Below are 46,302 nucleotides of genomic sequence, written 5' to 3'. Positions count from 1 at the left end.
GTTCACTTTTCTTTTAAAGATTGCCCCGGACTTTGAAAACCCCCTGCTTAAAAAGCAGGGGGTTGGGGGGATCTTTGCCTCTTGTACTTCATGACAGCGCGAATGGCTGTATAGGGAGAGGGCAAAATCGATCGCCCCAAAATAACATTCAGATGTCCATAGACAGCCAGGGAACAACCTGCTTTAATCTAAGAAATGCCAAGAAAACAAGCAAAATATTGTTTTTTTCTCTAATTATTAAGAAATTCTAAAGTCCTCGCTTCGGAACGACTTAATCCCTTGGGACGGAAGGATATGGCTTGAGTTCCAGCATTAGATTTTTGTCTAGTCCATTCGGGTGTGTGAGGGGTATTGTGTCTCTAAATAAATCGGGGAAAGGAACAGACTTGAGATTCCTGATCTACCAAGATTTCTGACGTTAACCCAATTCAAAGCATGAAATTTAATCTGAATCGATTCAACAAGAAATTCCTGACTGCATTATCAGTAGCAGGAATCGCCTTATTACTTTCAATGGGTGCAAATCAAGCCACAGCACAAAGTCGTCGTGAGGGATTTCTCCGCAATCAGCTATCAGGGAGATGTCTTGATATTTCTGGATCGCCCGGAGTCAAAAACGGTGCAAATATCAAACTAACTAACTGTGAGCTATCTGGTAATAATAATGATAGAACTCGCACCGATCACCGTTGGGAATTTGTTCCCGGCCCAAGAGCTTCAGGTTCTTCTTCCCAATCTAAATCATGGCGTGTATTACCGGGTAAAGCTAGGGATATCGGAGATGGCTGGTTAATTGGCGGCAGTCCTGTCCCTGGTGGATATACGATTTTTCGTTGGGATGGTTCCAATTGGCGTGTAATGCCAGGAGGAGCTGTTCGTATTGGCGGTAATTCTAGGAATCCTTATGTTGTCAATGACAAAGGTAATATTTTTCGTTGGGATGGTTCAACTTGGCGTGTATTACCGGGTAAAGCTAGGGATGTAGGAGATGGCTGGATAATTGGTACAAATCCTGTCAGTGGTGGATATGGAATTTATAAGTGGAATGGTTCAGGTTGGGAGTACATGAGAGGAGGAGCTGTTCGTATTGGTGGTAATTCCAGGAATCCTTCTGTTGTCAATGACAACAATGATATTTTTCGTTGGAATGGTTCAGGCTGGGAGCAAGTACCTGGGAAAGCTAGGGATATAGGAGATGGCTGGTTAATTGGTATGAACTCTGTCAGGGGTGGACATGAAGTTTATCAGTGGAATGGTTCAGGTTGGAACCCAACGGGAGGAGGAGCCGTTAGTATTGGCGGTAATTCTAGCAATCCTTATGTTGTCAATGACAACATGGATATCTTTCGTTGGGAAGGGGTTTCCGCTCAAACCTCTTCAGGGTCAAGCTCTAGTCCGAGCAGAAGTCAAACCAATTACATGCCACCAGAAACCTCTTCCCAGGTGAATACCAATAATTCAACCCGGATGAATGGAGGAAATAGCACAGCCAAAGCAACACTCTATCGCGGTGGTAGGTTAGTTATTGAAGGAGAAGCGATTGCAACAGAGAGGACTCAAGGTGTTCGTTCTACAGTCAATGTTATTGGCACAGATCGACGGGGGAGGGTCTTATTTGTCTCACAATCTTTGGATATACCCACTGCTTGTGGAACATGGGACCCTGGCTGTTCTTCCCGTCGCAGTGGAAGCAGCAATCAAAATATCTCTCCGGAGATAGCCAAGTATGTGAGCAGTCTTCAAATTGTCTTTTCTGAACGTGGAGGGCCCACTGTTATTCAGAGAACAACGCAACAAATCCGCCAAGCTTGCAAGACTTATACCGATCTCCATCCACTCGTTCGTGCTGCCATTGCTTCTGCAACCAATGGCGGTTCAGAAGCCTGTAATTTAGCACGATGATGATTCGCTGTTGTGGTGTGTTTTTGATGACACATGGCAGTGGAAGAAAGCGTCTAATTTAAACACCAGCATACTAACCGAAGATCGCCTTTCTGGGTGTCCAGGGGGCGATCGCCAAAACCCCAATAATTTTTTGTACACAATCATCCACATTATCAACTCATGAAAAACCTAAATGTTTTGCACAAATCATTGATCGCTTTACCCTTGCTACTAAGTTCATTCTTGCTACCTAAACCTGCCCAAGCTGACTTACAGGTAAGAGATGCTTCTGTCAACAATCGACCTACTGGTAATGTGGTCAATTACTACAGCAGACAAGTCTGTTTCGGTATAAATTTTGTCGGCAAAGTACATGATGGATATTGCAATTATCCATCGAACGGCTCAGAAAGACGAGCGTCTAATTATCGCGTTTTAATTGATGATGATCGGCAAGTTTTTTGGCGGCGTGATGCAGCAGGCGTAAGGCAAGTTCAAAATCAAGTTGGTAATAGAAAACTAAGAGTTCTGAGTCTCTATAATGATAAAGGTGCATGTGGTGCTTATCACTTGAATGGCTATCATGTAGGGGAATTAACACAAATCAAGTCTAGCTCTGGATCGCGTCTTATTTGTAAAATTGGATTTGGAGGAAGGGTTCTAGAATTCCAACAAGGCGATTTTGATTTTGCTATTTATGCTCAATAAAATATTGCATTATGTGATTTTTTGTTGAGCTGCACTTCCAATCTTCAGATGTAGCTAGTGCTACAACAAGCCCCTTAAATTTAAATTGGAGACACGCGATCGCATTCCGAACCCATCAGGATGCGATCTTTTTCTGGGATATAGAGTTTTACCAAATCAATTGAAGATTTAAAGTAAATCCCGGTAAAATATCTTCTCCTGATAGAGTGAGAGGATGGTCTAAAACTTGTTTTTCTTGTCCCTGACGATAAATTTCAACTTGATGGTTTTTTGGGTTAATCAGCCAACCTAAGCGAGTACCATTATCTATATATTCCTGCATTTTTCCTTGTAGTAGCTTTAAGGAATCGCTAGGCGATCGCAGTTCGATCGCAAAATCGGGAGATAATGGTAAAAATTTCGTCTTCTGTTCTGCGGTTAAAGCATCCCATTTCGCTAAGGGTATCCAAGAAGCATCGGGGGAATAATCTGCCCCATTCGGAAGCGTAAACCCACCCGATGAATCAAAGACAATTCCTAATTGGGTTTCTCTATTCCATAGAGATAATTCTAGGTTGATGTCAGAATTACGCTTACTGGTTTCTCCTCCCGTCGGTGGCATAATCATTAAGTTCCCTTGAGCAGTTCGTTCTAATCTTAAGTTACGGTTTGCAGCACAAAGTTGATAAAATTGTTCATCCGTAATCGAAGCGGTTTCTGGATTATTCAAAATCAATGCTGTCATATTTTTATTTCTGTGATGAGGGTGATTAACGCTAAACGTATCGAAATTCTAACATACAGCAGTTTTCGCTGTTATGGTGTAAAGTCTTAAAGGCTCAAAGCCATGTACCACAACCCTATTCCCTATTCCCTATTCCCTAGCGCGAAGCGCTGTATCTCCCACAATTTCACCCGTCCCTTTCATTACTCCAAAGCTGGGACGGGCAATGGGGTTAGTAGCAGGATAAACAATGGCTAACGGTTTTCCGTCATGAAGAATCGTAAGCGGAATCTTAGTTTTTTCAACTTCGATTAGTAAAGTCTGTAAGTTTTCTGGTAATTCTATTGTGGTAATTTGTACCATTTCCTTATTTATCTGATAGACTTAATTCTAAGTGTACCATAGCCAATGAGAGAAGTGTCGGAGACAACAACAGTCATTATTTGAACTGGGTAATTTGCATCGCTTGATGACGACATCTTGCGCTGGCAAAACTTGGGTCATAACCTTCTCCCCTACAATATGGACAGGCTAGAGATATTATAAATCCCAGAAGTCTTCCTCCAGTAAGGTTATAATCAACCTAATCGTGCTTGCAGGTTAGCGATCGATGACACAACAACCTATAGAAATAGAGGGAACTTGGGAAGAAATTATGGCCCATTCAGCCCAACTCGCTGGATGTAGCGTGCGCGTGACGGTACTTTCCAATCCACCTCAAACCCTGTCTTCAGAAAAACCCCCCTCGTTTCGCCCAGCTTCCGGCCGTTCCTTATTAAGACATGCAGGAACCTGGGCCGGTAATGACTTGGAAGAGTGCTTAGAGAGCGTGTACGAAACCCGTAGCCCTCTAGAGTTTTAATCTATGTATCTACTCGACACCAATCATTGTAGCCGCATTATTCAGGGAGATAGGCCCGTAATCAACCGCATTATTGAGGTGGGGGAATCACAAGTTGCTACCTGTGTCATCGTTCAAGGTGAATTGCTATACATGGCCTATAAGTCGGAACAAAAAGCTAGAAATCTGGCGCAGGTAAACCTGTTTCTCGAAGATATTCGCATTTATCGCATTGATGAAGTGACTGCCAATATTTATGCTGAGTTTAAGGCAGAAGTTTTAGAGTATTTTGGCCCCAAAGAGAGAAATAAGCGTAGAAAAATCAGGATAGAAAACTTGGGAATTGGTGAAAATGACTTGTGGATTGCGGCGATCGCCTTACGCAACGGATTAACCCTTGTTTCAGGAGACAGGGATTTTCAACGGATGCAAGCAGTGAAAGCACTACCCTTAGAATCCTGGTTGGCAAGCTGATCAAATATAATCCTCTTCTGTCACTTTGCGAAAAAGAGGGCTGGAACCCTTATTCTTTCGTTAGTGATAACTCCCAGACGTGAGAGGGGCGATCGCACTTGGGAAGAAATCATGGCTCGTTGTGCCCAACTCGCTACAAGGGTTCCCTCGCGATCGCTTAAAATGAGGACATCTTTCTATCCAGAGAAGGTTATGGGATATCTCACCATCATTAGCGAAACCGGTTTTCCTCATTCTGTCTGTTGGTTTGAATACCACCATAAATCAGAATGGTATGCCTTCAAACCAAAAATCCCCAAATTCCCCCTCTGCCCTGGATACATCGATCGCTCCGATAGAACTCCCTACATCAAACACTTAGTCAAATTTGAGATTCCTGACTCCCATTTAGAGCAAACCATTCCCCAGATTTTAAACAAATACCGAAGACTCATCTACTGTATTGGTAAAGGCCCGGACTGCGTTACCCTATCTGTGGATGTAGCCCAGTGGTGTGGTTTAACCCTCCCACAACCCCCGAATCTCATTCCCGGTCATCTCGTATCTAATTTAGCTAAACTCAATCCCAATTTAGTCCAAGAATACTATTAAACAGCCGACTGTCCACTCTCAGCTATCAACGGTACACTAAGAAGAGTAACCCAAGAGAACCCGTACTATCCTAGAGGAGTCGATTCTCAAATCAACCGTTAATCTATTGGGCGATCGCACCACCGGATCTCACGCTATGAACAGTTCTCAATTCAAAACTATGGCTCAAACCCTCAAACGCAAAGGGATTACCCTGGGCGCTACCGTGGCCCTAAGTAGTTCCTTGCTGTTCACCTGGAGTCTCTTAAATCGTCCAGTACAGGCTCAGTCCAACAGCTTGAGTTATACCCAATTATTAGAAAAAATTGAAGCGGGAGAAGTCAACCACGTCGAAATTGACCCCACGAAAAACCGCGCTCAAGTGAAGCTAGAGGGAGCGGAGACCGAGCAAGAAGTGGTCATTTTTGAGCGCAACCCCGAATTGATTGAAGCCCTAAAAGCCAATAAAGTCAGCTTTGGGGAACAGGCCAGCGCGGATAATCGCATGGTGGTCAGTAGTGTGGCCAACCTGTTGTTAATCCTGTTGGTGGTGATTGGATTAATGATGATTATTAAGCGCTCTTCCCAGTCGGCGGGCAATGCCCTAAATTTTGGCAAATCGAAGGCCAAATTCCAGATGGAGGCCAAAACGGGAGTGCTGTTTAATGATGTGGCTGGAGTGGAAGAAGCCAAAGAAGAGTTGCAAGAGGTGGTGACCTTCTTGAAACAACCGGAGCGGTTTACGGCCATTGGAGCGAAAATTCCGAGGGGGGTGTTATTAGTGGGGCCTCCGGGAACCGGGAAAACCCTGATGGCCAAGGCGATCGCCGGTGAAGCAGGCGTTCCTTTCTTCAGCATCTCCGGTTCCGAGTTTGTGGAGATGTTCGTCGGTGTGGGCGCTTCGCGGGTTCGGGACTTGTTTAAGAAAGCCAAGGAAAATGCTCCCTGTTTAGTGTTTATCGATGAAATTGATGCCGTTGGCCGTCAACGGGGCGCAGGTATTGGTGGGGGGAATGATGAACGGGAACAAACCCTAAACCAATTGTTGACGGAAATGGACGGCTTTGAAGGCAACAGTGGCGTGATTGTAATTGCGGCAACCAACCGCCCGGATGTGTTGGATCAAGCCCTATTGCGTCCGGGTCGTTTTGACCGCCAGGTGATGGTGGATTTGCCGACCTATAAGGGCCGGTTGGGAATTCTAGAGGTTCATGCTCGCGATAAGAAAGTGGGGGCAGATGTATCTTTAGAGGCGATCGCCCAACGCACCCCTGGTTTTTCTGGTGCAGATTTGGCGAACCTACTCAATGAAGCTGCCATTCTCACCGCTAGACGGCGCAAGGAAGCCATAACTCCCGCAGAAATTAATGATGCGATCGATCGCATTACCATCGGCCTCACCCTCAACCCCCTCCTCGACAGCAAGAAAAAGCGCCTCATTGCCTACCATGAAACCGGCCATGCTCTCTTAATGACCCTGCTCAAAAACGCCGACCCCCTGAACAAAGTCACCATCATTCCCCGTTCCGGAGGCATTGGCGGCTTTGCCCAACAAGTCTTCAATGAAGATATCATCGACAGTGGACTCTACAGCCGCGCTTGGTTACTCAATCAAATTACTATCTTGCTCGGTGGACGAGCGGCTGAAGAAGAAGTATTTGGTTATGCCGAAGTCACCAAAGGAGCCAGTGGCGATATCGAAAGTGTGGCTAAACTCGCTAGGGAAATGGTTACCCGTTATGGCATGTCTGATTTAGGGCCTCTAGCCCTCGAAAGTGGCAATAGTGAGGTCTTTTTAGGCCGAGATTTAATGACTCGTTCCGAATATTCGGAAGAAGTTGCTACCCAAATCGATCGCCAAGTGCGAGAAATTGCCGTCCGTTGTCATGAACAAGCTCGGAAATTGCTGCGAGAATATCGCCCCCTGATGGATAAATTGGTGGATATTTTATTAGACCAAGAAACCATTGAGGGCGATCAATTCCGCAAAATGGTCACCGACTACCAGAAAAATCAACCCAGCTTACCGGTTGATTTGGTGAAAGCTGGGAGCGCTTAATAATACACAGATCGGGAGGCAAATTACAGGCTTCCCTTCTTAATCAATGCTTAATCAAAAACACTTCTGTCTTTTTCGACCTCTTGGAAGAGTTGACAACCCCTTAAATTCACCTTAGAATCCTTAAAACCCCTTTAGTTCTTTGATTCAAATACCACGTGCATTTCACTATGGAAAATGTTCAATTTGATATTCGGATTCCACAAGAATCTGAAAACTCGGTTATCCAAGAAGAGTTTGTTTGGTTAAAGAATAACGGAGAAGAACGGAAGATTAAACTGCACGATTATCCTCAAATCTACAGAATTCCCTTCCTTTATGAACACTTAATGGAGAAGTTACAGGCTCAATCCCATACCATTCTCTCTTCACTACTGGCCGAGCAAGTAACTCAAGCAGGAGGTTCTGTTGAAGATTTGGTGGTATTAGAAGTCGGCGCAGGTAGTGGGATGTTTGGTAAAGCTCTAGCTGATTTAGGGATTAAATCAATTACTGGAATTGACATTGTACCAGAAGCTTTAGATGCTGTGTCCCATACTTATCCAGGGGTTTATGAAAATTATTATATCGAAGACCTCAGCAACTTAAGCGAAACGACACACAAAGCCTTAAGTAATCGAGGGTTTAACTGTATTGTTTGTGGTTCTGCTCTTGGATTCAATCATATTCCGGCTTCAGCTTGGGCAACAGCTTATAATATGGTTGCTCCTCATAGCTGGATTGCCTTCAATGTGCAAAAAGAACGATGGGAAGATACAGGTGCAAACTCGTTTTCAGCATGGCATCCTTGGGTCGCTAAAGAAGCTATTTTTAAGATGGAAAAGACCCATGAATATCAGCACCGGTTTTACTTAGATGGACGATCTCTAATTTATGTAGCAATTATGGGTAGAAAAAAGAGTGATATCCTTGCAAACTAATTACTGAAGTGAGGTTTAAAATACATTTTTGCTATTCGTCTTGATTGGATTCTGCGTAACATTGAGGCTTGAAAGTAGAGTCAGGAGTGATTGATGAATCAATTTAAAGAAGGGGCGGTACTTAGCTCTTTACCATCATCGATACAGAAGATTATTGACAGGATTTACCAATATCGCTATCATCTTAAACCCGCTTTGGTGAAGGAAGTTGTTTTAAATGCTGGAGTCAGAACAGAAGAGTTGCTTCCCTGGGAGTGTTTTGTTCACCCTGCGGAAGATAGCTACGGTCGTCAATTGATGTTTAGCGATCGCTTTTTTGAAATTATGGTGATGTCCTGGCTACCCGGAGATGTTTCGGCTATTCATAATCATGGCTATACTCAATGGGGAGCAGTACAAGTTTTTGGTCAAGCAGAACACACTATTTTTTTTCTACAAGATGACTTGCTCACCACTTTATCTCGTGAAACCCTTAAATCCGGTGAAGTCGTTGCTGTAGGCAATAAACTCATTCATCAAATGGGTAATTGTTCTCAAGAAAAGTTTCTGAGTCTGCATGTTTATGGAGTAAATGATGCAGAATTTTCTCACGCAGCAATTACCGCAGATACCAGTATTTGGAACATCACTGAAGGCGTTATTGAGCAAACAAATGGAGGGGTGTTTTTTGGCTTACCTAAAGACAAAATTAGCAGCACTAAACCCGCCCCAAATGCTTCCTATTTTACTTTTCTTCGCAATACGGTTGAATATCTCTATCGGGTAAGAAAATGTCATCGTCTAGATTCCCCAATGAAAGAAGTAGAGCCTCGGTTAATTGGTGAGCTTTTTGATCTTAAATACTGGGATGATTTCAAAAAAGAATTGATGGAAAACATCGATGATAAAGGGCATACAACTGATACTAATGTTTGGAAAATCATCTGTAAAGAATTAACTTGTGCGGCTCACTTACAAAATGAAATTTTGCAGATTAATAAAGCTGAGGAAGATTCTTTCTTTACCTATGCCAGAGTCTATGATGAGGTGATTGGTAAACAATGTTTGAATAACTTTGTGGCTCGGTACATTGAGTTTTTTGTTGAAAAATATCAGCAAAATCTGGCTGATGCCGATCTAATTTCTATTGGCTGTGGCACGGGAATTATGGAAGAATTTATCCTGAAAACTTATGGAGTGAACCCACAACGACTCTTGGGTATGGATATATCCCCTGCCATGGTAAAACTTGCTTCTGAGAAGATTAGAGCAGAAGTAAGGGATATTTTGACGATGGATGTGGAAACTGACCGTTGGGATATTAGCATGGCAATCCTCAATGTGTTTCAATATCTGCCTCAAACAGATATGCAAAAGGCGATCGCGAAAACCGCCGAACTGACCAAAACAGGGGGGTATTTTATTGGCGACTTCATCACTCCCGATCACATCCGTTGGTATCCCAATGTCATCACTACCGAAAACGTGATTTCTCTACGTCAACCTACCCTACTGGAAAAAAATCATAATACTTTCCAGCAAAGCAAGATTATTAACGTCAGTAAACAGAGTGGTCAACTCCGTATTACTGACGAGGGAACCCATATCCGTTATCTACCTTCACTGTGGAAAGTTCGCCATATATTTCACCAGTATTTCCGCCAGGTAGATATCTTTGATGCGATTACCCTAGAACCCTTGGAACCAGAAGACGACACTTCACCCTCAACTCGGTATTTAGTGGTTGCTCAGAAAAGTTAGGCATACAGCCGTTTCATCTATTTATAGTTTTGTCTAAGCTGCCAAAAAAACATCCTAATTTTACAGGATTTAGTCCTCATTTGAAAAGATTGTCGATCCATGTTGGAGCAAAACGGGTTTTATTTTTTCCCACAACCACTCAGGCATGGTATGGTGAGTTTCATAGACTTGAGAACAACGATCCTGAATTGCGCTAAAGTACAAGTCTAATGACTCACCTTTGTCTTGCAGGGGTTGGATGATCTCAGATTCAAATAGCTCTATTGCTTGGCCTTTCACTCCTTGTTTATAAAGTTTATAGAAATAAAGCTGTGTTTCTTCTGGTAGACCCACGCATTCCCAAGCAATATAGCCATTGAGTCCTAATAGATCTGACCAAAGTGGTAAATTTTCTGGCATGTCTAAAAGATTATTGCCGAAAGCCTCAACTGTTTTATCTAGGTTACCAAAAGCTGCAAATCCAGAAAAAACATAGCAACATTTTTCACAACGGCAACACCAAGGTTTTTGGAAATTGCAGGAATTAGTGGCATAAGGTAAAGTCGGATCGAGTTGAAAAAGGAGATCAAAAATCTTTACATCGTGGATGGGTTTGGTCAAGCTAACTGAGTTAACACCATCAAAAATCCGCAACATTTGCTCTGTAATAGCCTTGTGATATGTCAAGCTTTTCGTCCACTGGTGGGAAACGTCTTCCCCAGATTCCGGTTCAACTAAATTTGGAGCATCTGCACTTTTTTCATGACCCAACGCTAATAAAGGAATACTATGAGCTACTTGAACAGGAATCATGGCAACAGTTGTTAACAGGGTTTCTCCTGCTTCAGTGCGAAACCGATTTTTACCAAAATAGTCTTTGGTTCTAGCAACGATGTTAGTTTGCTGCAAACGCCTCTGAACCCACCCATAATATTCGTCATTAAAATACACACCATGTCGATTACAATATTTGAGATGACTGGTGACTTGCTCAAAAAGATTTTCTTGGTCACTATTGTCTCCATAGATATCATGAAAGTAGGTGACAATATCGTACTCCACACCTGCTGATTCTAAGATTCGACTACATAACAAACTATCTTTGCCAGAACCACAACCTAGAATAACCTGTACTGGACTATTTTCTTTTGAAATAGACCACAGAGGATAAGTTGCTTTTTTCCCTAACTGTAAATCGTCTACTAGAAGTTTGGGAGTTTTGTAATCTAGTTTTCCTACTTGATAGCGATGTTGGCTCCAATGTCCACCCATGGCTACCTGAAGGAAGTCCAATAACTCTCGGTCAATATAAGAACTATAGGCTTGCAAATTAACTTTTTGAGGGAGTACAGCTCCAAATCTTAAAGAACATAATACAGCTAAAATGACAGCAAATCGTTTAGCTTCTTGCTCGGATTTGAAAGGAGAATGGCCAAAATCAACGGTATTGTATCTGATAGAACAGCTATTCGGTTCTCCATCAATGAGATAGGTGAATTTGAGCTGATTGTTGTTTACAGATACCTGATCTAAACAAACCTCAGTGACTAAAAAATCATCGAATTCATGGCACTCAAGCCGTCTTTTTTCTTGAACTATCATTATTTCCCTATTTGGTTACCAATTTTGTCCGAAATGATTTTACCATTTTTTGCTGATTCTTGAAAATAGGTTAAACTCGGTAGATTAATATTTAACAAGTTTAGCAGATTTGAGTGAAATTTATGCAATTTCATGTTTGGGGAGTTGTGAATGTGATCCTATTCCTTTTTACTGGGTATGGATTGTTTCATCAATTCAAAATTCTGCGCGATCTCCGCCTCATTATACTCAGAGGAAGTCGCCACCCAAATCGATCGCCAAGTGCGAGAAATTGCCGTCCGTTGCCATGAACAAGCTCGCAAGCTGTTGCGGGAAAATCGCCCCTTAATGGATAAACTCGTGGAGCTTTTATTAGACCAGGAAACCATCGAGGGCGATCAATTCCGCAAAATGGTCACCGACTACCAGAACAGTCAACCCAGCTCACCCGTTGATTTGGTGAAAGCGGGTAGCGCTTAGAGCGGTAATGGGTAATGGGTAATGGGTAATAGAAACCCGGTTTCTGTCTTCCCCATTCCCTATTCTCTATTCCCTAATTCCCTGTTTCTTGACCGATAAAAGCAAGCTATGACCGGTCTTTTCGTGAACATACCACAGAAGTTTGAGCGTCGTTAGATCGAAATAGGCAGCATTAGCGTAGGGTGGGTTAGGCGGCTAAAACCTAGACTCTGACAGCAATCTATCAATCCGCCGTAACCCACCATTTTAGGGTTGTCACGGCACTACTGGACTGTTTCAGCTAATTTGATGCATTAGATTTTGTTTGTAGTGATTGCTCAAGCCATCTCCAGCTAGGCTTTTAAGCACTCTTCGTGCTTACTACAAACAAAGCCCTATTTTAGTCGAAACAGTCCACTATGATGAAACTGGGTTTTTATGAAACGAAGGACGCTTCTGAATCAGAAACGTCCTTCCGGGGTTATTAAAGTACAAAGGGTTTATCCCTTTCAAATCTAGCTCATGGATGAACCACTGCGGTCATAAGCTTCACTAACTCCGCCAACGGGTTTTCCTTGAATGTTGTTCCAGTAGTCGCCAGTTTTGTCTAGTCCTACTTCAGCAGCAGAGCGGTTAAGCATGGACTGTTGACGATTTTTTACGAGGTGATGATGGCGGTGCATTAAAGCGCGGGCTTGATCGTTAGTAGATAACATAATTGTTTCTCCAGTTGTTTAATTAAGTGTTTTTTTCCTTACAGTTTTAACTATAGCAAATATTTTTGTAGTGACCGCTACAGAATGGCGGATTTTAACAAAAATTAATAATTGCACTCAGGAAACAGAGACTGTTCAGGGAGGCAAAAACCACGGTATGCTAACCCCATCTGAGTGAAACGAAACGGAGCCAAGGAAAAGCGTGTCTATCGAGGAGAAGCAAATTAAAGTCGGTTCCCTAGAGTGGTTTTATCGAGAAGCGCAACCGATGCAAGCAACCGAGAAACCCCCGGTTCTATTGCTTCATGGGTTACTCTCCCAAAGCTATAGTTGGCGGGAGGTTATGCCGTCTTTAGCGGAACAAGGATTTTGGGCGATCGCCCCGGACTGGATCGGTGCGGGACAATCAGGACAACCGGAAAAACGGGACTTTGCCTATACTCCAGAAGCGTTTGCTAAAGCTTTAGGTGACCTCATCGATAGTCTAGAATTAGAGCAAGTGTCCCTGGTGCTGCAAGGCTACACCAGTGTTCCCGGACTCCTCTACGCTCTGGAAAATGGCGATCGCATCCATCGCCTCAGCCTAATTAACATCCCCCTGAGCGCCAACGCCAAACTCCCCTGGAAAATCCAGCAATTTACCCTACCCCTAGCCGGGGAAATGATGACCCAAGATCCCCTGATTGTCGATCGCACCCTGGAAGGAGGATCGCCCTATCAAGTCGATGACAAAGACCTTAATGTTTATCGTCGTCCCTTCCTGGAAACTTCGGCCGCTGGACGCGCTCTACTGGCAACCTTGCGAAATCTGAACCTAAAATCGAGTTTAGCCACAATTAGCAGCACCCTCCCCCAATGGTCAAAACCCCTGCAAGTCATTTGGGGAGAAAACGATCCCTGGTTATTACAGTCGAGCGCAAAAGAGGCAATTTCTAAGGTCTCCCAAGCCGAATTTATTGCCTTAGAAGAAGTGGGTCATTATGCCCAAGAAGACTGGCCGGAAAAAGTCTGCGAGGCTCTGATTCCCTTTCTAAGACGACAAAGTGTATAGATTACTACTTTATATTCGTTTAGTGATTATGGCCACTCAGAACATGACTCAAGAACAAATCAAATCTATGATTCTACAATTACCGGTAGAAGAAATTAATCAACTGATTGAGGAAATTAGAGAAGCTCTGGAAGCTAAAGAATTCATGCAACTGGCTGAAACCGGTTTCCCAGAATGGAACGATCCAGAGGAAGAGATTTATGAATCCTAAAATTCATGAAATCTGGTTAGTGGCTTTTCCTTTTAGTAATCTCGCTAGTTATAAGCTCAGACCGGCATTAGTCGTTGCTATTCACCGGCAAGAAGCTATTATTTTAGGAATCTTCTCAAAAACGCCTGATGGTGACTTACCAGAAACGTGGGTATTAGTTTCTGACGAAGATAAAAGCTTTGATCCAACTGGACTCAAGAAGACTTCATTAATTAGATCCGATAAAATCGCCACAGTAAATGAAGCTGTTTTTCAAAGAAAGTTAGGTAGCTTATCACCAGAATTAATTGAACAGGTTAATGCAGCTTTAATAAAGTCACTTAATTTATGATGGCATAACTCCCCAAGTATTATTATGATATCATGTCTGGTTAATCAACCCTAATTAAGTCATTGCGAATATAGTAAACCTAAATTGAGTTATGTAATAGCTGCCCCTCATCCCCCTACCCCCTTCTCCCGCAGGAGAAGGGGGAAAAAGTCAAGAATCCGTTGGGAGAGGGATTTTCCTGCGGACATGAAAGGGAGAGGGCATTCCCGTTGTACAACTCATTTAGACTAGCTATAGAGTGAAGCGGAATGAAGCAATCTCTACAATATCCAAATCTCAGGGATTGCTTCTCTGCGATCGCAATGACAACTGTTTAGCTGGATTTGATATGATATCAAGTCCGGTTAATTTGTTAAGAAGCGGGCAAGATGCCCGCACTCCTCGAATTCTTTGATATGACTGGAGTGGGAGCGTCTCGCTCCCTGGATTTTTAATTAGGGTATTTAAGCGAACTTGATATGACGCAAATTTTGATTATTGGAGCGGGTGTAATTGGGGCAACGATCGCCTACGAACTCTCCTCTGTTGCAGAAGTTGAAATTACCGTCATCGATCGCACCCCTGGAGTGCAAGGCTGTACTAGCTCCGCCTTGGGAGTGCTGATGGGATGCATTAGCCAGAAAACTAAGGGTAGAGCCTGGCAAATGCGACAGACCAGTATTCGCCGCTATGATACCTTAATCCCCGAACTAGAAGCCCTCTGTGAGCGGGAAATTCCCTATAACCGCCAAGGGATTTTGATGCTCTGTAGCGATGAAAAACAGTGGCAGCAAAAACAGAAATTAGCCGAAACTCGCCAAAAACAAGGATGGGATCTGCAATTATGGAGTCGAGAAACCCTACAAGAACGGTGTCCCCATTTGGCGGTTGAGGGGTGTCTGGGAGCGGTGTATTCTCCCCAAGATCGCCAGGTTCATCCCCAAATTTTAACCGAATGTTTGATTCAGGCGGCTCAAATGCGGGGGGTGCAGTTTGAGTTTGGGGAAGAAGTGGTGAACCTGGTGGCGGAGGATGGGAGGTATCGGGTACAAACTGCATCTCAGCAATGGCAAGGCGATCGCGTGATTATTGCTGCGGGTTTGGGCAGTCCATTTCTCGCCCAATATTTGCAGAGTCCTCTAGATATTCGCGCGGTTTTGGGCCAGGCGATCGCCTATGAAGGGGCAATTTTAGGCGATCCGAAGTTTCAACCCGTGATTACCTCTGGTGATGTGCATCTCGTTCCGTTAGAAGCAGGTCGCTATTGGGTGGGCGCTACCGTAGAATTTCCCGACGAAGAAGGTGAGGTGATGGCAGATGAGCAGTTGCTTAAGGGGGTGATGGAAGCGGCGATCGCCTTTTGTCCCAGTCTCCAACATTTAAATATTACCCAGCAATGGTCAGGTTTACGCCCCCGTCCCCACAACCAACCCGCTCCCATTCTTCGTCAACTTCCCGGTTACGAGCAAGTCTGGTTAGCCACCGGCCATTATCGTAATGGAGTCTTACTCGCTCCAGCAACGGCCCAGATTCTCAGGGAGAATATGGAATTAACTTGATATTACTTATCCTGATTATCATTAATGTCTGTATTGTTCAAACCCTGAATTAACCTCAGAAAAAAGCGAGCTGCTTTTAGAATATCAAGTAATGTTTGACGATCGGACTTCATAGATAATCTCTGCATTTCCTAAAATTTCTTCACGTCGCAGCCAATTTTCGCTACGCTCTATCGCCCTTTTACTCACAAAATCCACCGGTCTGCACACTAATTTCTCTAGTTCCTGCTGCATCTCCAATAGTTTAAATAGTCCCCAATGAGCATCTGGAGAGAGGGTGAATAAGAAATCGATATCGCTGTTGGAGTTAAAATCATCGCGCAAGATAGAACCAAAGACTGATAATTCAACAATTTGCCAACGCTGACAAAAATCAGCGATCGCCTCTAACGAGATCTCAAGATTAGACTGCCACCTCATGACACCTCCAGCCTAACTCTACTTACCTAGATATCTCTCTCAATTTTGCCATATCTTGGTAGCCTGATATCGCGCTATACTGAACACAGCAGTCAATTTCCTATGGCTACTGACGTGACGACTCTATTGCAATTAACCACAGAAATCCCGTTAAATACTTGGCTCTCTGCTCCCTGGGAAGAGTTCGTGAAACAGGCTGATGCTCCAGAATCAGATCAGCTCAAAGGCTATTACTATCAGGGAAGAATGAGATTTGAACCCATGTCTACTGGCTCCGATCATTCTAAAGACCATACCACAATTATTCTTAGCGTTGGCTTATTTGCGACTCTTCAAGGTATCCCAATTAATGGCCATGATAATTGTTCCTATCGCCGATCGGGAGTGTCTGAATTTCAGCCAGATGCGTCCTATTACATTGGGGAAAATGCGGATGCGATTCCTTGGGGAACGAGGGTGATTGATGTAGAGGTGTATCCTTTGCCGAGTTTAGCGATCGAAATCTCGGATACCTCTCTAGGGGATGATTTGGGCGCGAAACGATTGCAATATGAGGAGTTAGGAATTCCCGAATATTGGATTGTGAATGTGCAAGAGCAGGAAATTATCGCTTTTGCGATCGCCCCCGATCACAGTTCCAGACGCATCCGCGAGTCGCAAGTATTACCGGGATTGCGCTTAGAAATTTTAGAGCAAGCCTTAGCGCGATCGCGTCAAGAAAATCAGTCAGCGACTACCGCTTGGTTAATGGAACAGTTCCGAGCTTAAACCCCCGTATGTAGCGAAAAAGATTACCATCACGAAGACTTGTGAGCCTCCAGTAATTGCATCATTCCCGACTCATCAAACTCAGCAGCTAATTCTAGGAGGCGATCGCAAAATTCTTGATATTGGGTTTCCTGCTCTTTTAACTGCTGTGCTTGGACTTCTACACTCTCGATATCGCCAATTTTTACCGCATCATACAAAGGTTTTAGCTCCCTTTCATGGGGGAAAAGCATCTGAGACTGAGAGAGTTCTGATGTAACATTCTTTTCTTCTTCCTCGTAAATCCATTGCAAGTTTAAGTATTTTTGCAGACAAGCCAAGAATTTCTCGATATCTAACGGTTTATCGATAAACTCATTGCATCCAGCCGCGATCGCCAAACTTTGATCGGCCAAGGATACACTTGCACTAGCGGCTAAAATAGGTAACTTTTGAGAATAAGATTCCCGAATGTTTCGCGCCAACTCATACCCATCCATTTCTGGCATCATAATATCCGTAACCACAAAATCGGGTTCAAATTCCATCAATTTCTTCAGTCCTTCACTTCCATTCTCTGCTTCTGCCATGACAAACCCTAATGGATGTAACACTTCAATCACAACAGTACGGTTGATCGGGCGATCGTCAACAACCAGAATTTTTTGCCGTTTTCCACTATAGCCAACAATCTTTCCTTGTTTTGATACAGTTGCCCGGCTCACCCATTCCTCAGACAGAGGAAGATCGACTTCAAACCAAAAAGTGCTTCCTTTTCCTAAAGTGCTTTGCACTTCAATTTTACTCCCCATCATCGCCACAATTTGACTAGAAATAGTTAACCCTAGACCCGTCCCTTCTGACTGTTTAGATCGAGAACCCACTTGTTCAAAGGGCAGAAATATTTTTTCGACTTGTTCAGGAGTCATTCCTACTCCTGTATCTTGGATTGTGAAGCAAACTCTTACAGTAGACTGGAGTGAAGTTTTACTCTCATTTTTCACTGATTTCTGTCCTGAATCCTGAACCGTAGTAACGGTAAAGATCACTTGACCCTGCTCAGTAAACTTAATCGCATTTCCCAACAAGTTTAGTAACACTTGTCGCAGACGTTTTTCATCGGCTTTTACTCCCTTTGGTAAATGATCGGAAGGTTGAAAATTCAGGGTAACACCTTTATTTTCTGCCCGTACTCGCGCTATTTCTGCCACCCCCAGTAAAAAAGATTGAAAATGAAAATCTTTGGGCGCAAGTTCCATTTTTTTAGCTTCAATTTTAGCCAAATCGAGAATATCATTAATCAACGTCAGTAAGTGGGAACCCGCTTGTTCAATCACTTCTACACCCTTGCGATATTGATTTAAGTCTGTCGCACGGTGCATAATTTGTGCATAGCCTAAAATACCATTCAAAGGGGTGCGTAATTCATGGCTCATATTCGCGAGAAATTCACTTTTCGCTTGGTTGGCACTATCAGCCGCTTCTTTAGATTTTTCCAGTTCAGACGTGCGTTCAGCCACTTTTTGTTCTAAGTGAGTAAAGGCGGATTTCAGTTGAGTGGCCATGCGATTAAAAACATTGGCCAGAGTATTTAACTCAGCAATCTTACCCTCAACAACTCGTCCTTCTAAATCTCCCTGAGCGATGGCTTCTGAGGACTCAATTAAGGAAACAAGGGGACGGGAAATCCAAGATGAGGTATAAAGCCCTAAGCAAATGGCTAAACCTAAAGCAATTAAACAAATCAAAATAGTGCTACGAGTGTTAGCGTTAATTTGCTCCATAAAATCTGATTCAGGAACCACCACCACAATCAGCCAATCTAAGTTACGACCATCAGAAAAAGGCAAGACTTGTACAAACTGCCGTTCATTATCGATAGAAAAAGTGAGTTGTTGGCTCTGATTAATTAGAGTTAATTCTCCAAATTCTTCTTCTAGATAGCGAGCGGCAGCCTGGATCAGAGGATCGTCAACTTCTATGGCTTGTAGTCGAGTCGCTTTCTGGTCTTCGGTAATCTTAAATGGCTCTACATCTACGGAACTGGCGACCAATTCTCCAGAGCGTTCAACAATAAACGTTTTTCCAGATTGACCGACGTTTAGACTGTTCAGAAAGTCATTGATTTGTGCTAAACTAAAGTTTACAGTAAAAACTCCAAGAAGGGTATCTGTTTCACTATATAAAGCATGACTCGCATTAATGGCCAAGACAGATTGGGCATACAATGTATGAATTGCACTCCAAGCTGCATCCCCTTCTTCGATGGGAGCGCGATACCAAGGACGGCGACGTGGGTCGTAATCAGGAAAAACATTTAAAATCTCTCCTCTCTCTCCTGTACTATCGGCTGCATAAATATGTAAATCACCTGGAGCTTGGGTTAACCAACTAATGCGAAATGAACCATCTGTTGTTGTTCTATCAACAGAAGTATATTGTCCTCGTTCACTGCCAAAAGAAATGTAATTAAGCGATTTAAATGATTCGAGTTGCTGACGGAAATATACTCTCAAGTCATCTTGGTCATCTACATTTAACTTGCCGAGTTTGACCATATCTTCGTTGATGTGGTTAATCGTATGGGGCAGTTCCATGTAACTTGTCAGGTTTTCTTCAATTCGAGCTGTAATTTCCTGACGCAACTGAGCTGTAACATCGTTAACTGATTTTTGACCATTTCGTAAGGAAAGCCATCCGGTTAATCCCACTACGGCAAAGATTTGCAATACAAAGGGAACAATAAGGACAAGTCTTAGGGAAAGAGAGCGGGGAAAGTTAGAACGGTTCATAGATTTTTCTCTAGTTGGAGTTAGCCAGTCATCCCTTGAGGGATGAATTACTGATTTTTATCCAACTGTATTCAAACATGAATCTTGATAAATTTATGTTAGCTAGAACACTCTCATCAATTTTTTAGGCGATTATTTTTGGGTATGTTGTTCTGAGTCCAATCAGTTAATTTAAAGTTGGGATTTTTTGTTGCCGAAAAAATGTTGAGTGTCTGCTCGATCAAATTTTCACGTAATTATCCCCAGAAATGCAACAGTTTCAAGCTTAAATTCAAGCATAAATTTATAGTCCTAAGTCTGAGTTTTCCGGTGCGGGTGGTTCTGATGGAGAAGCTTCTGGTGCTGTCATCTCTGGGTTCATCACTTGTGCTAACAGAGCTTCATCAATTTGGGCTTTCAGTTGGGTATCTGTTGCTAAATTGCGGGTAATGTCATTAAAGCGCGTCGGGGTAAAACCATATTGTGCATTAATGGCTTTGGCTTCAGTACAAAAATTAACGACGACTTCTATTACTTCTGAAGATAAACCCGCCATACTCTGGGGATCGTTGCAAATAATAATCGGCGCTACACCACTATCAACTAAGGTTTGTGCCCGTCCGAGAGCGACTTGGCGAATGGGTTCAATTTCTAGGATTACTCTGGCATAATTTTGCACTTCTTCCGGAGTTAGGGTTACGGGATCGACAGGAGCAGCAGAGGAGTTGCTCTCCTGTGGAGAAGATCCACAAGCGCTAAAAGAGATCGCTAAAGCGGCGATCGCCCCCCAATGCCAGATTCTTTGTTTTACATTCATCATCTGTAACTTGCCCTCAATCTTCAGCAACTAGGCCAACAAATCCACCAAAACTTGGCGCACCCGCTCCAACTCTTCGGGAATAATTTGATGGGCCATATCGAACTCTTCATAGGTTACCGCAATTCCTTTATTTTGTAACTCCTCACGGGCATTTTGTCCTTTAGCGAGGGGAACCACCGGATCGAAACGACCATGAAAGATAAACACCGGAGGCTGATGGGAAAATTCCACTTCTGCATGTAAATAACCACTCATACAAATTAACCCCGCCAACGGTAAAGAAAACCCCACATTAAGCGTCATGCCTCCCCCTTGGGAAAATCCGGCTAAAACCGTTTTTTCTAACGGCACTCCCGTTTCTGCTGATAAGCTTTCTAAAAATTGTTTGAGCTGCTGATAGGAGGCTTGTAATTGCTGAGGGTTAGGAAAGTTCAAATCGTACCACATTAAGCCCCCCGGAACTTGGGGATGGGGAAAGGGCGCATTAGGAAAGATAAACTGATAGTCGGGTAAATTGAGTGCTTCGGCTAGGGGGTATAAATCTGGGGCATTTGCGCCCCAACCATGGAGGAAAATCACTAACCCCTGGGGAGGTTGGCTAGAGGAGGGAAATTGTAGAGAATTGAGGGACATAACTATGGAATAGTGTTGGTCATTAATTGATGCATCGCCAAGATCTTGCCCTCTCCCTATATCCCTCTCCCACGGGAGAGGGACTTCTCTCCCCTTCTCCTGCGGGAGAAGGGGCTGGGGGATGAGGGGCAATCGTTATATACAGCAGTTTTCGCTGTTATGTGGGACATCTTGATCCCCCTAAATCCCCCTTAAAAAGGGGGACTTTCCTATTCCCCCCTTTTTAAGGGGGGCAAGGGGGGATCTTTTCCTACTGTCCACCGATACAGCGCAAAGCGCTGTAACTCATTTAGGTTGGCTATAGAGATTAGTTTAAATCGTTTGGGTTTAATATCATATCATCCTGGATTACCTCTTGAATGCGATCGCTCTCTCCTCGCAATAATAAGCAATCATCGGCTTCTAACTGCATGGCTGCATCGACTGGATTATACAGTTTTCCATGGCGACGGACGGCTTGAATCACGACCTGATATTTTTGCCAAATTCCACGGGGAGTTAGTTGAATCAGATCGGAAGTCGGGGAAAGGGTTAACCAATGACTGATCCCCTCTACGATGGCACTGCGTCCCTCAACTAAATCGCGAAAGGCAGAGATTTCTTCCGGTTTACCCACGACTAATAATTGATCCCCCGATCGCAAGGTCATTCGATTTTTAGGATAATAGACCAGATCATCCCCTTGCTGAATGGCCATCACCGTAACTCCGGTAAGATGACGGATATCGGTTCCGCTTAAGGTCATCCAATCTAAAGAAGAAGTTTCCGAAAGTTTCACCCATTCATGATGTAGAGATTCTGTGGCATCATTGAGCCATTTCTGTTGTAGTCCCATCAAATTTTCTGGGAGGACACTGCGATAATGATCCCGGTGGATGGCTTGAATCACCGATTGAATTGCCCATTGAGATTCGCCTAATGTGGAGAGTAAATGAGCGCCCATTTCTAGGGCGGCTTCAAATTCCGGTTGTACCACTTCTTGGGCCCCTAATTGGGTGAGAACATCAATTTCACTATTATTATGCGATCGGGCGACTACATCCAATTCTGGGGCAAATTCGAGGGCAAGTTTGAGCAGGAGCCGGGTACTTGCTGGATCGGGAAGAGTAATTGCTAGGGCTTTGGCAGCTCCTAAATGGGCTTTTTCTAGGACTAATTCTGAGTCGGCATCGCCAAAAATATAGGGAATACTTTGATGTCTGAGCCGTTGAATGGCAGCTTCACTATTGTCAATAACTAAGAGGGGATAGCCTTGATTGTGCAAAATTCTAATAATGGCTTGCCCGATGCGCCCGTATCCGGCAATGACGACATGATTTTTTAGGGTTTCGGGTATGGAGAGGCCTTTGATTTCTTGTTGACGCAGGAGCTGATTGAGTCCAGGAATTTGATTGATCCATTCGGCGAACCGGGGAGCAAAGCGAATGCTAATGGGGGTGATAATTAGGGTGATGGCAGTTGTGCCGAGGATGAGTAGATATTGTTCGTTGGTTAACAAACCCAGCTCAAAGCCTTCTAGGGCGAGGACAAAGGAAAATTCACCGATTTGGTTTAAGCCAAAGGCGGCGATCGCGGCAGTCTTAAAAGAGTAGCCAAATTTGAGGACGATGGGGAAAATAATCAGGGCTTTGCCAAACATCACCATCATCACTAATCCGAGAATAATGCCGAAGTTATCGAGCAAAATTTGCGGATCGATTAACATGCCGATGGAGGCAAAGAAGAGGCTGGCAAAGGTATCGCGCAGGGGGAGGACTTTGGCTAGGGCTTGATCGGCGTACTCAATTTCGGCAATCATTAAACCGGCGACAAAGGCTCCCATTTCAATGGATAATCCCAAATGGGCAGTCACCAGGGCAACGCCTAAGCAAAGGGCAATGGTAGTGAGGAGGAAGAGTTCGCTGCTTTCGGTGCGGGCGATGTTTTTGATCAGGGAAGGAACAACCCATCTTCCGAGGGCGATCGCCAATCCCAAAAAGATGCTAACTTTCAGTAAGGCGGCTCCTAATGTGGGCCAAAGGTTTTCGGGCGCATCGAGAGCCGGTAAAATCGCTAACATTAATCCCAAGGCTAAATCCTGGGCAATTAAAATCGCTAACATCACCTGTCCATGAAGGGTGTTGACCTCTCCGCGCTCGGTGAGAGTCTTCAGTACCACGGCGGTAGATGAGAGCGATAAAATCGAACCCAAGAAGATTCCTTGCGTCCAACCACTGACCCAACCGAGGAGGGTGGAGGCGATCGCCACCAAACTTAAAGTTAAGCCAATTTGTAATAAACTGCCTTGAATGGCAATTTCTTTCACCCGTTTTAATTCTGCCAGGGAAAACTCTACCCCCAAAGCAAACAATAAAAAGGCAACCCCAATCTCCGCCAAAGGTTTAATTTGTTCCGCTTCCGTCAGCAGTTTTAAGCCAAAAGGCCCCACTACAAACCCACTAACCAGATATCCTAAAAGTACCGGTTGGCGCAGGCGAGTCGCTGCATATCCTCCCAGGGCAGAAGCACCCAAAACGAGAGTTAAATCGAGGATAAAATGATGATCGGCTGCCATATTATCTGTCAATATTGGGGATAGATGCGTTTATAGAGACTGAGAATTTAGTAAATAAAAATAGCTCCCGTACTTTGAATATCAATGGCCTGACCAATGCCATCGCCCACCCGATCCGGTTTATCCGTGCGAAGAATTTCAAACGTGATAGATGAACTGGAATTTATGGTAATATTGTATTCAAAATTAATCTCTTCATTTCCTCCATCTAGAGGCATATACCCAATCCTAATATTCGCCTCTGGATCAGCAAGAGTTAAGCTGGTTGTTTCGCCTCTACCCAAGGAATCTGGCACTTTCATGGGTGAGTCAACTGTTAGATCATAGTCTAGATCTAAGCCAGTGCGGTTAACTAACTCAACCGTCATCGGAAATTGGGGATTGTCAACACGGGCGATCGGTTGCCAAAATCCTTCCTGATAGGTACTTGCAGGAGGCGTTTGACTTACCGCAGCCATCCCCATCGAGAAAAAGAAGGATAACCCTAAAACGACTTGAATTCCTGTTTTGATCATGGTTAAACCACTGTAAGACACTGCTCTACAGTTTATCATTTTTAGGCAAGTCCGATCCATTTTTTTGATTTTTCTCTTCAGCGTCTATCGGCTTATCCTTATCTTCTGAAGGAAGAGATTTAAGGGAGACAGGGCTAGGGACAGTCCTGGTTTTATTCGCCTGAAATTGAACTAATAGCTCTAAATCCTTCAGGGCTTTTTCTGCTTTTTCCACTTTGTCCACAAGAGAAGTTGCCACTTGACTTCCGGTTTGGGCAAATTCGGTAAACTCCTGAATTCTTTGACGAAAGCGATTAGCCACCCGTTTCATTTGTTGCCCTGCTTCAAAGGTTTGAGTCACCAGTTGGCTAATTTCTGAGCTGACACTACTAAATCCTCTCATTTCTGAACTCATTTGATTGGCAATGATCGCCAGTTGCACCGCTAGATGACGCACCTGTTGACTCACTCTTTCAATCAGTTTTGAGGTTTCATCAATCGTTTGCAGTTCTTCTTCTAACAAATCCCCTGTTTTGACAATTTTATCCGTTTGATTACAAATAACACTGACTCCGGAAGATGTGGCACGAAACGCCCGTTTACCAGATTGAGACAAAATTTTTCCAATTTGAATAAATCGATGATTCAAATCCGCAACTTCTTCATTCTTGCGAACTAATTCCTGTTGCTGTACTTCTAACAGTTGATTTCGTTCATGGATGACGGCTAGTTGATCTTCAAGCAGTCGGGAGTAAGCTTCGACCTTTTGATGTTCTCGTTCTAGTTTAAGGGTGTTTCTTTGGGCTTCATTTTGTTTATTTTCAATTTCTTGATTTAAATCAGAGAGAATTTGAGATTGTGCAAGGATTAGAGTTTGAAATTCTAATAAAAAGTAAGCCGATATGCCGGGAACACTGGGTTCTTGAAAGACTACAACTATCGGTTCATAAATCACGTTTGGATCGCGAGATAAGACGATATTGACGGCTGTGCCAATTTTTTCAGTATAGGAAAGTTGCAAACACTTTCCTTTGGTTTTCATATTGTTTAAGAAGTATTGAATAGGAGTTTTTAGAACTTTCTGTGTACCGTAGCTTTCACTTAAGTGTTCATAAAATAAACGCCGAGAAATCATTCCCAACAGGCGACCCGGCGTGGCGATAATTACCCCTGCTAGGTCGGGCCGTTGATCGAATTGAGTTAAGACAACTTGGGTTAAGGTTGTCGGGCTGACTTGAAAATCTTGGAGATTTAAGTCAAGTAAGCAGGAATCGAGGGTGAGTTGAGCAGAATGGCTCATGGGTCAAGGGGGATGGAGAGTGCAGCACTAACCATAGTTGGAGTATAGATAAAGAGAACAATACCATTGGGGTTGTGTTTAATATACTCGTCATTTTGGGTTTCTGGTAGGGGTGGATGGGCAGGATTAGGCCACAGAACAACCATAAGATGACCAATTGATGGCTTGTTGAAAATGGGGATGTTGGAGTAAGTCGGTGGCGGATGGGGGGATCAGGGGTCGAGAAAAGAGATAACCTTGTCCGTATTCACAGCCAAGCTGTTGCAGTTTGGAGCATTGAGCTGGGGTTTCGATGCCTTCACAGACGAGTTGCGCCCCCAGATTATGGGCTAGGGTGATGATGGTTTGGGCGATCGCCTCTTTACTGCCATCGGTTTCAATCCCATCGACAAATTCCCGGTCAATTTTAATCTGATCTAGGGGGAGTTGGTGCAAGCGACTGAGGGAGGAGTACCCTGTGCCAAAATCATCGATGGACAGTTGCACGCCTAATGCTTTGAGTTGATGCAAGATGGACGCATCGACTTGGGAGGTTTCCAAAAAGCTGGTTTCGGTAATCTCTAAATTTAAGCAATCACCGGGAATTTGGTGCGATCGCAATAATTGCTCAATTTGCTCCACCAAATTCACCTGTTTGAGCTGCAATAAGGACAGATTCACATTCAACACAATATTCAAACCTTGGGGGATCTCAGCTCGCCATTGCTGCAATTGACGGCAACTTTGCTCGAGTACCCACCAGCCCAAGGTGCTAATCAAGCCAATTTCCTCCGCAACGGGAATAAATTCTCCCGGTGAAATCCATCCTTTCTTAGAATGCTGCCATCTCAATAAGACCTCAAAACCCTTTAATCCCCCCGTCCTTAAACACACCACCGGCTGATAGCATAGGGACAATTCTTCTAATTCTAGGGCACGAGTTAGATCGTGTTCTAGCTGCAACCGAGCTAAAGCACGCGGATGCATGAGTTTTTCAAAGCAGACAAACCGCCCTCCCCCTTGGGCTTTCGCCTGATACATCGCCAAATCTGCATCTCGTAACAGTTCTTCTGGGGAATGATAATCCTGATGACCAAACGTAATCCCAATACTTGCGCCCAAGGAAAACTCATAATCTCCCATCCGGAAGGGAGTCCGCATGAGGGAAACTAACCGTTCTGCACTGGCGATCGCCTCTTGAGGATCGTCCATAGCTGTTAATAATACCGCAAATTCATCCCCCCCAAATCTGGCTAATGTATCTTTAGGAATATCCCGATCTAAGTTACAGTACGGCCCTGCATGAATCCCACTTAGGGAAGTTTGTAATCTCTGAGCCACCTGTTTTAATAAATCATCTCCCACCAAATGTCCCAAACTATCATTAATAATCTTAAACCGGTCTAAGTCAATAAATAAAATGGCATATAATCCTGTTTTTTCCCTTTGATATCTATGGATAACTTGAGCCAAATGATCGATAAACCAAGTGCGATTTTTCAAACCTGTGAGTTTATCATGGTAAGCATCATAGTGCAGTTGTTCTTCTGCCTGACGACGGGCTGTAATATCTTCTACTGTTCCCTCATAATAGACAACATTACCTTCCTCATCTACAACCGCTCTTTGAGTCTCTGAAATCCAAATAACTTCACCATCTTGTCGATACACTTCAGACTCGAAATCATACACAATTCCTTGTTCTTGCGTCAATTTCTTCAGATGTTGACGACGATTTGGGTCAACATACAGTTGCCGATCGATATCGGTCAAAGACTCAATTAAGGACTCTGGGCTATCATATCCATACAAATGGGCTAAAAATCGATTGGCACTTAAATAACGGCCATCTGGGGTACTTTGAAAAATACCTTGACTAATGTTTTCAAATATGCTTCGATATTTTAATTCCCTCTCTCGCAGAGCAGATTCTGCCTCTTGGCGTTTGAGTTCCTGGTGATGGGCACTAATAAAGCGAGAAATGTCCTTAGCCATTAACTCAATCATCTCACGATCGGCTTCAGTAAACGGTTGTTCGCGGACTTCTGAAGATAGGAAGCTGAGGACACCATAGATTTTATCTTCTACAATAATTGGAGTACCTAAGTAAGATTCTAGATTTAAGTTCTTATAGGGAGGACATTGTTTCAGTTGAGGATATTCTTGAATATGCCCAAAACCAATGGTTTTATGGTGATAAATGGTTTCCGAACAATCTGAGCAGTATTGATCCGATAAATTAAAACAAGTTCCTGGTTTTAACTGGGGAAAATTACTTTCTACAAATTCTAAGCAAATAATCTGCTGATTGACATTGGCAATAAATCCCGTAGTCAGTCCAAACAGTTGGCATCCGGCTTGTAAGTAGGCGGAAAATAGTTCCTCAAAATCATGATAATTACCGGTACTCAAGCGGTGGAGATAGGTCAGCCGGGTACTAAATTCAGAAAGTTTTTCCGCTTGCTGGTAACGTTCGGTTAAATCTAAATCAACACAATAGAATTCAGGCTCTGCTTGGGCATTGTAAAGTAGAACATGGCTGCAAAAAACGGCGATCGCCTCCTGGTTTTGATTTCTGGCGATTAATTCCCCTGGAGCCATGGGAGTTCCTTGGGTAATCCAGTTCTGACACCCTTGGCGTAGTTGGTTCGTTAGTTCGGGGGACAGAATTAGGTCGCCTAGGTTCTTGCCGATCGCCTCTTCCGCCTTGTATCCGTATAAATCCTCACTAGCTTTATTCCAGAAAAACACCTTCAGATCTGAGTCATATCCCTGTACCGGAATTAAAGGGACTTCTTCAAATAGGTGGCGAAATCGTTGCTCGCTTTCTCTTAAGGTCGCTTCACTTTGACACCGTTCAATCGCAATTGCCGCTAACCGCGTCGCAGATTCGATCAGTTTTTGATACTGCTCTGTCGGCAGGCTAGGACATCGAGCATACAAGCAAAATGTGCCTAAAACTTGATCTTGCAAGGAAAAAATAGGCATTGACCAAGCCGCTTGTAAGCCATAGCATAGGGCCAGATCTTTATACTCCCTCCATAGGGGATCGATCGCAATATTTTCGACAATGACCGGTTCCTTGCGATAGGCCGCTGTACCACAAGATCCGGAGCCTTCGCAGATGGGTAAACCATCAATGGCCTGATTATAGTTGGGGTGTAATTGGGGCGCTGCCACCAACGTTAAGCAGTTGTTTTGTGGGTCTGCGAGCAGAATTGAGCCTAACAGTTCTGGGGCTTGACTTTCTAAGGCCTGAATCAGTAAGGTTAAGGTTTCTGAGAGGGGGGCATTTTTGGCGATCGCCTCTAGCACCTGTTTTTGTCCATCTAGCCACAGTTCCTTGTATTTGCGATCGCTAATTTCAGTAAGCGTTCCCATCATCCGATCCGGACGATTATCCTCATTCTTAAATACCGTTCCCCGATCGAGTACCCAAATATAGTGCCCATCATGGCAACGCATACGAAACTCTAATTCATAACTGTTTCCGGTTTCTAAGACTGAATGCATCATTTCTTGATGCTTTTGTCGATCCTCTGGATGAATCAGGGAGAGAACTGTCTCGAAATTCGTGTCTATTTCCTGGGGCTTAAGACCCAGAAGCTCATAGAGTGGGTCATTCCATATCACCTTATCCGGTTCTATGTCCCAAATCCAAACCCCATCCGTTGTCGTTTCCATCATCAAACGTAATTGAGCGTCTTGGGTTTCTAGATGGATTGGTTTCATTCCCCCACGATCCTTGCTATTCATATATACCTGAATCGATCTTGACTATAACTTAAAACCCTATTCACGTCATGAATATGGATCTATTGTACAAAATAACCGCTTAACTGAAGTCAATATAGATACAGGTTTGGCCGTTTGGTCTAATCGTCAATCCAGGGTAAGCTAAAAGATCAAACCGATCAATTTATAGAAGTCAAAGCCTATGCGATCGCCTTCTCTACTTCGTTGTATACAACTAACTTGCCTTTCTCTTCTGCTTGTGCTGACCTCTTGGAGCATTACTCCTGATGCCTTAGCACTGACTCAAATTAAAATCTCCGATCTCTCCTACGAAATGTGTCCTCCAGAAATAGGTGAAGGAGCAGTCACCAGTGGTGGGTTATCTCAACCAGCCAACTGCTTCCTCATCCATGGACAAGCCACTAACCCGACAGGAAAAACCGTTTATGATGCTGATATTTTTGGTCGCGTCTACGATGCCAACCGCAACCCTGTCATGCAAAATCGGACTCGTTTGGGGTTAATTGAAGAAGTGCCACCGGGAGTCAGTGACTTTGAACTGAGAATCTCAGTGGCTGCCAATCAACCCACTCCCTTGATCCTAGAGCAATTCAAGGCTGCGGGTTTTAGTGGTCGAGTTCGGCGCTAAAAGCCCAATGACCCCTGGGCAAAGGAGACCTGAAGACTGTTAAACACACCGCTCAAAAATTGCAGCAAGAAAATTGCCAAAATGGGAGAAAAGTCTAGTCCCCCCAGGGGCGGAATGATCGACCGGAAAATATTCAGATAGGGATCGGTGAGCTGACTCAGGAGGGAAAATGGGGGATCAAACCAGTTGATACTGGGAAACCAACTCAATAAAACTCGAACAATCAGGAGTACAAAGTAAATTTGACAAAAGGTTGCTAGGGTGCTGGCAAGCAAGTACATAGGGATTCTATTCCTCAGAGATTACAGGATCAGTTGTTTTCTAATGTACCGGATCGCTTACCCGAAGTGGCAGAGGAATTTCCGAACCGGGTGGGAAGGGGGAGAGGGTTGTTAGAAGCGCTCTAAGTCTCGTGCCCGTTGTAACAATTGAGCGGCTGCCATAGCCCACTGTTGATTGCCGTCGGTTTCATAGAGTTTTTGGGCAAAGGCTAATACCCGTTGGGCTTCTTGATAGTCTTGTCGTTCTAGAAACACTAACCCGGCTCCATAATAGGCATTCCCATAATTGGGATTGGCTTCAGCAGCGTCTCGAAAGGCATTGAGGGCCCGATCCAGTTGACCTTGTTGTAATAAAATGGAGCCGATCGCATAATAGGCTTCAGCATAGGCTGGATTTTTTTCCACTGCTTGACGTAAAACCTCCAGGGCTGCTCCTAAATTCCCCTGTTCCTGATACATCAAACCCAAATAATAATAGGGTTCCGGAGCAGTCGGCGAAAACACCATGGCCTGCTGAAATGAGGCGATCGCCTCTGGTTGTCTTCCCTGTAACTTTTGCAGCAATCCCAAATTATAATGTCCGACTCCCAACTTCGGATCGAGTTCGATCGCCATCTGTAAATAATCCTGAGCCTGTTCTAAATTACTCCCCTCCAACAGTGCTGCCCCTAAATTTGCGTAGGCCATGGCAAAATTGGGATCGATCTGAATCGCTTGGTGAAAGGCACTAGCCGCCCCTTGCAGATCCCCCGTCTGTCGCAGAGCCAGACCTAAATTATACGGAGCAGGAGCCAAATTGGGCCCCAACCGAGCCGACTCCCTAAAGGCAGCGATCGCCTGTTCTATCTCTCCTGCTTGAATCAATTGCAAGCCTTGATTCAAATACTCGACCGCCTCAGTAGACACTTCCACCTGAGCCAACTTCAGGGTATCGAGTCCCCGGACTGCACTCCCAGAGAATAGCCCAGCGATCGCCGTTGCGTAGCAGAAACCAAGCCACCACCGATTACCAAAACCCATCATTGTCACTTTTCACTTCATTGGAGGGTACTCAATTTTCCTTGGTATAGCACACTTTCAAGCCACCGAGCGAGGGCGATCGAAACCGTTCAAGGGCAAACGATAAAAAAATTGATAAAAATTCATCAAAAATAACACTTATTCACGTTAGTTCAAAAACATACCCGAATTGCTTTAAAAGAGATTGCAATTTGTTCAATCTCCCTCCAGAAGAGGTAACCTCTAAAGTATTGAATCGATGGTGCATCATCCCATAAAGATGAGCGTCCATCCTACCCTCCTTTACCTAAAAAAATTGAGGAGAACCTTATGAACGAAACAGGAGTATTGTGCAGCCGTAATGTGGCCATTGTCGGCCCTTACATGGGTGGTAAAACCACGCTGCTCGAAAGTTTAGAATATGTCAGTGGCGCACTATCGCGTAAAGGCTCGATCAAAGACGGAACCAGCATTGGCGACGGATCGCCCGAAGCGCGATCGCAACAAATGAGTGTCGAAATCAACGTCGCCTCCACAGACTACCAAGACATTCACTTCACCTTCCTCGACTGTCCCGGTTCCATCGAATTTGCCCAAGAAACCTACAACGCCCTCATCGGCGTAGGTGCAGCCATTATCGTCTGCGAACCCGAACCCGATCGCATCCTCACCCTCGCCCCCCTCTTCAAATTCCTAGACGACTGGAAAATTCCCCATCTCGTCTTCATCAACAAAATGGATCGCGTCTGCACCGACGAAGAACGCTGTCTCACCAGTTTTTCTGCCCTGCTTAGTGCCCTACAATCCGTATCTTCGCGCCCCATTATTCCCCACCAATTCCCCATCGCTGCTGAAGACCAAATAATCGGCTATATTGACCTCGTAAGCGAACAAGCCTATCACTACCACCCCGACGCACCCGCCGATCCCGTTCCCCTTCCAGAGTCCCTCAAAGACGCAGAAACCCAGGCTAGAACCCAGATGCTCGAAACCCTAGCCGACTTTGACGACCACCTGCTCGAAGAACTCCTCGAAGACATTCAGCCCTCCCAAGAAGAAATCGTCAAAGACCTAAAAATGGAATTAGGAGCCGACTTAATCGTGCCCGTATTCCTCGGTGTAGCTTCAGACGGCTATGGCGTGCGTCCCCTCCTCGATGCCCTCAAACGGGAAGCTCCCGCCCCCAACCTCACCTCAGAGCGGCGGGGAGTAGACCTAGAGAGCCATAGTCCCATTGCCCAAGTCTTAAAAACCTATTACACCCCCCAAGGCGGGAAAATGTCTCTTGTCCGCGTTTGGCAAGGAGAAATTACCGAAGGTCTAGTTCTCAATGGCGTTCGCCCTGGCGGAATTTATCGCCTCTTCGGGCAACAACAAGAATCCGTCTCTAAAGCTGGCATCGGGGAAATTGTCGCCCTAGCGCGGATGGATGGCGTATACACCGGTGATACCCTATCCCCCACCAAAGACGTAGAAGCCCTACCCAAGGCCAATCTTGTACAGCCAGTCTATGCCATGGCGATCGCCCCCGAAAATCGCAAAGACGAAGTAAAACTCACCCCAGCCCTCAACAAACTCCTCGAAGAAGACCCCTCCCTCTATTGGGAACAACATGGAGACACCCACGAAGTCATCCTCTGGGGACAAGGAGAAATTCATCTCAAAGTCAGCCTAGAGCGGCTCAAACGTAAATACAACATTCCCATGGCCACCCATTTACCCAAGGTTGCCTACAAAGAAACCATCCGCAAACCCGTTGAGAGTATTCACGGACGCTATAAGCATCAAAGTGGCGGTCACGGGCAATTTGGCGATGTCTACTTAGATATCCGTCCCTTAGAGCGGGGAGAAGGCTTTACCTTCAATGAAACCATCGTCGGTGGTGTCGTCCCCAAACAATACATTCCTGGAGTAGAAACCGGAGTACGAGAATACCTCGTCCAAGGGCCCCTCGGCTTCCCCGTGGTGGATGTAGGGGTTACCCTCACCAACGGCAGTTACCACAGTGTAGACAGTTCCGAACAAGCCTTTAAACAAGCCGCTCGGTTAGCCATGACCACCGGCATGAGCCAAGGTAAGCCCATCTTACTCGAACCGATCGCCGCCATCACCATTTCCGCACCCACCGAATTTACCTCCAAAGTCCTGCAACTGCTCAGTGGTCGTCGCGGTCAAATCCTCGGTTACGAACCCCTGACCTCTTGGAAAGGATGGGATCAAACCTCTGCCTATCTTCCCCAAGCAGAAATGCAAAACTTTATTATTGAGTTGCGCTCTTTGACTATGGGAGTCGGCTTCTTTGACTGGAAGTACGATCACTTACAAGAAGTGCCCGATAAAGTCGCCGATCGCGTTTTAGCAACCCTGGCTGAATAAACTAGAGGGGGCGGTTTGCCCCCATGATCCCCATGATATGGAATATAGAGTATATTTTGCTCTCTCGCACTTGAATGCACTGAAGAAGGGGCCCCTGGGGCAATGGTGGCAACTCATTCCTGAACAATACGTGAAGCGACTACAAAGACAGCACTTTAATTTGTGAGCCATCATTGGGAAGGCCGTTGGCTTGAAGCGTTAGGCGATCGCCAGCTATTCTTTGAATCGGAGTTCCATTCATCAATCCCAGAAACTCCTCCACCCCAGCCAAGTTACAGGCTTGAGGATCGGCCTTAGCCGTCTGGTAATGGGTAGGAATGACAATTTTGGCATTGAGCATCTCTAGGGCAGCTTTAGCTTCTTCCGGGTCATAGGCCTTGGGGCCACCTCCCACCGGAATCAACACCACATCCGGTTTACCAATGAGAATTTTTTGCTCTACCGTAATCGGAGAAGCCATCCCCCCTAAATGCAGGATTTTCATCCCCGCTTGTCTCCACACCCAAGCCACATTACTGGGAAATCGACTTCCCGGCCGTTTTTCCAGGCGCTCGGCCACCATTCCCCGCACCTGCAACCCCTCATCAAGTTGATAATCTCCGGGTTCAAACAACAGTCTCGGTTGGCCGGGGAGGTCTTCCACATAGCCCTCATCCAACAGTTGGGAACTGATTAACACGAGATCGGCTTCCACATTGGGGGCGGGATATTGGGCCGTACAACCAATCGGGCGAAAGGGATTAACCAAAATCTGATAACCGCCTCCGGTAAACAGGAAGCAAGTATGGCCTAGACTCTGTATGGTAAGTCCACTAGGGGTTTGGGCTTGGGAAGAATACACAGAACTGACAAGGGTGGCGATCGCCATTGCCCCTGTCATGCTGATAAAGTTGCGCCGTTTCATGGGTAATTAATTATCTCTCATCCACTATTTATTATCTATGGTGCGGTCGATCTATGTATGGTGCAGTTTCGCTCTTCAAGAAGAGAGCGATCGCAGAAAGTTCCGCAATAGGTCTTTCCCTTTCGTGGTGAGAATACTTTCAGGATGGAACTGAACCCCTTGAAGGTGGGGATATTGACGATGGCGAACCCCCATAATGGTTCCATCTTCAACCCAAGCCGTAATTTCTAGCTCTTTTGGGCAACTGTTGCGGTCAATGGTCAAACTATGATAGCGCGTTGCATTTAAGGGACTTTCTAGACCGGCAAAAATCCCCACCCCGTTATGGTGAATGGGGGAGGTTTTACCATGCATGAGGACAGGAGCCGAAACAATTTTACCGCCAAACACTTGGCCGATCCCTTGATGGCCCAGACACACCCCCAAAATAGGCACTTTAGGCCCCAATTGGGCGATCGCCTCTAGGGACACTCCCGACTCTTCCGGTCGTCCCGGCCCCGGAGAAATCACGATCGCATCCGGTTTGAGCGCTTGAATTTCCTTCAGAGAGATGCGATCGTTTCGATACACCTGAATCTCTTTGGCTTGGGGAAACTCTTGTCCCAATTCCGCCAAATACTGAACTAAATTGTATGTAAAACTATCGTAGTTATCGATAACAAGGATCATGGGAGCCGTTAAGAAAACAGGAGAACCAGTTTAGGCAATAGTAGAATCACACCGACCAGAATTGAGGCGATCGCCGAGAGCATCACCGCTCCAGCCGCACAATCTTTAGCAATTTTCGCCAATTCATGATAGTTCTGTTCTACCGTTAAATCTACCACGGCTTCTAAAGCCGTATTCAGTAACTCTAGCACCAAAACCAAACAAATCATCACCGCCAAAACCGACGCTTCCACCGCATTCACATGCAACAGCGATCCCAGAATCATCACCAGGGTTGCCAACACCACATGAATGCGAAAATTCCGTTGCGTTCTAAAAGCGTAAGTTACCCCCGCCCAAGCATACTTAAAACTGGTAAGCAAATTCTCAGCCACCCGCCAAGACGAGTCACGATGAGTAACCCTGGAGGAATGGTTAGATTCAACCGTTGAAATCGAGAGTTTACTAGACATAAGGTTCACCATATATTGAGGGCAAAGGTGGGGATCTGTTAATGTGAGCAATGTGAGCGTTCGTCGGATTCCGTCATCTGTCGAGTAACCCAGACCCTAAGCAGAAATTGAATTCACCATGAGGGTAACTCATATAACCGGAGTTGACATCCCCTCTCGGTTGCCTAACTCTAAACCCACTTGCACCAGCAGAGAGTCCTGTTTTTCCCACATCGCCTGTAAACTGGCTTCATCGGGATGATCCCAGCCCAACAAATGCAGTAAACCATGGGCACACAGCCAAGCCAGTTCCACCGTTTCTGAATGGCCCTGTTCCTCGGCTTGATCCCTAGCCATCTCCACCGAAATCATCAGATCCCCTAAGTATAAGGGGTCTTCACTCTCTGGCAGAAGAGGGGTATCGCTCTCTAGAGCAGCAAAGGCTAAAACATCTGTGGGTCGGTCTTGCTGGCGATATTGGCTATTAAAGCTCTGGATCTCTGAATTATCCGTTAACCGTAAACTTAATTCATAGGCAGGAGCAGGAGGAAGCTCTAAATTAAGATCCAGATGCTCCAGCCAAGTACACAGCCATTGATGCAACAGTTCTGCGGTTACCGCAGGCTCAACAACCGACTCGCTCATCTCAATGTTGACTTCAACATCCATAGGGCCAATCTCCTATCGGGTGAGGTAAGAGAGTCCCACCAACAGACCCAAGAGAGCCAGAGTCGTTAGGGTAAAGTGGATTAAGGATTTTCTCCCTTTACGCACCATATTCCTCATCGCGAGTTTCACGTAACTGGCTTGAGGTTCTTGTGCCGTCGTTTCGGCCGTTTCCGGTTGTTCAGAAGAAATAGAAGAGGTTTGAGGTTCTGTCATATCAAGGGGATTAAAATTGCTTCTTTCAACTGTAACAGTTGGGTTAGGGTTTTAAGGAGTGCCCCTAGGAATTTGAGGATTCTGTGAATATACAGGTTGTCTTGATTCTATTTTGAGCAAAACTTTACCTAATCTTGTTGTGTATTGCCTTAATCTTTACCAATTCTTCATATTGAATCGGATAAGCTGGAGAGGATAGCAGAGCCTATCGTCTGGAGGAATCGAGCGCCGTGAAGTCCCAACAAGTTATCTTGACTCTAATTCTATTGTGTTTGCGATTATTCCTAACTGGTTGTACAATGCGACCGGCAACCCAGACTGCTCCTCTAGCACCGGGACGAGGCAGGTTTACTCAAAGGATTGGTTTACCCGCTTTACAAGAGTGGGCGATCGCCCCTCAAGAATACCATGATTCAGAATATAAGATTGATCCTCTGCTAAAATTCAAATGATCCGCCTCGTCAATTCATGGAGATAGAGAAAATGATCATGCCCAATTTTATAGTCATAGGTGCTGCTAAATCAGGAACCAGCTCCCTTCACAACTATCTTAGTGAACACCCGGAAATTTATATGAGCAAAAATAAAGAACCCAATTTCTTTGCTTATGAAGGATGGCAACCGGATTACTGCGGATCTGGAGACGCAGAAGCTCCAACTAATGTAAAAACGGTTCCCTACTTAAAAGATTATCAAGCTCTTTTTGATGGAGTAACTAAAGAGAAAGCAATTGGAGAATCTTCTCCTTGTTATCTCTATATGCCAGAAGCACCCACACGCATTAAACGCTATATTCCAGAGGCAAAATTGATAGCTATTTTGCGCCATCCTGTTGATCGAGCTTATTCCCGTTATTCACACTTTTGTCGTAATGGACGAGAGACACTAGATTTTAGTGAAGCCTTAAAGGAAGAAGACAATCGTAGAAAAAATCATTGGGCCCCAGGGTGGCGTTATCTCGATTTTGGTTTTTATAGCATTCAAATTCAACGGTATTTAGATCGATTCGATCGGGAGCAAATTCAGATCTATCTTTACGAAGATTTGAAAAGCGATCCTAAACATATGATCAAAAATATTTTTCAATTTCTAGGAGTTGACGATACATTTCAGCCTAATTTATCTGTTAAGTATAACCAATCTAATATTCCCAAAAATCGAGTTTTTCATAGATTTATTAGCGAGAACAATATTTTAAAAAGTATGATTCGACCCTTGATTCCTGCTAAAATTAGAAAGCCGATGGCGGCAAAAGCTTACCGAAAAAATTTAAGCCGACTCAAGCCCCTGTCTCCAGAACTGCGACAGGAATTAATTCCCATCTTCAGAGAAGATATTTTAAAGCTCCAAGATTTGATTGGGCGAGACTTGTCCCATTGGCTCGTTTAGCTTTGATTATAAGGAAGTCCCCTTTTTTTAAGGGGGATTTAGGGGGATCAAAGTGTACCGCATAGCAGAGCCAACTGCTGTAACAACTGCTTCAATTTCGGTGGGGTCAAGAATCAAGCTAATACAGCAGTTGTCACGCTTTATGCGGTACATTAACGGCAGTTTTTAAAGATAGACAGAATAGCTCAAATCTCGCTTGAGCATGTATTTCACTCCCCCCATTCCCCCATTACAGCGCTTTGCGCTGTATGCAGGCGATCGCCTCCACCAGTCGTTCAATTTCCCCAACTTCGGTAAAGTAGTGAACACAAGCGCGGACACAGTTCGGATGCAAGATCGTCCTCACCATCAAATTTTGGCTCTCTAAAGCACCCACAAGTTGCTGGTGTTTACCGCTTTCGAGTTGGAAGGAAATTAAACCGGATTCGGGTGGCGTGGCTCGCAGTCGATGCACTTGGGGGATGTCTCCCAGTTTCTCCCAGAGTATAGCACTGAGTTGACAAATTCGATCATAACGCTGTTGAGCGGTTCCCCAGGATTGATGAAAGGCGATCGCCGCTCGCAGTCCTGCAAGCAGGGGATACGCAGAAGTTGCGACTTCATAGCGTCTCCCATCGGGTTTCCATCCCTTGGGTTGTCCTGCGGTGGTAGTGAGAATGCCGCGCCAACCGATATAGGTAGGATTCAGGATTTCTAAGGCTTCTGGACGCACGTATAAGCCACCTAAACCTTCCGGGCCACACCACCATTTATGACCGGTAAAGGCATAAAAATCCACTCCATCGTCCGTTAAATTCAGGGGTAAAGATCCCACAGATTGGGCGGCATCGACTAAGATTTGAGTCTCTGGATTTTGCGATCGCACTGCCGCTACAATTTCCTTTTGTGGCAGCACTTGGCCCGTATTCCAGAGCAGATGACTGAAGATCACCAGTTTAGTATTGGGTTGGACAGAGTTGGCGATCGCCTCTACCGGGTTCCCTTCATTCAACGTTGCCAAAACCGGACAAGTCGAAACCTCCACCCCAAACCGACGACTAATTTCTTGAGCTGCGGCAATAATTCCTGGATGCTCACAGTCCGTTAATAGAATATGATCACCTGCTTGCCAGGGAATTCCCCACAGGGCAATATTACATCCGGTTGACACATTTTCCGTCAGGGTAATACTACTAGAGGGAACCTCTAGTTCAGCCGCGATCGCCTCCCGTGTTTCCTGCAATTCTTGCGCCACCCAATCCCCCACCCTATGGGAAAAGGGCCCCAGATCTTGAATCTGGCGATAGGAATCAAAAATAGCTTGCAGTGCTAATTCTGGCAGCGGCCCTTGACCCCCATAATTAAAATACCCTTTATGGTTCAGAGCAGTAAGCTGTTGCCGGTGTTGAGTAACGTTCATTAGCCCTTTCAAGTTCCCTATTTCAAGTTCTCTATCATAAATGATCCGTGGCACGATCCATTCATGTGACAATGTTAGATGAAGCTTTCAACGGTAACCATGACCCAGACCTACACGATTAAAATCCATAATCGCCACACCAACCAACACCATACCCTGCAAGTTCCCGATGACCGCTATATTCTGCAAAATTGCGAAACTCAAGGCGTAGAACTGCCCTTTTCCTGTCGTAATGGGGCTTGTACCACCTGCGCGGTGCGTATCCTGTCTGGAGAAGTCTACCAACCCGAAGCCATGGGACTCTCCCCCGACTTACAAAAACAAGGTTATGCCCTGCTGTGTGTCAGTTATGCCCGATCCGATTTAGAAGTGGAAACCCAAGATGAAGATGAAGTGTATGAACTGCAATTTGGGCGCTATTTTGGTAAAGGCAAAGTGGAAATTGGCTTACCTTTAGAGGATGATTAAATCTAAATCTGGCTGGCATCGTGGATGGAAAACCCTGGTTTGGGTGACATTGACGATGGGTTTGGCGGGCTGTCCATCTTCTCCTCCAGTGGGGACAACGGTGACGGTGGAAAGAATTGTGAGTGGGAATACCCTAGAGGTGAGCGGCGATCGCTCTACCTCGGAAACCGTCAGACTCATTGGTATTGCTGCCCCATCTGAAGAGCAGAAACCCTGGGGAAGGGAAGTTAAAGACTATCTAGAAAATCGTCTTGATCAACAAGCCGTTACCTTGGAATTGGATCGAGAAACTGAAGATTCCTATGGCCGTATCTTGGCCTATGTTTGGCTCGATGGCGAGTTGATTAATGAAGAATTGGTTAAAGAAGGGTATGTTTTAGCCCAGGAATGGTTTCCCAATACCCAATATAGCCAGCGTCTCCAGTATGCCGAGCAAAGAGCAAGAACCCTGGGTTTGGGGATTTGGAATCCGGAAAAGCCCATGCGCTTGACCCCTAGTGAGTTTCGTCGTCGTCAATAGAATGGGTAATGGGTAATGGGTAATGGGCTATCTACGTGCAAAAAAAATAAGGAGAGCCATAGGACTCTCCCTACCATCAGGGTGCATCTACTTACCATATTATTACATAACAGGGGTGTGGGGTGAAACCCCTTTTTGTGATGTTTTGATAAAAAAATTGGGGTGTTTTAGACCCCATTTTTGTGCAAAAATTCCGTATTTTTTCTGGTTGTCTCCAGTACACTCCCTAGGAGATGAATTAATTTTTGAAGTTAACTTCAGAGTTATCTTGGAGAATGCAACCGATTGTTTGGCAAAAGAGCTGAACTTGGGTTAAACCCTCAGTGTGACCACTGAAAAGACTACGGATCGGAGATCTGGGCAGTAATGTGAAGCAATCATGAAGTTTAACCGTCTAACTGCTTGGCCAAAAGTTGGTTGGTTAACTTTGGATCGGCTCGACCTCCGGTTTTCTTCATCATTTGCCCGACAAAGAAGCCTTTGAGCTTGGTTTTGCCGTTGCGGTATTGTTCGAGTTCCTTGGGATGAGCTTCCAGAACTTCGGCGATCATCCCGTTCAGGGTGTCGGGATCGGAAATTTGGGTTAATCCCTTGCTTTCGACTAATTTTTCCGGCGATCCGCCTTTGGTGAGAAGTTCCGGGAGCAGATCCTTGGCAATTTTGGAGCTAATGGTTTTGGCTTCAATCAGCTTGATTAACTCGGCTAAAGCTTCTGGAGTCAGAGCGATGTCGGTAATTTTGGCTTTCTCGGCATTCAGATAAGCGGCAATATCGCCCATGATCCAGTTTGCCGCAAGTTTGGCGGTTCCTCCAGCCGCGAGGGTAGCCTCGAAAAAGGTGGCTACGCTGCTATCATCGGTGATCACGCGAGCATCATAGGAGGATAAGCCTAATTCGCTTTCATAGCGATCGCGTTTTTGAGCTGGTAATTCCGGTAATTCTCCCGTCCATTCCGACAGTTGATCCGCAGAAACCTCTATCGGGGGTAAGTCGGGTTCGGGAAAATAGCGATAGTCGCTCGATCCTTCCTTACTCCGCATACTGACGGTGCGTTGCGCTCCTTCTTCCCACAAGCGGGTTTCTTGGAAAATGGGTTCTCTCGCTTCAATGGCTTCAATTTGCCGTTCAATCTCGTAATCAATGGCTTTCTGAATGGCACTAAAGGAGTTCATATTTTTAATTTCCACCTTTACGCCAAACTCTTTTTGACCGACGGGACGCACGGAAATATTCACATCACAGCGCAATGATCCTTCTTGCATGTTGCCATCGCTCACCCCCAGATAGCGCACAATGCGGCGCAATTCTTGGGCATATTCAGCCGCTTCTTCCCCAGAGCGTAGGTCAGGTTCCGAGACAATTTCGATCAGAGGAACTCCTGCGCGATTATAGTCTACGAGGGAGAAGGTGGAACCGGATAGGCGATCGCTCCCTCCATGGACTAATTTTCCCGCATCCTCTTCCATATGTAAGCGAGTAATGCCGATTTTTTTCCGTTGCGGTTTGCCGTCTTTATCCGCTAACTCAATTTCCAGCCACCCATGTTCGGCAATGGGCAGGTCATATTGGGAAATCTGATAATTTTTGGGCAAGTCGGGGTAAAAATACTGTTTGCGATCGAATTTGCTGTATTTGGCGATCGTGCAGTTCAGGGCTAAACCCGCTTTCACCGCATATTCTAAAACCTTCTGATTCAAAACCGGCAACACCCCCGGTAAACCCAAGCAAATGGGATCGATATTCGTGTTCGGTGTTGCACCAAAGGCTGTGGAAGAATAGGAGAAAATCTTGGTCTCGGTACTCAACTGACAATGAGTTTCCAAACCAATGATCGCTTCATACTCGGTTTTTGCAGGTGCAGCAGTGGCCATAGGTGAAGTCTTCTTTTAATTTCAGGTTAACTTCCATTATCGCTGATCTGTGGGGGATAGGGGAATGGGGGAATAGGGATGGGATATCAAGTCCGATTAAACTGCTATGATTACCCATTATCGTAGGGTGGGCAGGAGGAGGGCGCGACCTCATTCACATTCGACAAACAGACCCTGCCCACCTTTCCCGATACTTTGATTGATCACCCAGATTTGATATGAGAGAGGAGGCGATCGCCTACGCGCAGCCCCAAGAGGCCTATTACCATGATACAGCAGTTTTCGTTGCTATGGGGTACATTTGAATCGCCCTCAATCTGCCTTTACACAACACTCAGAGGGACTTTATTGCTCATTATTCATTACTCATTACTTAACAGCGCAAAGCGTTGTATTTCAGCACTATTGGTAATAAACAACTCCTTCCCTTTCTGGGCTGAAGCTTGTTTATAATTATTCATTCCATATTGCAATTCCCACTCAAAAATCTGAGCAAATTCAAAATTTTTCCGAATTTCTAGAGAATCATCATAGGTAATCAACCAACGATGAGAACAAGCTTTCATCTCTTGGGCAAAGCGTTGATGCTCAAAGCTCGTATGCAGATCTCCATCTTTGCCATATAATTTAGATTTTTTAGCCACCAAATAGGGTGGATCTAAGAAAATAAATACCCGTTCTCCATCCGGTTTCAGCACTTCGCTATAGTCCAAATTAGTGATTTGTACATCCTGCAAAACTGGGGCTAACTTCGCCAAACGATCGATCGAAGAATTAGTAAACCGCCGCAAAAATGCCTGCTGAGAAAATCCCCCCGATTCCACCGTTCCTGAAAAACTAATCCGGTTGAGTACAAAAAACCGAACCGCTCGCTCTAAGTCTGACAAATACTCTACCTTAACTTTTAAGTAGTCCCGAAACAACCCTTTACCATCAGTGCAACTGGCTTTAACTTTACGGACTTCTGAGACTAATTGCTCTAAATCAGATTGGGCAACTTTCCAAAAGTAATATAATTCGGGATTCAAGTCATTGATCCAAATCTTTAAGTTTGGATAGGTTTGCTTGAGGTAAATAAACAAAGATCCACCGCCAACAAAGGGTTCTCTATATTCCCACTGTTCGCCAAATTCTTTGGGCAAATGTTTAATAATTTTTTTGATTGCTCTAGCTTTTCCGCCGGGATAGCGTAGGGGACTTTTAATCATGATGAATATCAGAAGTTTTGCCCTCTCCCTTTCATGTCCGCTTTGCGGAAAATCCCTCTCCCACAGGAGAGGGACTTTAGAACATGATTTCTATAGCTAGTCTAAATGAGTTGTGCAACGGGAAATGCCCTCTCCCTAAATCCCTCTCCCACAGGAGAGGGACTTATACTCCCCTTCTCCCTTCGACTTCGCTCAGGGCAGCGCCTGCGGGAGAAGGGGCTGGGGGATGAGGGGCAGCCATTACACAACTCATTGAGGTTTGCTCTACTCAATCAAGCCTTCAGGAGGGTTGATTTCTATTTTACCTTTTTCCAGATCGACTACGGGTACAATCTCTTGGACAAAGGGAATTAAAACAGTTTTCGGCCGATTAGTTTTGCGGCGCGGCTTTTTGATTTTACTTTTACGATTCGGAGCGGGCTTAGGGGAGGTATCCGACTCTTCTGGATTGGCTTCCTCTTTCGGATTCAGTAATTTGACTTCTAACAGGTCATTTCCAGCAGTAATGAGATCAACCACCACACCTAAATTTTCTCCAGTTTCCTGGATGTAAACCTCTAAACCGAGCAAATCTTGGACATGATATTCATTATCCTCTAGTTGGGGGCGATCGCTCACAGGAACGAAAAGTTTGGCTTTTTGCAAGGCTTCCGCTTGATCGCGGGTGTCAATTCCGTCTAAGGTAAGCACATATAACCCTTTTCCCGGAATTAAGCGCCCCTCCAATAGCTCAATGGGTTGGGGAGCTTTTGCACCCAAGGGTTGTATCCAGCGCATTCCGGGTTCTAAAAACCGCTCTGGAAAGTCGGAATCCGGATAAACTCGCACGTCTCCATCTAGTCCTTGAGCAGCGACAATATGACCAATTTCAATCCATTCATTTTGATTCATAAACTTTATAGCGCTCGCTTTGATTCGGTTCGCTTTGGATTTGTTGGAGAAGGTTTTGAGAATGTTTGATTGCCGCTTCCCACTCCATTTCGACTAAGTTATTGAGTGCTTGCTGGGTGTTCCCAGGAAGAGGCTCTCCAGTTGCTAGACTTCCCTGAAATTCAGTCATTAGATCTTGTAGCTTTTCTTGTTGTTCTCTAGAAAAAAAGCGATCGCCTTGAGTGCGGTGTAAAATAATAGCCGTTGCACTTTCTCGCCCGATCTCTAAATCCCTCAATTGTTGCTCAATCTGGTCTAAAGCTTGACCGGGTGTTTCCCGAACTGCTTGTTGCTCGCCGCAAATTGCTCGGTATCGGGTGGGGAGATCGTGCGAGCGATCGCCGAATTCTGGAATAATGGCAATAGTCGTCATCTCAGGATTTTCTGTAATCGGAATTTTACTTTCCTCATCTTAGCAATACTCGCTTTAAGTATCATCTGTCTGCTCGCTCGCTAGAGAAAGGGAGCGAGCAAGATGTTTGCACTCCTTCAACGCTCCCCCATTACCCATTAACGGGATACCGCAGTTTGCAGATAGGTTTCTTCTACGACTTTGGCGAGTCTGCCCATAGCGGTAGCAATTTCTTCCTCGGTGGCGGTTAAACTAATGCGAATACATTGGTTTTTATGGGGCCACTCTTCTTGCAATCCAGGGAAAAATGTGCTTCCGGGAACCACAATTACGCCGACTTTTTTCAGATTTTGGTAGAGTTCCCAATCGGTAATCGGTAAATCCCGCAGCCATAACCAGGCAAAGATCGCCCCTTCTCCTTTATGCAAGAACCAAGGTAAATCATTGGGCATAGCCTCAGTTAAACTGGCTTCCAATTGGGCGAATTTGCTTTGATAATGGGGACGAATGACGGTTTCTGAGAAATTTGCCAGTTGACCGGATTGAATGGCTCTAGCGGCGATCGCCTGACCATAGCGTGAGGAGTGAATACACAAATTGGTCTGGAAGGCTTCTAAAATGTTGATCAGACCCGGATCGCCAATGGCCACGCCAATCCGTTCACCCGGTAATCCCGCCTTCGATAAGCTCATACAATGCAATAAATTACCGCCAAATTGGGGAGTCATTTCGGTAAAATTCAAGGCGGGGAAAGGCGGCCCATAGGCAGAATCAATCAGCACCGGTACATTATATTCGGAGGCTAACCCACTAATTTTATTGACTTCTTCATCCGTGAGAACATTACCGGTGGGGTTACAGGGACGGGAAAAAATCACACATCCCGTATCCTCTGTAATTTTCAACTGACTAAAGTCGGGGCGATATTTAAACCGATGATTGCCTTCGTCAATATCTAAGGTGGGTTTATAGGCCTTTAATGCTTCCGGCGTTAAACAGACTCCACCATAACCCGTATATTCAGGACTTAAGGGTAAAACCACTTGCTTAAGTTGTCCCTCGGTGGTGTATCCCCCAAAGGCATTGGCTGCATAAAAATAAACCGACTGAGAGCCTGGGGTAATGAGAATGTTGCGATCGCTCAAATTCAACCCATAGCGTTGATTAAAATCAGTTACCACCGCATCAATCAACGGCTGATACCCTTGGGAAGATCCGTACCGACAAACTACTTCCCCATATTCAGGACTCGCCAGTAAATCAGTCGTACATTCTCGCCATAGTTGTTCCACGGGCGGTAAAATCACCGGATTCCCCGCACTCAAATTAATAAATTGCTGCCCTCCTCCAGCACGCAATGTTTCAATAATATCTTTCATAATGGCTCGTACTCCACTAAGACGAGACATCTGAGTACCAAATTGAGTTAGGGCAGGTTCCATAAGCTATTCTAGAAATTCTTGGGTTAGCATATCGCAAGTCCATTGGATTTGTGAGCTAGAAATGCCCTCTCCCTTTCATGTCCGCTTTGCGGAAAATCTCTCTCCCGTGGGAGAGGAACTTTTCCCCTTCTCCCTTCGACTTCGCTCCCTTCGACTTCGCTCAGGGCAAGCAGGACAGCGCCTGCGGGAGAAGGGGGTAGGGGGATGAGGGGAAATGCCCTCTCCCTATATCCCTCTCCCACGGGAGAGGGACTTCTGCTCCCCTTCTCCCTTCGACTTCGCTCCCTTCGACTTCGCTCAGGGCAAGCAGGACA

46 protein-coding genes are annotated in these 46,302 nt (G+C 45.0%); 20 read left to right on the top strand and 26 right to left on the bottom strand.

Translation table 11 applies throughout. The features are described 5' to 3' along the window. Positions 1-435 precede the first annotated feature (435 nt). Positions 436-1,902, top strand: a complete 1,467-nt coding sequence (locus PMG25_RS07205) for a tectonin domain-containing protein (RefSeq protein ID WP_283766222.1) — start codon at positions 436-438, stop codon at positions 1,900-1,902. Between the two features lie 162 nt (positions 1,903-2,064). After that, positions 2,065-2,592 (top strand): hypothetical protein, encoded by a 528-nt coding sequence (locus tag PMG25_RS07200; protein WP_283766221.1) that lies wholly within the window; start codon positions 2,065-2,067, stop codon positions 2,590-2,592. Positions 2,593-2,740: 148 nt separating this feature from the next. On the opposite strand, the gene PMG25_RS07195 is transcribed toward PMG25_RS07200, so the two are convergent. Next, entirely contained in the window at positions 2,741-3,316 is a 576-nt protein-coding gene (locus PMG25_RS07195; protein ID WP_283755068.1) for a Uma2 family endonuclease, read from the bottom strand. A 129-nt stretch (positions 3,317-3,445) separates the two neighbouring features. Beyond that, positions 3,446-3,658, bottom strand: a complete 213-nt coding sequence (locus tag PMG25_RS07190; protein WP_283755069.1) for a hypothetical protein — start codon at positions 3,656-3,658, stop codon at positions 3,446-3,448. A 247-nt stretch (positions 3,659-3,905) separates the two neighbouring features. Here PMG25_RS07190 and PMG25_RS07185 point away from each other — a divergent pair, with 247 nt between their 5' ends. The 6 genes from PMG25_RS07185 (at position 3,906) to PMG25_RS07160 (ending at position 9,899) form a co-directional block, all read left to right on the top strand. Further along, entirely contained in the window at positions 3,906-4,157 is a 252-nt protein-coding gene (locus PMG25_RS07185) for a hypothetical protein (protein WP_283755070.1), read from the top strand. Positions 4,158-4,160: 3 nt separating this feature from the next. Continuing rightward, positions 4,161-4,610: a type II toxin-antitoxin system VapC family toxin gene (locus PMG25_RS07180; protein WP_283766220.1), complete on the top strand. Its 450-nt coding sequence runs from the start codon at positions 4,161-4,163 to the stop codon at positions 4,608-4,610. A 63-nt stretch (positions 4,611-4,673) separates the two neighbouring features. Then, the gene (locus PMG25_RS07175) at positions 4,674-5,201 is read left to right on the top strand and encodes a hypothetical protein (protein ID WP_283766219.1); all 528 of its coding nucleotides are present in this window, start codon (positions 4,674-4,676) and stop codon (positions 5,199-5,201) included. Between the two features lie 136 nt (positions 5,202-5,337). Then, positions 5,338-7,239 carry an ATP-dependent zinc metalloprotease FtsH gene (ftsH, locus tag PMG25_RS07170; RefSeq protein WP_283766218.1) on the top strand — a complete coding sequence of 634 codons (1,902 nt, stop codon included), beginning with the start codon at positions 5,338-5,340 and terminating at the stop codon, positions 7,237-7,239. 170 nt (positions 7,240-7,409) lie between these two features. Beyond that, complete coding sequence (locus tag PMG25_RS07165; protein ID WP_283766217.1) at positions 7,410-8,159, top strand: class I SAM-dependent DNA methyltransferase; 750 nt, start codon at positions 7,410-7,412, stop codon at positions 8,157-8,159. A 93-nt stretch (positions 8,160-8,252) separates the two neighbouring features. After that, positions 8,253-9,899, top strand: a complete 1,647-nt coding sequence (locus PMG25_RS07160) for a methyltransferase domain-containing protein (protein WP_283766216.1) — start codon at positions 8,253-8,255, stop codon at positions 9,897-9,899. A 69-nt stretch (positions 9,900-9,968) separates the two neighbouring features. Here the strand turns inward: PMG25_RS07160 and PMG25_RS07155 are convergent, their stop codons facing one another. After that, positions 9,969-11,480 carry a MurL C-terminal domain-containing protein gene (locus tag PMG25_RS07155; protein ID WP_283766215.1) on the bottom strand — a complete coding sequence of 504 codons (1,512 nt, stop codon included), beginning with the start codon at positions 11,478-11,480 and terminating at the stop codon, positions 9,969-9,971. Between the two features lie 177 nt (positions 11,481-11,657). On the opposite strand from PMG25_RS07155, the gene PMG25_RS07150 reads away from it, so the two are divergent. After that, a complete protein-coding gene (locus PMG25_RS07150; RefSeq protein WP_283766214.1) occupies positions 11,658-11,939 on the top strand; it encodes a hypothetical protein in 282 nt (93 codons plus the stop codon). Between the two features lie 494 nt (positions 11,940-12,433). Here the strand turns inward: PMG25_RS07150 and gifA are convergent, their stop codons facing one another. Next, the gene (gene gifA / locus PMG25_RS07145) at positions 12,434-12,634 is read right to left on the bottom strand and encodes a glutamine synthetase inactivation factor IF7A (protein WP_283766213.1); all 201 of its coding nucleotides are present in this window, start codon (positions 12,632-12,634) and stop codon (positions 12,434-12,436) included. A 202-nt stretch (positions 12,635-12,836) separates the two neighbouring features. Between gifA and PMG25_RS07140 the strand changes: the two genes are divergently transcribed. The 4 genes from PMG25_RS07140 to PMG25_RS07125 all read left to right on the top strand — a co-directional run bounded on the left by PMG25_RS07140 (position 12,837) and on the right by PMG25_RS07125 (position 15,765). Further along, complete coding sequence (locus PMG25_RS07140; RefSeq protein ID WP_283766212.1) at positions 12,837-13,685, top strand: alpha/beta fold hydrolase; 849 nt, start codon at positions 12,837-12,839, stop codon at positions 13,683-13,685. A 28-nt stretch (positions 13,686-13,713) separates the two neighbouring features. After that, positions 13,714-13,896, top strand: a complete 183-nt coding sequence (locus tag PMG25_RS07135) for a hypothetical protein (RefSeq protein ID WP_283753817.1) — start codon at positions 13,714-13,716, stop codon at positions 13,894-13,896. Continuing rightward, complete coding sequence (locus tag PMG25_RS07130) at positions 13,886-14,227, top strand: type II toxin-antitoxin system PemK/MazF family toxin (RefSeq protein WP_283766211.1); 342 nt, start codon at positions 13,886-13,888, stop codon at positions 14,225-14,227. The genes PMG25_RS07135 and PMG25_RS07130 overlap by 11 nt, the downstream gene beginning before the upstream one ends. Positions 14,228-14,685: 458 nt before the next feature. Then, the gene (locus PMG25_RS07125) at positions 14,686-15,765 is read left to right on the top strand and encodes an NAD(P)/FAD-dependent oxidoreductase (RefSeq protein ID WP_283766210.1); all 1,080 of its coding nucleotides are present in this window, start codon (positions 14,686-14,688) and stop codon (positions 15,763-15,765) included. A gap of 84 nt (positions 15,766-15,849) precedes the next feature. Here PMG25_RS07125 and PMG25_RS07120 read toward each other — a convergent pair whose 3' ends face one another. Next, positions 15,850-16,185 carry a nucleotidyltransferase family protein gene (locus PMG25_RS07120; protein WP_283766209.1) on the bottom strand — a complete coding sequence of 112 codons (336 nt, stop codon included), beginning with the start codon at positions 16,183-16,185 and terminating at the stop codon, positions 15,850-15,852. Between the two features lie 102 nt (positions 16,186-16,287). On the opposite strand from PMG25_RS07120, the gene PMG25_RS07115 reads away from it, so the two are divergent. Next, positions 16,288-16,953, top strand: a complete 666-nt coding sequence (locus PMG25_RS07115; RefSeq protein ID WP_283766208.1) for a Uma2 family endonuclease — start codon at positions 16,288-16,290, stop codon at positions 16,951-16,953. A 29-nt stretch (positions 16,954-16,982) separates the two neighbouring features. Here the strand turns inward: PMG25_RS07115 and PMG25_RS07110 are convergent, their stop codons facing one another. The 8 genes from PMG25_RS07110 to PMG25_RS07075 form a co-directional block, all read right to left on the bottom strand. Next, positions 16,983-19,724 (bottom strand): hybrid sensor histidine kinase/response regulator, encoded by a 2,742-nt coding sequence (locus PMG25_RS07110; protein WP_283766207.1) that lies wholly within the window; start codon positions 19,722-19,724, stop codon positions 16,983-16,985. 283 nt (positions 19,725-20,007) lie between these two features. Continuing rightward, the gene (locus PMG25_RS07105) at positions 20,008-20,523 is read right to left on the bottom strand and encodes a DUF4168 domain-containing protein (RefSeq protein ID WP_283766206.1); all 516 of its coding nucleotides are present in this window, start codon (positions 20,521-20,523) and stop codon (positions 20,008-20,010) included. 27 nt (positions 20,524-20,550) lie between these two features. After that, the gene (locus PMG25_RS07100) at positions 20,551-21,156 is read right to left on the bottom strand and encodes an alpha/beta hydrolase (RefSeq protein ID WP_283766205.1); all 606 of its coding nucleotides are present in this window, start codon (positions 21,154-21,156) and stop codon (positions 20,551-20,553) included. 307 nt (positions 21,157-21,463) lie between these two features. Then, complete coding sequence (locus PMG25_RS07095; RefSeq protein WP_283766204.1) at positions 21,464-23,710, bottom strand: monovalent cation:proton antiporter family protein; 2,247 nt, start codon at positions 23,708-23,710, stop codon at positions 21,464-21,466. A gap of 47 nt (positions 23,711-23,757) precedes the next feature. After that, on the bottom strand, positions 23,758-24,225 hold the full coding sequence (locus tag PMG25_RS07090; protein WP_283766203.1) for a hypothetical protein: 468 nt from the start codon (positions 24,223-24,225) through the stop codon (positions 23,758-23,760). 25 nt (positions 24,226-24,250) lie between these two features. Continuing rightward, positions 24,251-25,504 carry a hypothetical protein gene (locus PMG25_RS07085; protein ID WP_283766202.1) on the bottom strand — a complete coding sequence of 418 codons (1,254 nt, stop codon included), beginning with the start codon at positions 25,502-25,504 and terminating at the stop codon, positions 24,251-24,253. Continuing rightward, a complete protein-coding gene (locus tag PMG25_RS07080; protein WP_283766201.1) occupies positions 25,501-25,650 on the bottom strand; it encodes a hypothetical protein in 150 nt (49 codons plus the stop codon). Before PMG25_RS07080 ends, PMG25_RS07085 begins: the two co-directional genes overlap by 4 nt. After that, entirely contained in the window at positions 25,631-29,215 is a 3,585-nt protein-coding gene (locus tag PMG25_RS07075) for an EAL domain-containing protein (protein WP_283766200.1), read from the bottom strand. The genes PMG25_RS07080 and PMG25_RS07075 overlap by 20 nt, the downstream gene beginning before the upstream one ends. A gap of 205 nt (positions 29,216-29,420) precedes the next feature. Here PMG25_RS07075 and PMG25_RS07070 point away from each other — a divergent pair, with 205 nt between their 5' ends. After that, on the top strand, positions 29,421-29,867 hold the full coding sequence (locus PMG25_RS07070; protein WP_347178765.1) for a hypothetical protein: 447 nt from the start codon (positions 29,421-29,423) through the stop codon (positions 29,865-29,867). Here the strand turns inward: PMG25_RS07070 and PMG25_RS07065 are convergent. Beyond that, a complete protein-coding gene (locus tag PMG25_RS07065) occupies positions 29,864-30,148 on the bottom strand; it encodes a YggT family protein (RefSeq protein WP_283766198.1) in 285 nt (94 codons plus the stop codon). The genes PMG25_RS07070 and PMG25_RS07065 overlap by 4 nt on opposite strands. Positions 30,149-30,259: 111 nt before the next feature. Then, a complete protein-coding gene (locus tag PMG25_RS07060) occupies positions 30,260-31,168 on the bottom strand; it encodes a tetratricopeptide repeat protein (protein WP_283766197.1) in 909 nt (302 codons plus the stop codon). Between the two features lie 309 nt (positions 31,169-31,477). Between PMG25_RS07060 and PMG25_RS07055 the strand changes: the two genes are divergently transcribed. Next, the gene (locus PMG25_RS07055; protein ID WP_283766196.1) at positions 31,478-33,523 is read left to right on the top strand and encodes an elongation factor G; all 2,046 of its coding nucleotides are present in this window, start codon (positions 31,478-31,480) and stop codon (positions 33,521-33,523) included. Positions 33,524-33,662: 139 nt separating this feature from the next. Here PMG25_RS07055 and PMG25_RS07050 read toward each other — a convergent pair whose 3' ends face one another. The 5 genes from PMG25_RS07050 to PMG25_RS07030 all read right to left on the bottom strand — a co-directional run bounded on the left by PMG25_RS07050 (position 33,663) and on the right by PMG25_RS07030 (position 36,409). Continuing rightward, a complete protein-coding gene (locus tag PMG25_RS07050; RefSeq protein WP_283766195.1) occupies positions 33,663-34,427 on the bottom strand; it encodes an MBL fold metallo-hydrolase in 765 nt (254 codons plus the stop codon). A gap of 75 nt (positions 34,428-34,502) precedes the next feature. Beyond that, entirely contained in the window at positions 34,503-35,096 is a 594-nt protein-coding gene (locus PMG25_RS07045) for an anthranilate synthase component II (protein ID WP_283766194.1), read from the bottom strand. An 8-nt stretch (positions 35,097-35,104) separates the two neighbouring features. Continuing rightward, positions 35,105-35,548 carry a diacylglycerol kinase family protein gene (locus PMG25_RS07040; protein ID WP_283766193.1) on the bottom strand — a complete coding sequence of 148 codons (444 nt, stop codon included), beginning with the start codon at positions 35,546-35,548 and terminating at the stop codon, positions 35,105-35,107. A gap of 129 nt (positions 35,549-35,677) precedes the next feature. Then, positions 35,678-36,196 carry an rRNA maturation RNase YbeY gene (ybeY, locus tag PMG25_RS07035; protein WP_283766192.1) on the bottom strand — a complete coding sequence of 173 codons (519 nt, stop codon included), beginning with the start codon at positions 36,194-36,196 and terminating at the stop codon, positions 35,678-35,680. A 12-nt stretch (positions 36,197-36,208) separates the two neighbouring features. Then, positions 36,209-36,409 carry a DUF3285 domain-containing protein gene (locus PMG25_RS07030; protein ID WP_283766191.1) on the bottom strand — a complete coding sequence of 67 codons (201 nt, stop codon included), beginning with the start codon at positions 36,407-36,409 and terminating at the stop codon, positions 36,209-36,211. Positions 36,410-36,708: 299 nt separating this feature from the next. Between PMG25_RS07030 and PMG25_RS07025 the strand changes: the two genes are divergently transcribed. Further along, complete coding sequence (locus PMG25_RS07025) at positions 36,709-36,861, top strand: hypothetical protein (protein WP_283766190.1); 153 nt, start codon at positions 36,709-36,711, stop codon at positions 36,859-36,861. A gap of 31 nt (positions 36,862-36,892) precedes the next feature. Continuing rightward, positions 36,893-37,798: a sulfotransferase family protein gene (locus PMG25_RS07020; RefSeq protein WP_283766189.1), complete on the top strand. Its 906-nt coding sequence runs from the start codon at positions 36,893-36,895 to the stop codon at positions 37,796-37,798. A gap of 229 nt (positions 37,799-38,027) precedes the next feature. Here PMG25_RS07020 and PMG25_RS07015 read toward each other — a convergent pair whose 3' ends face one another. Then, entirely contained in the window at positions 38,028-39,197 is a 1,170-nt protein-coding gene (locus PMG25_RS07015; RefSeq protein ID WP_283766188.1) for an aminotransferase class V-fold PLP-dependent enzyme, read from the bottom strand. Between the two features lie 99 nt (positions 39,198-39,296). Here PMG25_RS07015 and PMG25_RS07010 point away from each other — a divergent pair, with 99 nt between their 5' ends. Both PMG25_RS07010 and PMG25_RS07005 read left to right on the top strand, forming a co-directional pair. Further along, positions 39,297-39,665, top strand: a complete 369-nt coding sequence (locus PMG25_RS07010; protein ID WP_283766187.1) for a 2Fe-2S iron-sulfur cluster-binding protein — start codon at positions 39,297-39,299, stop codon at positions 39,663-39,665. Next, entirely contained in the window at positions 39,658-40,185 is a 528-nt protein-coding gene (locus PMG25_RS07005; protein WP_283766186.1) for a thermonuclease family protein, read from the top strand. The genes PMG25_RS07010 and PMG25_RS07005 overlap by 8 nt, the downstream gene beginning before the upstream one ends. Before the next feature lie 386 nt (positions 40,186-40,571). On the opposite strand, the gene gatB is transcribed toward PMG25_RS07005, so the two are convergent. The 5 genes from gatB to PMG25_RS06980 form a co-directional block, all read right to left on the bottom strand. Then, positions 40,572-42,056, bottom strand: a complete 1,485-nt coding sequence (gene gatB, locus PMG25_RS07000) for an Asp-tRNA(Asn)/Glu-tRNA(Gln) amidotransferase subunit GatB (RefSeq protein WP_283766185.1) — start codon at positions 42,054-42,056, stop codon at positions 40,572-40,574. A gap of 362 nt (positions 42,057-42,418) precedes the next feature. Further along, positions 42,419-43,264, bottom strand: a complete 846-nt coding sequence (locus PMG25_RS06995) for a DNA adenine methylase (protein ID WP_283766184.1) — start codon at positions 43,262-43,264, stop codon at positions 42,419-42,421. A gap of 264 nt (positions 43,265-43,528) precedes the next feature. Next, positions 43,529-44,155 carry a ribosome maturation factor RimM gene (rimM, locus tag PMG25_RS06990; RefSeq protein ID WP_283766183.1) on the bottom strand — a complete coding sequence of 209 codons (627 nt, stop codon included), beginning with the start codon at positions 44,153-44,155 and terminating at the stop codon, positions 43,529-43,531. Beyond that, positions 44,142-44,567, bottom strand: a complete 426-nt coding sequence (locus PMG25_RS06985) for a hypothetical protein (RefSeq protein WP_283766182.1) — start codon at positions 44,565-44,567, stop codon at positions 44,142-44,144. Before PMG25_RS06985 ends, rimM begins: the two co-directional genes overlap by 14 nt. A 137-nt stretch (positions 44,568-44,704) precedes the next feature. Further along, positions 44,705-45,988, bottom strand: coding sequence for a valine--pyruvate transaminase (locus PMG25_RS06980; RefSeq protein ID WP_283766181.1), 1,284 nt, complete (start codon positions 45,986-45,988; stop codon positions 44,705-44,707). Positions 45,989-46,302: the final 314 nt, after the last annotated feature.

The sequence above is a fragment of the Roseofilum capinflatum BLCC-M114 genome (genome assembly GCF_030068505.1).
Lineage (GTDB): Bacteria > Cyanobacteriota > Cyanobacteriia > Cyanobacteriales > Desertifilaceae > Roseofilum > Roseofilum capinflatum.
The sequence above is the reverse complement of the archived record's forward strand: the minus strand, read 5'-3'. Positions and strand labels throughout refer to the sequence as shown.

Bases quoted from the DNA above. Each gene is read 5' to 3' on its own strand.
- PMG25_RS07005 (WP_283766186.1), top strand. From the start codon at position 39,658: ATGATTAAATCTAAATCTGGCTGGCATCGTGGATGGAAAACCCTGGTT.
- PMG25_RS07070 (WP_347178765.1), top strand. From the start codon at position 29,421: ATGCGATCGCCTTCTCTACTTCGTTGTATACAACTAACTTGCCTTTCT.
- PMG25_RS07015 (WP_283766188.1), bottom strand. From the start codon at position 39,197: ATGAACGTTACTCAACACCGGCAACAGCTTACTGCTCTGAACCATAAA.
- gifA (WP_283766213.1), bottom strand. From the start codon at position 12,634: ATGTTATCTACTAACGATCAAGCCCGCGCTTTAATGCACCGCCATCAT.
- PMG25_RS07200 (WP_283766221.1), top strand. From the start codon at position 2,065: ATGAAAAACCTAAATGTTTTGCACAAATCATTGATCGCTTTACCCTTG.
- PMG25_RS07190 (WP_283755069.1), bottom strand. From the start codon at position 3,658: ATGGTACAAATTACCACAATAGAATTACCAGAAAACTTACAGACTTTA.
- PMG25_RS07055 (WP_283766196.1), top strand. From the start codon at position 31,478: ATGAACGAAACAGGAGTATTGTGCAGCCGTAATGTGGCCATTGTCGGC.
- PMG25_RS07095 (WP_283766204.1), bottom strand. From the start codon at position 23,710: ATGGCAGCCGATCATCATTTTATCCTCGATTTAACTCTCGTTTTGGGT.
- PMG25_RS07065 (WP_283766198.1), bottom strand. From the start codon at position 30,148: ATGTACTTGCTTGCCAGCACCCTAGCAACCTTTTGTCAAATTTACTTT.
- PMG25_RS07130 (WP_283766211.1), top strand. From the start codon at position 13,886: ATGAATCCTAAAATTCATGAAATCTGGTTAGTGGCTTTTCCTTTTAGT.
- PMG25_RS07125 (WP_283766210.1), top strand. From the start codon at position 14,686: ATGACGCAAATTTTGATTATTGGAGCGGGTGTAATTGGGGCAACGATC.
- PMG25_RS07030 (WP_283766191.1), bottom strand. From the start codon at position 36,409: ATGACAGAACCTCAAACCTCTTCTATTTCTTCTGAACAACCGGAAACG.
- PMG25_RS07085 (WP_283766202.1), bottom strand. From the start codon at position 25,504: ATGAGCCATTCTGCTCAACTCACCCTCGATTCCTGCTTACTTGACTTA.
- PMG25_RS07090 (WP_283766203.1), bottom strand. From the start codon at position 24,225: ATGATCAAAACAGGAATTCAAGTCGTTTTAGGGTTATCCTTCTTTTTC.
- PMG25_RS07040 (WP_283766193.1), bottom strand. From the start codon at position 35,548: ATGTCTAGTAAACTCTCGATTTCAACGGTTGAATCTAACCATTCCTCC.
- PMG25_RS07025 (WP_283766190.1), top strand. From the start codon at position 36,709: ATGCGACCGGCAACCCAGACTGCTCCTCTAGCACCGGGACGAGGCAGG.
- ybeY (WP_283766192.1), bottom strand. From the start codon at position 36,196: ATGGATGTTGAAGTCAACATTGAGATGAGCGAGTCGGTTGTTGAGCCT.
- PMG25_RS07150 (WP_283766214.1), top strand. From the start codon at position 11,658: ATGGATTGTTTCATCAATTCAAAATTCTGCGCGATCTCCGCCTCATTA.
- PMG25_RS07105 (WP_283766206.1), bottom strand. From the start codon at position 20,523: ATGATGAATGTAAAACAAAGAATCTGGCATTGGGGGGCGATCGCCGCT.
- PMG25_RS06980 (WP_283766181.1), bottom strand. From the start codon at position 45,988: ATGGAACCTGCCCTAACTCAATTTGGTACTCAGATGTCTCGTCTTAGT.
- PMG25_RS07060 (WP_283766197.1), bottom strand. From the start codon at position 31,168: ATGGGTTTTGGTAATCGGTGGTGGCTTGGTTTCTGCTACGCAACGGCG.
- PMG25_RS06995 (WP_283766184.1), bottom strand. From the start codon at position 43,264: ATGATTAAAAGTCCCCTACGCTATCCCGGCGGAAAAGCTAGAGCAATC.
- PMG25_RS07115 (WP_283766208.1), top strand. From the start codon at position 16,288: ATGGCTACTGACGTGACGACTCTATTGCAATTAACCACAGAAATCCCG.
- gatB (WP_283766185.1), bottom strand. From the start codon at position 42,056: ATGGCCACTGCTGCACCTGCAAAAACCGAGTATGAAGCGATCATTGGT.
- rimM (WP_283766183.1), bottom strand. From the start codon at position 44,155: ATGAATCAAAATGAATGGATTGAAATTGGTCATATTGTCGCTGCTCAA.
- PMG25_RS07050 (WP_283766195.1), bottom strand. From the start codon at position 34,427: ATGAAACGGCGCAACTTTATCAGCATGACAGGGGCAATGGCGATCGCC.
- PMG25_RS07075 (WP_283766200.1), bottom strand. From the start codon at position 29,215: ATGAAACCAATCCATCTAGAAACCCAAGACGCTCAATTACGTTTGATG.
- PMG25_RS07185 (WP_283755070.1), top strand. From the start codon at position 3,906: ATGACACAACAACCTATAGAAATAGAGGGAACTTGGGAAGAAATTATG.
- PMG25_RS07165 (WP_283766217.1), top strand. From the start codon at position 7,410: ATGGAAAATGTTCAATTTGATATTCGGATTCCACAAGAATCTGAAAAC.
- PMG25_RS07160 (WP_283766216.1), top strand. From the start codon at position 8,253: ATGAATCAATTTAAAGAAGGGGCGGTACTTAGCTCTTTACCATCATCG.
- PMG25_RS07195 (WP_283755068.1), bottom strand. From the start codon at position 3,316: ATGACAGCATTGATTTTGAATAATCCAGAAACCGCTTCGATTACGGAT.
- PMG25_RS07045 (WP_283766194.1), bottom strand. From the start codon at position 35,096: ATGATCCTTGTTATCGATAACTACGATAGTTTTACATACAATTTAGTT.
- PMG25_RS07120 (WP_283766209.1), bottom strand. From the start codon at position 16,185: ATGAGGTGGCAGTCTAATCTTGAGATCTCGTTAGAGGCGATCGCTGAT.
- PMG25_RS07020 (WP_283766189.1), top strand. From the start codon at position 36,893: ATGATCATGCCCAATTTTATAGTCATAGGTGCTGCTAAATCAGGAACC.
- PMG25_RS07110 (WP_283766207.1), bottom strand. From the start codon at position 19,724: ATGAACCGTTCTAACTTTCCCCGCTCTCTTTCCCTAAGACTTGTCCTT.
- PMG25_RS07155 (WP_283766215.1), bottom strand. From the start codon at position 11,480: ATGATAGTTCAAGAAAAAAGACGGCTTGAGTGCCATGAATTCGATGAT.
- PMG25_RS06985 (WP_283766182.1), bottom strand. From the start codon at position 44,567: ATGACGACTATTGCCATTATTCCAGAATTCGGCGATCGCTCGCACGAT.
- PMG25_RS07135 (WP_283753817.1), top strand. From the start codon at position 13,714: ATGGCCACTCAGAACATGACTCAAGAACAAATCAAATCTATGATTCTA.
- ftsH (WP_283766218.1), top strand. From the start codon at position 5,338: ATGAACAGTTCTCAATTCAAAACTATGGCTCAAACCCTCAAACGCAAA.
- PMG25_RS07205 (WP_283766222.1), top strand. From the start codon at position 436: ATGAAATTTAATCTGAATCGATTCAACAAGAAATTCCTGACTGCATTA.
- PMG25_RS07010 (WP_283766187.1), top strand. From the start codon at position 39,297: ATGACCCAGACCTACACGATTAAAATCCATAATCGCCACACCAACCAA.
- PMG25_RS07180 (WP_283766220.1), top strand. From the start codon at position 4,161: ATGTATCTACTCGACACCAATCATTGTAGCCGCATTATTCAGGGAGAT.
- PMG25_RS07100 (WP_283766205.1), bottom strand. From the start codon at position 21,156: ATGTCCCTCAATTCTCTACAATTTCCCTCCTCTAGCCAACCTCCCCAG.
- PMG25_RS07080 (WP_283766201.1), bottom strand. From the start codon at position 25,650: ATGGTTGTTCTGTGGCCTAATCCTGCCCATCCACCCCTACCAGAAACC.